The sequence below is a fragment of the Niveibacterium sp. 24ML genome (assembly GCF_026586805.1).
Taxonomy (GTDB): Bacteria; Pseudomonadota; Gammaproteobacteria; order Burkholderiales; family Rhodocyclaceae; genus Niveibacterium.
The window spans coordinates 1-57,074 of sequence record NZ_JAPFHA010000021.1 but is presented as its reverse complement, the minus strand read 5'-3'; the positions used below and the strand labels follow the sequence as shown (position 1 = coordinate 57,074).

General features: G+C 66.2%; 49 protein-coding genes and 2 tRNA genes. 16 read left to right on the top strand and 35 right to left on the bottom strand.

Features of this window, described 5'->3' with window-relative positions; genetic code table 11:
* Positions 1–131: 131 nt before the first annotated feature.
* Entirely contained in the window at positions 132–1,025 is an 894-nt protein-coding gene (locus tag OPU71_RS16540) for a hypothetical protein (protein ID WP_267729143.1), read from the top strand.
* On the opposite strand, the gene OPU71_RS16535 is transcribed toward OPU71_RS16540, so the two are convergent.
* From OPU71_RS16535 to OPU71_RS16520, 4 genes are all read right to left on the bottom strand, one after another.
* On the bottom strand, positions 1,022–1,810 hold the full coding sequence (locus tag OPU71_RS16535; RefSeq protein ID WP_267729142.1) for a substrate-binding periplasmic protein: 789 nt from the start codon (positions 1,808–1,810) through the stop codon (positions 1,022–1,024). The genes OPU71_RS16540 and OPU71_RS16535 overlap by 4 nt on opposite strands.
* A gap of 531 nt (positions 1,811–2,341) precedes the next feature.
* Positions 2,342–3,205, bottom strand: a complete 864-nt coding sequence (locus OPU71_RS16530; RefSeq protein ID WP_267729141.1) for a CPBP family intramembrane glutamic endopeptidase — start codon at positions 3,203–3,205, stop codon at positions 2,342–2,344.
* Between the two features lie 5 nt (positions 3,206–3,210).
* Positions 3,211–3,855, bottom strand: coding sequence for an HAD family hydrolase (locus tag OPU71_RS16525; protein ID WP_267729139.1), 645 nt, complete (start codon positions 3,853–3,855; stop codon positions 3,211–3,213).
* 2 nt (positions 3,856–3,857) lie between these two features.
* Positions 3,858–5,156 carry a tryptophan--tRNA ligase gene (locus tag OPU71_RS16520; protein ID WP_267729137.1) on the bottom strand — a complete coding sequence of 433 codons (1,299 nt, stop codon included), beginning with the start codon at positions 5,154–5,156 and terminating at the stop codon, positions 3,858–3,860.
* A gap of 259 nt (positions 5,157–5,415) precedes the next feature.
* On the opposite strand from OPU71_RS16520, the gene OPU71_RS16515 reads away from it, so the two are divergent.
* From OPU71_RS16515 to OPU71_RS16505, 3 genes are all read left to right on the top strand, one after another.
* Positions 5,416–5,853, top strand: a complete 438-nt coding sequence (locus tag OPU71_RS16515) for an FKBP-type peptidyl-prolyl cis-trans isomerase (protein WP_324256082.1) — start codon at positions 5,416–5,418, stop codon at positions 5,851–5,853.
* Between the two features lie 135 nt (positions 5,854–5,988).
* Complete coding sequence (locus tag OPU71_RS16510; RefSeq protein ID WP_267729136.1) at positions 5,989–8,358, top strand: ATP-binding protein; 2,370 nt, start codon at positions 5,989–5,991, stop codon at positions 8,356–8,358.
* Positions 8,359–8,395: 37 nt separating this feature from the next.
* A complete protein-coding gene (locus tag OPU71_RS16505; protein WP_267729135.1) occupies positions 8,396–9,427 on the top strand; it encodes an HD domain-containing phosphohydrolase in 1,032 nt (343 codons plus the stop codon).
* A gap of 9 nt (positions 9,428–9,436) precedes the next feature.
* Here the strand turns inward: OPU71_RS16505 and gloA are convergent, their stop codons facing one another.
* From gloA to OPU71_RS16470, 7 genes are all read right to left on the bottom strand, one after another.
* The gene (gene gloA, locus OPU71_RS16500) at positions 9,437–9,823 is read right to left on the bottom strand and encodes a lactoylglutathione lyase (protein WP_267729133.1); all 387 of its coding nucleotides are present in this window, start codon (positions 9,821–9,823) and stop codon (positions 9,437–9,439) included.
* A gap of 104 nt (positions 9,824–9,927) precedes the next feature.
* Positions 9,928–10,698 (bottom strand): M48 family metallopeptidase, encoded by a 771-nt coding sequence (locus tag OPU71_RS16495; protein ID WP_267729132.1) that lies wholly within the window; start codon positions 10,696–10,698, stop codon positions 9,928–9,930.
* 25 nt (positions 10,699–10,723) lie between these two features.
* Entirely contained in the window at positions 10,724–11,506 is a 783-nt protein-coding gene (locus tag OPU71_RS16490) for a lysophospholipid acyltransferase family protein (protein ID WP_267729131.1), read from the bottom strand.
* On the bottom strand, positions 11,503–12,036 hold the full coding sequence (gmhB, locus tag OPU71_RS16485) for a D-glycero-beta-D-manno-heptose 1,7-bisphosphate 7-phosphatase (protein ID WP_267729129.1): 534 nt from the start codon (positions 12,034–12,036) through the stop codon (positions 11,503–11,505). The genes OPU71_RS16490 and gmhB overlap by 4 nt, the downstream gene beginning before the upstream one ends.
* A gap of 195 nt (positions 12,037–12,231) precedes the next feature.
* Positions 12,232–14,313 (bottom strand): glycine--tRNA ligase subunit beta, encoded by a 2,082-nt coding sequence (gene glyS / locus OPU71_RS16480; protein ID WP_267729127.1) that lies wholly within the window; start codon positions 14,311–14,313, stop codon positions 12,232–12,234.
* Positions 14,314–14,490: 177 nt separating this feature from the next.
* On the bottom strand, positions 14,491–15,456 hold the full coding sequence (gene glyQ, locus OPU71_RS16475; RefSeq protein WP_267729126.1) for a glycine--tRNA ligase subunit alpha: 966 nt from the start codon (positions 15,454–15,456) through the stop codon (positions 14,491–14,493).
* 98 nt (positions 15,457–15,554) lie between these two features.
* Positions 15,555–15,953, bottom strand: coding sequence for a hypothetical protein (locus OPU71_RS16470; RefSeq protein WP_267729125.1), 399 nt, complete (start codon positions 15,951–15,953; stop codon positions 15,555–15,557).
* Between the two features lie 132 nt (positions 15,954–16,085).
* Here OPU71_RS16470 and OPU71_RS16465 point away from each other — a divergent pair, with 132 nt between their 5' ends.
* The 3 genes from OPU71_RS16465 to OPU71_RS16455 all read left to right on the top strand — a co-directional run bounded on the left by OPU71_RS16465 (position 16,086) and on the right by OPU71_RS16455 (position 19,206).
* Positions 16,086–17,468, top strand: a complete 1,383-nt coding sequence (locus tag OPU71_RS16465) for an MATE family efflux transporter (protein ID WP_267729124.1) — start codon at positions 16,086–16,088, stop codon at positions 17,466–17,468.
* A 93-nt stretch (positions 17,469–17,561) separates the two neighbouring features.
* Positions 17,562–18,536, top strand: coding sequence for a sulfite exporter TauE/SafE family protein (locus tag OPU71_RS16460; RefSeq protein ID WP_267729123.1), 975 nt, complete (start codon positions 17,562–17,564; stop codon positions 18,534–18,536).
* A 127-nt stretch (positions 18,537–18,663) separates the two neighbouring features.
* A complete protein-coding gene (locus tag OPU71_RS16455) occupies positions 18,664–19,206 on the top strand; it encodes an NADPH-dependent FMN reductase (RefSeq protein WP_267729121.1) in 543 nt (180 codons plus the stop codon).
* 54 nt (positions 19,207–19,260) lie between these two features.
* On the opposite strand, the gene pap is transcribed toward OPU71_RS16455, so the two are convergent.
* The 8 genes from pap to OPU71_RS16415 all read right to left on the bottom strand — a co-directional run bounded on the left by pap (position 19,261) and on the right by OPU71_RS16415 (position 27,852).
* On the bottom strand, positions 19,261–20,742 hold the full coding sequence (pap, locus tag OPU71_RS16450; protein ID WP_267729119.1) for a polyphosphate:AMP phosphotransferase: 1,482 nt from the start codon (positions 20,740–20,742) through the stop codon (positions 19,261–19,263).
* A gap of 179 nt (positions 20,743–20,921) precedes the next feature.
* Complete coding sequence (lnt, locus tag OPU71_RS16445) at positions 20,922–22,397, bottom strand: apolipoprotein N-acyltransferase (protein WP_267729118.1); 1,476 nt, start codon at positions 22,395–22,397, stop codon at positions 20,922–20,924.
* 46 nt (positions 22,398–22,443) lie between these two features.
* Positions 22,444–23,535 (bottom strand): DUF2891 domain-containing protein, encoded by a 1,092-nt coding sequence (locus tag OPU71_RS16440; RefSeq protein ID WP_267729117.1) that lies wholly within the window; start codon positions 23,533–23,535, stop codon positions 22,444–22,446.
* A 29-nt stretch (positions 23,536–23,564) separates the two neighbouring features.
* Positions 23,565–24,407, bottom strand: coding sequence for an HlyC/CorC family transporter (locus tag OPU71_RS16435; RefSeq protein ID WP_420712394.1), 843 nt, complete (start codon positions 24,405–24,407; stop codon positions 23,565–23,567).
* A 117-nt stretch (positions 24,408–24,524) separates the two neighbouring features.
* Positions 24,525–25,205, bottom strand: coding sequence for an rRNA maturation RNase YbeY (gene ybeY, locus OPU71_RS16430; protein ID WP_267729114.1), 681 nt, complete (start codon positions 25,203–25,205; stop codon positions 24,525–24,527).
* Positions 25,183–26,151, bottom strand: a complete 969-nt coding sequence (locus OPU71_RS16425; RefSeq protein WP_267729179.1) for a PhoH family protein — start codon at positions 26,149–26,151, stop codon at positions 25,183–25,185. The genes ybeY and OPU71_RS16425 overlap by 23 nt, the downstream gene beginning before the upstream one ends.
* Positions 26,148–27,485: a tRNA (N6-isopentenyl adenosine(37)-C2)-methylthiotransferase MiaB gene (miaB, locus tag OPU71_RS16420; protein ID WP_267729112.1), complete on the bottom strand. Its 1,338-nt coding sequence runs from the start codon at positions 27,483–27,485 to the stop codon at positions 26,148–26,150. Before miaB ends, OPU71_RS16425 begins: the two co-directional genes overlap by 4 nt.
* Positions 27,486–27,540: 55 nt before the next feature.
* Positions 27,541–27,852 carry a hypothetical protein gene (locus OPU71_RS16415; RefSeq protein ID WP_267729111.1) on the bottom strand — a complete coding sequence of 104 codons (312 nt, stop codon included), beginning with the start codon at positions 27,850–27,852 and terminating at the stop codon, positions 27,541–27,543.
* 114 nt (positions 27,853–27,966) lie between these two features.
* Here OPU71_RS16415 and OPU71_RS16410 point away from each other — a divergent pair.
* The 3 genes from OPU71_RS16410 (at position 27,967) to OPU71_RS16400 (ending at position 29,800) form a co-directional block, all read left to right on the top strand.
* Positions 27,967–28,043: transfer RNA gene (locus tag OPU71_RS16410), tRNA-Met, on the top strand.
* A 127-nt stretch (positions 28,044–28,170) separates the two neighbouring features.
* Positions 28,171–29,322 (top strand): tetratricopeptide repeat protein, encoded by a 1,152-nt coding sequence (locus tag OPU71_RS16405; RefSeq protein ID WP_267729110.1) that lies wholly within the window; start codon positions 28,171–28,173, stop codon positions 29,320–29,322.
* 16 nt (positions 29,323–29,338) lie between these two features.
* Positions 29,339–29,800, top strand: a complete 462-nt coding sequence (locus OPU71_RS16400; RefSeq protein WP_267729109.1) for an NUDIX hydrolase — start codon at positions 29,339–29,341, stop codon at positions 29,798–29,800.
* A gap of 25 nt (positions 29,801–29,825) precedes the next feature.
* Here OPU71_RS16400 and OPU71_RS16395 read toward each other — a convergent pair whose 3' ends face one another.
* Both OPU71_RS16395 and OPU71_RS16390 read right to left on the bottom strand, forming a co-directional pair.
* Positions 29,826–31,448: an alpha-amylase family glycosyl hydrolase gene (locus OPU71_RS16395; RefSeq protein ID WP_267729108.1), complete on the bottom strand. Its 1,623-nt coding sequence runs from the start codon at positions 31,446–31,448 to the stop codon at positions 29,826–29,828.
* 116 nt (positions 31,449–31,564) lie between these two features.
* A complete protein-coding gene (locus OPU71_RS16390) occupies positions 31,565–33,865 on the bottom strand; it encodes a LuxR C-terminal-related transcriptional regulator (protein WP_267729106.1) in 2,301 nt (766 codons plus the stop codon).
* Between the two features lie 243 nt (positions 33,866–34,108).
* On the opposite strand from OPU71_RS16390, the gene OPU71_RS16385 reads away from it, so the two are divergent.
* Positions 34,109–35,743, top strand: coding sequence for an alpha-amylase family glycosyl hydrolase (locus tag OPU71_RS16385; RefSeq protein ID WP_267729104.1), 1,635 nt, complete (start codon positions 34,109–34,111; stop codon positions 35,741–35,743).
* Positions 35,744–35,751: 8 nt separating this feature from the next.
* The gene (locus OPU71_RS16380) at positions 35,752–35,997 is read left to right on the top strand and encodes a hypothetical protein (protein WP_267729103.1); all 246 of its coding nucleotides are present in this window, start codon (positions 35,752–35,754) and stop codon (positions 35,995–35,997) included.
* A gap of 41 nt (positions 35,998–36,038) precedes the next feature.
* Here the strand turns inward: OPU71_RS16380 and OPU71_RS16375 are convergent, their stop codons facing one another.
* From OPU71_RS16375 to OPU71_RS16350, 6 genes are all read right to left on the bottom strand, one after another.
* Positions 36,039–37,427: a YfcC family protein gene (locus tag OPU71_RS16375; RefSeq protein WP_267729102.1), complete on the bottom strand. Its 1,389-nt coding sequence runs from the start codon at positions 37,425–37,427 to the stop codon at positions 36,039–36,041.
* 146 nt (positions 37,428–37,573) lie between these two features.
* The gene (locus tag OPU71_RS16370; protein ID WP_267729101.1) at positions 37,574–38,587 is read right to left on the bottom strand and encodes an arginine N-succinyltransferase; all 1,014 of its coding nucleotides are present in this window, start codon (positions 38,585–38,587) and stop codon (positions 37,574–37,576) included.
* Positions 38,584–39,651: an arginine N-succinyltransferase gene (locus OPU71_RS16365; RefSeq protein ID WP_267729099.1), complete on the bottom strand. Its 1,068-nt coding sequence runs from the start codon at positions 39,649–39,651 to the stop codon at positions 38,584–38,586. The genes OPU71_RS16370 and OPU71_RS16365 overlap by 4 nt, the downstream gene beginning before the upstream one ends.
* Complete coding sequence (locus OPU71_RS16360) at positions 39,648–40,643, bottom strand: GlxA family transcriptional regulator (RefSeq protein WP_267729098.1); 996 nt, start codon at positions 40,641–40,643, stop codon at positions 39,648–39,650. Before OPU71_RS16360 ends, OPU71_RS16365 begins: the two co-directional genes overlap by 4 nt.
* A gap of 22 nt (positions 40,644–40,665) precedes the next feature.
* The gene (locus tag OPU71_RS16355) at positions 40,666–41,784 is read right to left on the bottom strand and encodes a succinylglutamate desuccinylase/aspartoacylase family protein (RefSeq protein WP_267729096.1); all 1,119 of its coding nucleotides are present in this window, start codon (positions 41,782–41,784) and stop codon (positions 40,666–40,668) included.
* Between the two features lie 41 nt (positions 41,785–41,825).
* Complete coding sequence (locus OPU71_RS16350; protein ID WP_267729095.1) at positions 41,826–43,028, bottom strand: cyanophycinase; 1,203 nt, start codon at positions 43,026–43,028, stop codon at positions 41,826–41,828.
* A 374-nt stretch (positions 43,029–43,402) separates the two neighbouring features.
* Between OPU71_RS16350 and OPU71_RS16345 the strand changes: the two genes are divergently transcribed.
* Positions 43,403–46,147 carry a TonB-dependent receptor gene (locus tag OPU71_RS16345; RefSeq protein ID WP_267729094.1) on the top strand — a complete coding sequence of 915 codons (2,745 nt, stop codon included), beginning with the start codon at positions 43,403–43,405 and terminating at the stop codon, positions 46,145–46,147.
* 107 nt (positions 46,148–46,254) lie between these two features.
* On the opposite strand, the gene OPU71_RS16340 is transcribed toward OPU71_RS16345, so the two are convergent.
* The 5 genes from OPU71_RS16340 to OPU71_RS16320 form a co-directional block, all read right to left on the bottom strand.
* On the bottom strand, positions 46,255–47,496 hold the full coding sequence (locus OPU71_RS16340; protein ID WP_267729093.1) for a GGDEF domain-containing protein: 1,242 nt from the start codon (positions 47,494–47,496) through the stop codon (positions 46,255–46,257).
* 81 nt (positions 47,497–47,577) lie between these two features.
* Positions 47,578–48,615: a S66 family peptidase gene (locus tag OPU71_RS16335; protein WP_267729091.1), complete on the bottom strand. Its 1,038-nt coding sequence runs from the start codon at positions 48,613–48,615 to the stop codon at positions 47,578–47,580.
* Complete coding sequence (locus OPU71_RS16330; protein WP_267729090.1) at positions 48,615–48,953, bottom strand: AzlD domain-containing protein; 339 nt, start codon at positions 48,951–48,953, stop codon at positions 48,615–48,617. Before OPU71_RS16330 ends, OPU71_RS16335 begins: the two co-directional genes overlap by 1 nt.
* On the bottom strand, positions 48,943–49,677 hold the full coding sequence (locus tag OPU71_RS16325; protein WP_267729088.1) for an AzlC family ABC transporter permease: 735 nt from the start codon (positions 49,675–49,677) through the stop codon (positions 48,943–48,945). The genes OPU71_RS16330 and OPU71_RS16325 overlap by 11 nt, the downstream gene beginning before the upstream one ends.
* Positions 49,674–50,138 carry an HIT family protein gene (locus OPU71_RS16320; RefSeq protein WP_267729086.1) on the bottom strand — a complete coding sequence of 155 codons (465 nt, stop codon included), beginning with the start codon at positions 50,136–50,138 and terminating at the stop codon, positions 49,674–49,676. Before OPU71_RS16320 ends, OPU71_RS16325 begins: the two co-directional genes overlap by 4 nt.
* A gap of 154 nt (positions 50,139–50,292) precedes the next feature.
* On the opposite strand from OPU71_RS16320, the gene OPU71_RS16315 reads away from it, so the two are divergent.
* The gene (locus OPU71_RS16315) at positions 50,293–50,739 is read left to right on the top strand and encodes an MOSC domain-containing protein (protein WP_267729084.1); all 447 of its coding nucleotides are present in this window, start codon (positions 50,293–50,295) and stop codon (positions 50,737–50,739) included.
* On the opposite strand, the gene OPU71_RS16310 is transcribed toward OPU71_RS16315, so the two are convergent.
* The 3 genes from OPU71_RS16310 to OPU71_RS16300 all read right to left on the bottom strand — a co-directional run bounded on the left by OPU71_RS16310 (position 50,740) and on the right by OPU71_RS16300 (position 56,455).
* Positions 50,740–51,576: a ferritin-like domain-containing protein gene (locus OPU71_RS16310; protein ID WP_267729083.1), complete on the bottom strand. Its 837-nt coding sequence runs from the start codon at positions 51,574–51,576 to the stop codon at positions 50,740–50,742.
* A 10-nt stretch (positions 51,577–51,586) separates the two neighbouring features.
* Complete coding sequence (locus OPU71_RS16305) at positions 51,587–53,080, bottom strand: carboxypeptidase M32 (RefSeq protein WP_267729082.1); 1,494 nt, start codon at positions 53,078–53,080, stop codon at positions 51,587–51,589.
* Positions 53,081–53,188: 108 nt separating this feature from the next.
* Entirely contained in the window at positions 53,189–56,455 is a 3,267-nt protein-coding gene (locus OPU71_RS16300; RefSeq protein WP_267729081.1) for a S41 family peptidase, read from the bottom strand.
* Between the two features lie 132 nt (positions 56,456–56,587).
* On the opposite strand from OPU71_RS16300, the gene OPU71_RS16295 reads away from it, so the two are divergent.
* Together OPU71_RS16295 and OPU71_RS16290 are read left to right on the top strand one after the other, a co-directional pair.
* Positions 56,588–56,663: transfer RNA gene (locus OPU71_RS16295), tRNA-Ala, on the top strand.
* Positions 56,636–57,013, top strand: coding sequence for a hypothetical protein (locus OPU71_RS16290; protein ID WP_267729080.1), 378 nt, complete (start codon positions 56,636–56,638; stop codon positions 57,011–57,013). Before OPU71_RS16295 ends, OPU71_RS16290 begins: the two co-directional genes overlap by 28 nt.
* Positions 57,014–57,074: the final 61 nt, after the last annotated feature.

Below are 57,074 nucleotides of genomic sequence, written 5' to 3'. Positions count from 1 at the left end.
TCCGACAGCCCTTTGCTTTTGCGCATGGCACAAACGCCCGGCACGGACTGCGCATTTCGTAAAACTAGGCGCACAATCCGGCGCAATCGCCACCGCTCGGTAGCTGCCCACTCGAAAACCACGCGATATTCATGGTCTCCCGGCTCATCCTGCTGCTTGCTGCCGCAATCGTCTGCGCGACTGCACAGGGCGGCGAAATCCGCTTTCCCGGTGGCGATACGCCGGAGGACAAGCGCTGGGACTTCGTGCTCGAAATCCTCGCGCTCGCCTTGCAGAAAGCGCCGGGCAAAGACAACGAGGCCGACCGGATCATCCGCCTCCCCGCTCAAATGCAGGCGCGGCGCATTGCCGAACTCAGTGCGGGCGAGCTGGATGTCGCCGTCGCGGTCGGCTCCAAGGAGCTGCAGGAGAAGCCGGTGCTCTTCATCCCGCTGCCTTTGCAGCGCGGCATGCTGGGCTGGCGTTTGCTGATGGCGAATGCTGCGGGCGCCGCGAAACTCGCCAAGGTCAACTCGATCGAGGAACTGCGCCCGCTGCGATTGGGGTTCGTGCGGACCTTCGCCGACTACCCCGCGATGCATATGAATCGCCTCACCGTGATCGACGGTGCTGACTACCAAGGCATGTTCAGGATGCTGTCGGCCGGCCGCATGGACTACCTGTCGCGTGGCGTCGGTGAAGTATTCGACGAGCACGCCACGCTACTCGCGCGGGGCGTCAGGGGGATTGAGATCGACCCGCACCTTGCGCTTCATTACCGCGCCGACTGGTTTTTCATCGTCAGCCCGCGGCGCCGCGATCTGGCCGATCGCATCACGCGCGGGCTTGAGTTGGCGCGTCTGGACGGCAGCTACGAGCGCGCCTTCCAGCGCCACTTCGGGCCGATCTTGGCACGGGCAAGACTCGACGAGCGTCTGGTGATCGAATTGATCAACCCCGACTTCCCCGATCTGGGGACCAAGCTGCCACCGGGGTGGTGGTGGCAGCCGGAAGTGCGCCGCCGCGCCGGCACAGCAAAGCCCTAGGGCTCGCGGCGCAGACTCTTCTCGGCCGCGCGGCGGCCCACATGACGCGCCAGCACTGTTTCAATCGTGCCGTCCTGGCGCATGCGCATCAGTGTCTTCGCAAGCAGGGCCCGATCGGCGGCGCTTACATTGGCGTGCAGCATCGACCAGCCGATCCGGTAGGGCGGGCTCGCCAGCGGCAGGCGGCGAACGCGCCCGTTGATACCAGCCGCCTCGATGCTTCCGGCAAGGAACAGGGGCGTCCCGAAGAAGGCCTGAATCCGGCCGGCGGCCAGCTTGCGTGCGAGCGTGTCCGAGTCGTCCGAGACATCGATCCGGGCCGGGTCCAACTGCGCAAAAAAGGCCTTCACCTCAGGCGGTTCAGCCGCACGCCGCAAGCGGCCAACCAAGGCGTCAGTGCGCGCGGCCAATTGCTCAAGCGCTTCGATCTTGCTGTCGGCAGGCAGCACAAGTTCAACGTCAAGCAAGGCAATCTCGATGAAGTCCCGGTCGCTCGGCCGGGTACCGCCGCGGCTGACATTGCCAAGAATATCCGCCATCTGCTTATCCCCCATGAGAATGAGGCGCTCATGCGGCAGGATCTGAACCGAGAGATGGCAACCGCTGCGTGCCGCCACCTCGGCGGCCAGATCGGGTAAGAAGCCGGCAGGCCTGTCCCCCTGCATGTAGAGGTTACGGCCGCCAGCCGAGCCGAGCACCACGTAAGCCCGCTCGCAGCCCGCGGCGGCCCCTTGCGAGGCCGCACAGCAAACCGCCAGGAAGCCCACCAGACACGCTCTGATCACGACCAGAATGCTCCACGCAGAAACCTCAGGGTAATCATGATCGCGCCTCGCAGCGGGCGGCGTCCAGAGCCGGCCACGCGGCGACACCGCTGACGCCCGCTCAGGGGATCGATCGAGACGGGTTTTCAAGTCGCTTTGCGCAAGTCCGTCAAAGCGGCCAGAGCCTGCAGCTTGGGAGGCGCCACTCCACGGGGCGGACGACTTCACCGCGCGGCAGGCACTCGCTCAAGCCGCCTCGCGGCACCCGCCTGAACATTGCCCTCGCCCCAAGCCTGGCGCGAGCGCCGTCCGAGGCACCTTGAACTTGCCCTCTTTCACCGACTCCTTGTCGGGTCGCGCCAGCGGCATCGAATCGCAGACGCTGCTACCGCGAACGCCAGGTCTGCAGCTGGTGCAGGCGTCATCAAGGTCGACGCCCGCAAGCTCCCGAAACCCGCTGCGCGGGCTCGATGCAAGCCCCCGACCGGTGATCCAGCCTCACGCAAGGGGTGAGCACGGCACCGCCGCCCTGGCTTGATTCGGCAAGACGCGCTAAGGCCCGCCCAGGCGCGGATAGGAGAAGAGGAGAAAGTGCAGCGCGTTCACCGCAAAGTGCACCAGCACCGCCGCCTCGATCCGCCGGGTCCGGGCGTAGGCAATGCCGTAACCGATGCCGGCCAGCGTTGCGATCAGTGCGTAGTGCAGGCCGCCGCCAGCATGGGCTGCGCCGAACAGCACACTGCTTGCCAACACCGGCAGGTACGCAGCGCCGGCGCGCCCGGCCAGCGCCACAGCAAGCCGGTGCTGAATCAGGCCGCGAAAGAAGGCTTCCTCGGCAACACAGGTGAACAGCAAATTCACCGCAAGGAACACCAAGGTAAAGGACGGCAGCTTCGGATCAAACCGAACATAGCCAGCCAGGACAGACCCGCCCGTCACCAGCAGCATCGTCGCCGCCGCAACCAGCATCGTGGGCGGCGCGAGGGCGCGCCAATCCGCCCGAGACTCGCAGCGGCGGCAGAAACTCGCCAGCAAGATCAGCCCCGCCGCGCCGGTATCAAACCGCGCATACAGCGTGAACGGTGTGGAATCGGCGCTCAGGCGCAGCGCGTCAAGCAACAGGGGCGGCGTGAAACCGGGTATCCGATGCAAGGCCAGCGCCAGCGCGAGCAGCGCCGCTGTCAGCATCGCTGCGCCACGCACGCCGGTGCGATCCGCTTGCCGCGCGGCATGCGCGAGTGCCGCGAGCACGCTCAACGCAAGCAGCGCGGCACTGGACAGGGCGCCCCCGGCGAAGCCGCAGGCACAGGCCAGCAGAAAGGGGAAAGGCCAGACCGGCCAGCGGCCGCGAAGCGGCGGCAGCCATACCGCGACAATCGCCAAGCCAAGCAGCAGGTAGGCCAACAGGGTCAGCACGGCATTCAGCCGATCAGCGCCGGCAGTTCCGCCATGCCGGCAAAGGGCGTCGCGCCCAGCGCGCGTATCCGCCCGGCAGGCGTGAAACGCGCAAAGCCGAGCACCCGCATGCCCGCGGCAATCGCGGCGCGGATACCGTTCTCGCTGTCTTCGATCACAACGCAATCGGCGGGCGCCACGCCCATCGTTTTCGCGGCATGCAGGTAGATGTCAGGCGCGGGCTTCGGGCGGGGTACGTCTTCGGCGCCGCTGAAGCAGCGCGCAAAACGCCCGACGAGGCCGGCGTGTTCAAGCCGCAACTGGATCTCGGCATGGCGGCTGTTCGAGGCCAGGCACACCGGAACGCTGCCGCGAACAAGCCCGTCAAGCACCGCCGCAACGCCGGGAATGACCGCTGCCTCGCCGACCGACGCGTCGATCGCCGCATCCACCTGCGCGACGAAATCGGGCGGTGGCGTCCAGCCGTGGCGTGCGGCAAGCGTGCTGACGCGATGGCGCAAGGCTGCGCCGTTGAACTCGCGCAGCGTCGCGTCCGGATCGAGCTGCAGCCCGAACGCCGCCGCATGCTCGATGAGCTTGCGGTTAGCCAGCGGCTCGCTATCGACCAGCACGCCGTCGCAATCGAAGATCACCAGCCGCGGGGCTGCCACGCTCAGTCTTCGGCGAAGCTCGCCAGCGCGGCCGCAATTTCGTCGGCGCTCACGCCTTCGGCGGCCGTCACCGGCGCGCCGGCGAGGGCGGCGGCGCCTTCCTTCTTCAGCTTCGCCACCCACTGGCCGGCATCGCGCCCGCCATCGAAACCTGCGCTCTGCAGTAGCAGGTGGCCCTGCGCAGCAGTGAGCTTGAAGTAGAAGCGGCCATCGGCCTCGCGGTACTGCTTGAACACCGGCTGCGACGCTGCCGCCTTCTCCACCTTGGCAGCCGCTTGTACGGGCGCCGCCATGGTGCGCAGGCCCACCGCCTCACGCAGCTGCGCCAGCAGGGGCGTGGCAATCGCGCGCGCCTTGCGGGCACCTTCCTGCAGCGCGGCTTCGATCTTGGCCGGGTCGGCAATCAACGCTTCGTAGCGCGCGCGCATCGGGCCGATCTCGCGCTCGAGCAGGGCCACCAGGCGCTGCTTGGCTTCACCCCAGGCAAGGCCGGCGCGCAACTCGGCACGGAAGCTCTCGCGCTCGGCCGGCGTGGCAAAGGCATCGTAGATCGCGACGAGGTTCGAGCCTTCCGGTTCCTTCGGCTCGCCGGGCAGGCGCGAATCCGTGACGATCCGTGCGATCGCGTCGCGCAGGCCCTTGGGGCCGCCCTCGAACAACGGAATGGTGTTGTCGTAACTCTTGGACATCTTGCGGCCATCAAGGCCGGGCAGCGTCGCCACCGCCTCGTCCACCACCGCCTCGGGCAGCACGAAGAATTGCTGCCCCTTGCCGAACAGGTGATTGAAGCGCTGCGCCACATCGCGCGCCATCTCGATGTGCTGCACCTGGTCACGCCCCACCGGCACCTTGTTGGCGTTGAACATCAGGATGTCCGCCGCCATCAGGATCGGGTAGCTGAAGAGGCCCATCGTCACGCCATCGTCCGGCTCGTTGCCGGCCAGCTCGTTCTGGTCCACCGAGGCCTTGTAGGCGTGCGCGCGGTTCATCAATCCCTTGGCGGTGACGCAGGTCAGCAGCCAGGTCAGCTCGGGGATCTCGGGGATGTCGCTCTGGCGGTAGAACACGACGCGCGAGGTATCGAGCCCGGCGGCGAGCCAGGTTGCGGCAATCGCCAGACGCGAACGCTCGATGCGGTCCGGGTCGTCGCACTTGATCAGCGCGTGGTAGTCGGCGAGGAAGAAGAAACTCTCGGTCGCCGGTTGCTGGCTGGCCAGGATCGCCGGGCGGATCGCGCCAACGTAATTGCCGAGGTGGGGGGTGCCGGTCGTGGTGATGCCGGTCAGGACTCGCAGACTCATCGATACCGCCTTGGGGAAAATTCGCACACAAAGGCGGCAGTCTACCGAAGCGCGGGCCTGAGTACGAATCACGCCCGCCAAGGTCCGGTCGCTCGGGCCTTTGCACCGGCCGCGCCGGGGCATGGCGCCCCCACGCTGGCGCAAGGTCCGCGCGATCATCGCCGCGCGGCGCCCTGCGAATCCTCTGCAATAACTGGTGAAACACGGCGTAAAGCGCGTCTGTCGTATGCTTCTGCGCTCAACCCCTCGGAGGATACCCGTGAAGTCGATCATCACCCTGCTGGCCGCATTGGCCATCACCCCCGCTTTTGCCGCTGCCGACGCCGGCGCCGAACTGGCTGCCCGCGTGGCGAAGGAGCCGGGCGCGGTCACCACCGCCTCGGGCCTGGTGTTTGTATCGCTGCAAGAGGGCAAAGGCGCCACGCCCAAAGTCACCGACACGGTCAAGGTGCACTACCGCGGCACCCTGCCCGACGGCAAAGAGTTCGACAGCTCTTACGCGCGCAACGAACCGGCGGAATTTCCGCTGACCCGAGTGATCTCGTGCTGGACCGAAGGCGTGCAGAAGATCAAGGTCGGCGGCAAAGCCAAGCTGATTTGCCCGCCGGCAATCGCATACGGGCAGCGCGGCGCGGGCGGCGTGATTCCGCCGAACGCGACGCTTCAGTTTGAAGTGGAGCTGCTCGGCATCAAGTAGCCGTGTCGGCGGGCGCGCCTCTCGCGCTGCGCCCGCCGCCAGTATCGGTTCTGAAGTTTTTTTCGAATCAGACTGAAGTTGGCGCGCCGCGAACCGTAATTACACTCTGGAAGACCTTCCGGCCCGCTGCCGCCCATGCCCAGAAGAAAACGATCGCTGCGCACGTCGATTCTGCTCTTCGTCGCCCTTGGCTTGGCGCTGCCTGCGGTTCTGGCGTGGCCCCTCCTGTATCAAAGCTATCAGGCAGAAGTTGAGCGCCGCATCGCCCTGCAGCTTGATCAGTACGCGAACATCCTCGCCTTCGGCGCGCGCGAACCCCTCTGGAACCTGAGCCCCGACGCGGTGCGTCCGCTGGTTGAAGCGGTTCTGAGTGATCCGGATGTCGTCACCCTCACCATCGTCGATCGCACTGCCGGCGCACTGCTTGAAATCAAGCGCGGGCAGCCCGGCGCCAATGTCAGGCTGACAGCGCGCAAAGTCATCTACAAGGATCGCGAACTGGGCACGGTGAACGTCGGCGTCACCGGCGACACCGTCCGTGCGCAACAGCTCAGGCAAATCAAGGCCTTTGTCGGCACCACGCTGATCCAGCTGGCGCTTGCCGCGGGCCTGATCTTCTGGCTCTTGCGGCGCCGCCTGGTGGCACCACTCGATTCACTGGGCGCTGCGGCCGATGCGCTGGCGCGCGGCCAGCTCGATCAGGAGATCCCGTCGCGCGGCGACGACGAGATCGGGCACCTCGCCAGTCGCCTGGAAGTCACCCGGAAAGAGCTGCTTGGGCTGTTTGCCGACCTTGGCACGCAGAACGACGCGCTCGCCCGCGAACTGGACGAGCGCCAACGCGCAGAAGCCGGGCGGCGCGAGTCGGAAGAGCGCCTTGCCACCGTGTTCGCACTCACGGCCGCCCCGATGTCGGTCACACGCAAGGATGACGGCCTGTTCCTGATGGTGAACCCGGCCTGGGAGCGCACCTTCGGCTACGACCAGGGGCAAGTGATCGGCAAGGTCGCGAGCGACATCAACCTGTGGGTCGATGACAACGACCGGCGCAGCTGCGTCGCCGAGATCAACCAGTACGGGCTGCTTGCCGGGCGCGAAGTGTGGATGCGCAACCGCGACGGCGTCGGCCTGCTGCTTGAAGCCTCGGCCCGCCTGTTCAATGCCGGCGGCGAAGAGCTGCTGGTATGGAATCTGCGCGACATCACGCAAGAGCGCGCCGCCGAAGAGGCCCTGCGCGAAAGCGAGCAGCGATTTGCCGCCCTCTTCCACCATGCCCCGGTGGCGCTGTGCATTGTCGACCTGGAGCATGGCGCCAAGGTGCTTGACCTGAACACCCAGTTCGAACACGAGTTCGGGCGCAGCCTCAGCGACTGCATCGGCACGCCGCTCGAACGCCTGGGCCTGTGGGCCGCACCGGAAGACGCCGAACGCTTCACCGCCATGCACACCGCGACCGACAACCAGGAAAAGGCGAGCGCCTGGTTGCTCGGCAGCGATGGCCGGCGCGGCTGCTACGACATTGCCGGCCGTCATCTCACCCTGCACGGCAGCGCCTGCTTCGTCTGGAGTGCGATCGACGTGACGCCGATCATCAACGCCAAGGCCGAAGTCGAAGACATCAACCGCACGCTCGAAGAGAAGGTCGCCCGCCGCACCCACGACCTTGAATCTGCCAACCGCGAACTGGAGCAATTGCTCAACCGGCTGCAATCAACCCAGAAAGAGCTGGTTCGCAGCGAAAAGCTCGCCAGCCTGGGCCGCCTGGTCGCCGGCATCGCCCACGAACTGAACACCCCGATCGGCAACTGCCTGATGGTGGCCAGCACGCTCGAAGACCAGCGGGTTGAAGTGAGCCGTGCGCTGGAAAGCGGACTGCGGCGCAGCACGCTGACCGATTTTCTCTCCGGGCTGGCCGACGGCAATGACACCTTGCTGCGCAACCTGCACCGGGCGGCCGACCTGGTCTCAAGCTTCAAGCAGGTCGCCGTGGATCAGACCGGCTCGCGCCGCCGCAGCTTCGATTTGCGTGAAATCGCGCGAGAGATCGAAGTCACCCTGGCTCCGACCTTCCGCAAATCCGGCTGCAGTTTCAGCAACGAGATCCCCGAAGGCCTTGAGTTCGACAGCTTCCCCGGCCCGCTCGGCCAAGTCATTACCAACCTGAGCACGAACGCCGTGGCGCATGCCTTCGACCCCGGTGCGGGCGGCCAGATCCGCATCAGCGCCGAGAAAGCGGGTGCCGATTACGTCAAGATCGAGTTCAGCGACAACGGACACGGCATCTCGGCAGAGAACCTGCCGCAGATTTTTGACCCCTTCTTCACCACCAAATTCGGTCAGGGCGGCTCTGGCCTGGGCCTGAACATCGTGTACAACATCGTCACCGGGATGCTGGGCGGCAATGTGCACGTGGAAAGCAGCCCCGGCGCCGGCACCCGCTTCGTGATCACGCTGCCGCGCAATGCCCCGCAGACGCCCGGCGAATCAGAGGCCGAACTCACATGAATGCCGCTGCACCTGCACAACGGAAGAGAGCGCCGCGATGAACGTGGTCATCATCGACGACACGCCGGTTAACCTCGCGCTGATGCAAGCGTTGGTCAGCAGGGTGGGATCGAACGAAACCCATTGCTTCAGTGATCCGGAAGAAGGCCTGGCGCACTGCCTTGCACATGAACCTGACTTGCTGATCGTCGACTACATGATGCCGACGCTCGACGGCCTGGAGCTGATCCGGCGCTTTCGCGGCAATCCGCATGTCGCGGAAGTGCCGATCCTGATGGTGACCGCCGCGCACGAACGAGAAGTGCGCTACATGGCGCTCGAGAGCGGCGCGACCGATTTCCTGTCGAAACCGATCGACAAGAACGAATTCATCCCGCGTGCCCGCAACATGCTGCACCTGCGTGAGCACTCGCTGCGGCTGGCCAACCGCGCCGAAGAGCTGGACAAAGCCGTCAAGCAGGCCACCGCCGACATCCATGCGCGCGAGCGGGAAACCGTCACCCGCCTGGCCAAGGCGGCCGAGTTTCGCGACCCGGAAACCGGCTCGCACATCCAGCGTATGGCGCTGTTCTCGGCGCTGATCGCGCGAGGGCTGGCGCTGGAAGCCAGCACTTGCGAGATGCTGCTCGACGCCGCGCAGATGCATGACGTGGGCAAGCTCGGGACGCCCGATGCGATCCTGCAAAAACCCGGGCGGCTCACGCCGGAAGAGTTCGAAGTGATGAAGCGGCACGCAACAATGGGCTACGACATTCTCAAGAACTCGGCCTCACCCGTGTTGCAGATGGGGGCCGAAATCGCACACACCCATCATGAGAAATTCGACGGCAGCGGCTATCCGCGTGGGCTCAAGGGCGAAGAGATCCCGCTGATCGGCCGCATCGTGGCCGTCGCCGATGTCTTCGATGCGCTTACGTCCTCCCGCCCCTACAAGAAGGCCTGGGAGTTGGAAGACGCCCGCGCCTTCCTTGTGCAAGGGCGCGGCACCCACTTCGACCCGACCTGCGTCGACATCTTTCTGGCGAACTGGCACGAAGTGCTGGAGATCCGCGCCCGCCACGCGGACTGAGCCCGCCGTTCAGGCCTTGCGCTGGATCAGCTCGACCTTGTAGCCATCGGGGTCTTGCACGAAAGCGATCACGGTGGTGCCGTGCTTCATCGGGCCCGCCTCGCGCGTCACGATACCGCCGCGCGCCTTGATCTCGGCACATGCCGCGTAGGCGTCTTCCACCTCAAGCGCAATGTGGCCATAGCCGGAGCCAAGCTCGTACGACTCGACGCCCCAGTTGTGCGTCAGCTCGATCACCGCGCCTTCGCTTTCTTCCTGATAGCCGATGAAGGCCAGCGTGAATTTGCCGTCGGGGTAATCGTTCCGACGCAGCAGGCGCATGCCCAGCACTTCGGTGTAGAACTTGATCGAACGGTCCAGATCGCCAACGCGCAACATGGTGTGGAGGATTCGCATGGGGCTTCCTTTCGGTGAAGTATTAAGAGAGTGGTGAGTCGGGAGTGGGGAGTTCGCGGAGCGGCAGGCCGGGGATCGGTAGCGTCGCGCGGACTCACAGGTGTTCAGATTTCCGGCAGCACATGGCCGCGGGCCTTGAGCTCGGCGCGCGCCTCACGCCACGCCGGGCAAAGCAATTCCACCACAGACCAGAAGCGTGGCGAGTGGTTCATCTCGATCAGGTGCGCGACCTCGTGCGCAACAACATAGTCGATCAACGCGTGCTCAAAGTGGATCAAACGCCAGTTCAGGCGGATGCCGCTGTGCCGGCTGCAACTGCCCCAACGCGTCTTCGCGCCGGTCAGTGAAAGCGCCGGGCGCGGAACATCCGGGTGCGTCATCGCGAGCCGGTGCAGGTATTCGTCCAGCCGACCGCCGAAGTAGTCCAAGGCATGGCGTTGCAGCACCCGCCGCAGCATCAGGCGCGGGTTCTGGCCCGGGCGCAGCGGCAGGTGGAGTTCGCGTTCGAAGTGGCCCTCGATCCAGCGTGCCCGCGCAACGCCGTGCTGCAGGCGAATCGTGCAGGGCAGCCCAAGCACCGGCAGGACCGCTCCATCGACCAGCTCGAAGGGCGCCGGCAGTACGCGCGCTGCGCGCGCATCGAGCTTTTCGATCAGCCAGGCCGCATTCTTGCGGATGAAGGCTTCGGCTTCGGCCAGGGTCGCACGCATCGGTATCGTCACCGTCACGCCGGCGGCGTCCACCTTCATCCCCAGCGTCTTGCGGGCGCTGCGCTTAAGGGTGTAGGCCACCGCACGCGCGCCGAACACGATCTCCCGCAGCTGCGGGGGCGGCGCTGCTGCACCGAGCATGCGCGTCACCGCCCGCGTCAGCATGAGTCAGAGCCCCGCATTGCGCCGCTCAAATACTCACCGTCTGCTGCTTGCGCATGTAGTGGTGCGGAAAGCGGGTGTGCATGGTGGTTTCGATCCAGGCTTCGACCTCGGCATTCACCACCTCAGGGCTTCGCCCTGCCGTTTCGATTGCCGGACCAACGATGATCAGGGCCTCGCCCGGGTACTTGATGAACGCCCTGCGCGGCCACAGCTCGCCGGTGTTAAGCGCCACCGGGACGATCGGCGCGCCCGCGTAGGCGGCCAGGGTCGCGCCCCCCAGTTTGTAGCGGCGGCGCCCACCCACCGGCATGCGCGTGCCCTCCGGGTACACCGACACCCACCAGCCTTCCGACAGACGCCGCGCGCCTTCGAGCTTCACCTGGGTCATCGCATCGGCGCCGCGCGAACGATCAATCGCAATCATCGGCAGCATCGCGAGCCCCCAGCCGAAGAAGGGCAGCCAGTAAAGCTCGCGCTTGAGCACGAAGCTCTGCGGCGGAAACAGCACCGGGAAAAGGATGGTTTCAAGCGCGGACTGATGCTTTGAGAGCACGACCGCGGGCCCTTGCGGCAGGTTCTCCCAGCCTTCGATCCGCCAGCGAATGCCCAGAATGCGCTGGATCATTCGCACATTCACCCGGCACCAGCCCATGATCAGGTGATAGCGACGCTGCGCCGGCAAGGGAAAGCTCAGCACCGCCAGCAGCGCGTAAGGCACGGTCACCAGCAACTGCAGCAACAGGAACAGCGCCGATCGCAGCAAGGGCCCGATCAGCGACAGTGCCGAGCCGTCTGCTGCCGACTTCATGCAATCAGTGCGTCAGTCACCGCGGCCAGATCCGCAAAGACACGGGTGCCCGCCGGCACCTTTGGATCGTTGACCGTGCGTTCACCCTTCCCTGTCAGAACGAGGAACAACTCGCAACCAACCTCTTCGCCCGCAAGCAAGTCACGCAGACTGTCGCCCACCGTCGGCACGCCCTTGAGGTCGACGTTGAAGCGCGCCGAGATCTCGCGCAGCATGCCGGCGCGAGGCTTGCGGCAGTCGCAGGTGGAATCGGCCGGGTGCGGGCAGAAGAAGATGGCATCAATGCGCCCGCCCGCCTGCGCCAGCAGCTTGGTCATCTTTTCGTGGATGGCGTTGAGCGTATCCATGTCGAAAAGACCACGCCCAACGCCGCTCTGGTTCGAGGCCACGACAACACGGTAGCCGGCCTCGTTCAAGCGCGCGATGGCTTCAAGGCTGCCGGGAATCGGCCGCCATTCGTCGGGCGACTTGATGAACTGCGCGGAGTCGATGTTGATGACACCGTCGCGGTCGAGAATGATGAGTTTCATGCGAATTCCAGACGACGTTTGCAGGGCGCCATCCTATCAGGGCCGCACGGTCCGGGGCATGGGCAGACTGTCTGGCAGACGCCGCTGCGGGCGGAACAGCGGGCCGGCCCACGCAAACCCACGCGAGGGCCGGGCGGGCGATTCGCCGAAAAAACAAAGGCGACCCGAAGGTCACCTTGTCCTGACGTGCCGGACTCAGACCGACAGCCGCGAGATGTCCGCCACCGCGTTCATCATGCCGGCCAGTTGCTTGAGCAAGGCCAGACGATTGGCGCGAATCAGCGGCTCGTCGTGGTTGACCATCACCTCCTCGAAGAAGGTATCCACCGCCCCACGCAATTCCGCCAGCGCCTTGAGCGAGCCAGTGTAGTCGGCGTTCTCGATCAGCGAGCGCTGCAGCGGCGCCGCCTCGATCACCGCATGCGCGAGCGCCTTCTCGGCCGGCTCGACCAACAATGCCACGTCAATCTCGCCGATCGCGCCCTCGGCCTTCTTGAGGATATTGACGATGCGCTTGTTGGCCGCGGCCAGCGCCGCCGCTTCCGGCAGCGCGACGAACTCGGCCACCGCGGCGAGCTTGGCCGGCACGTCGGAGACGCGCGCCGGCAGTGCGGCCAGCACCGCATCCACTTGTTCAACCGGCGTGCCCTGTTCGCGCAGCAGATTGCGCAGGCGATCCCCGATGAACTCGACCAGTGCCGGGATCGACTCGGCCGCCTTGTGCTCTGCGGCGAAGCCTACGGCCGCGTCGGCCAGCAAGGCATTGAGTTCAAGCGGCAACTGCGCTTCGATCAGGATGCGCAGCGCACCCAGCGCCGCCCGGCGCAGGCCGAAGGGGTCTTTGTCGCCGGTCGGCTTCTCGCCGATTGCGTAGAAGCCCACCAACGCATCGAGCTTGTCGGCCAGCGCCACCGCGCAGGCCACATTGCCCTGCGGCAGGCTGTCGCCCGCAAAGCGCGGGTGATAGTGCTGCTCGATTGCCTGGGCGACGACCTCGCCCTCGCCGTCGTGGCGGGCGTAGTACTCGCCCATGATGCCCTGCAGCTCGGGGAACTCCCCGACCATCTCGGTCACGAGGTCTGCCTTCGCGAGGCGCGCGGCGCGCTGTGCGGCGGCCACGTCGGCATGCAGGCGCGCGGCGATCTTGCCGGCCAGCGCCTCGATGCGGCCAATGCGGTCCAGCACCGAGCCGAGTTTGTTGTGATAGACCACGTTCGCCAGCCGCGGCAGGCGCGAATCGATCTTGGCCTTGCGGTCGGTGTCGAAGAAGAACTTCGCGTCAGACAGGCGCGCGCGCACCACGCGGGCGTTGCCGCCGGTGATGTTGTCGGCAATGTCGGCCTTGATGTTGGCGACGATGAGGAACTTGTTGATCAGCTTGCCAGCGGCATCCAGAAGCGGGAAGTACTTCTGGTTCTGCTTCATCGTCAGGATCAGGCATTCCTGCGGCACCGCGAGGAATTCCGCTTCGAACTCGCCGACATACACGGTCGGGTGTTCGACCAACGCGGTCACCTCGTCGAGCAGCGCGGCGTCTTCCACCGGGTGCGCGCCCACCTGTGCGGCGGCCTTGGCCAGCTCCTGCGCGATCAGGCTGCGGCGCGCTTCGAACGAGGCCACGACCGAGCCCTTTTCGAACAGCGTGCGGGCGTAAGCCTCGGCCGACTCCACCGTGACCGCACCCTCGCCGAGGAAGCGATGGCCGCGCGTGGTGTTCCCAGCAGCAAGGCCCAGCACTTCACCCGGCACCACACGGCTGCCATGCAGCTGGATCAGGCCATGCACCGGGCGCACGAACTGGTGCGTCGAATCGCCCCAGCGCATCACCTTCGGAATCGGCAGCTTCTTCACCGACTCGCCCACGATACCGGCCAGCACGCTATCGAGCGAAGCGCCCGGCACCGTCATGGTGTGGAAGAAGGTCTCGCTCTTGCCGTCCATCGCACGCTCGAAGCCCGCCACCGCGTCGGCAGAGATGCCCTTCGCTTCGAGCTTCTTCAGCAGCGCAGGCGACGGCGTGCCGTCGGCCGTCAGCGCAACGCTGACCGGCATGATCTTCTCGCGCACCTGCGCATCGGCAGCCTGTGCGGCCACGCCGCTCACGGTGACGGCCAGCCGGCGCGGCGACGCGAAAGCCTGGAACTCGGGGGCAGCGCCGACCAGCTTGTGCGCAACCAGACCCTTGACGATGCCGTCGGCGAAGGCCTCGCCCAATCGCGCAAGCGCCTTGGGGGGCAGTTCTTCAGTCAGCAGTTCTACGAGCAGAGTGTCTTGCATGTTGATCCGGGCACGGCGAGCGCGCCCCTCCAGAATTCGATGTTCGGTGTCGATCAGAGGTCGTGAAGGAATCGTCGCGAGCGGACCGAGGTCGACACGAGAAGCACAGCCGTACTGGAGTACAGCGAGCATCGCAGTGTCGAGATCGGTTCGCGCAGCAGATTCATTTACGGCTTCTTAAGCGCGGGTGGCGAGTTCGGCGCGTACGGCTTCGATGCGCTGGCACTCTTCTTCTCCCAGCAGCGCACGCAGCTTGGGGTCGTCGAGCTTGGCCATCGGGAAGCCGAGGCGATCGCGCGAGGCGAGGTAGGCCTGCGCCACCAGGCGCGAGTTGGCGCGGATGCGGCCGATGTAGGCAGCCCGCTCGGTCACCGAGATCGCGCCGCGTGCATCGAGCATGTTGAATGTATGCGCGCTCTTCAAGGCCATCTCGTAGCCCGGCAATGCGAGGCCGGCGTCGATCAGGCGCTTGGCTTCGGACTCGTAGTTCGCGAACTGGCTGAAGAGGAAGTCGACGTTCGAATGCTCGAAGTTGTAGGTCGACTGCTCGACTTCGTTCTGGTGATAGACGTCGCCGTAGGTCACACCCGGCGTCCAGATCAGGTCGTAGACGTTCTCGCAGTCTTGCAGGTACATCGTCAGGCGCTCGAGGCCGTAGGTGATCTCGCCGAGCACCGGCTTGCATTCGAGGCCACCAACCTGCTGGAAGTAGGTGAACTGCGTGACTTCCATGCCGTCGAGCCAGACTTCCCAACCCAGGCCCCAGGCGCCCAGCGTCGGGTTTTCCCAGTCGTCTTCGACGAAGCGGATGTCGTGCTCGTTGGTGTTGATGCCCAAGGCGCGCAGCGACTCGATGTAGAGCTCCTGGATCGCGAGCGGCGAGGGCTTGAGCACCACCTGGTACTGGTAGTAATGCTGCAGGCGGTTGGGGTTTTCGCCGTAGCGGCCGTCCTTGGGGCGGCGCGAAGGCTGCACGTAAGCGGCGTGCCACGGCTCGGGGCCGATCGCGCGCAGGAAGGTGGCGGTGTGGCTGGTGCCGGCGCCGACTTCCATATCGTAGGGTTGCAACAAGGCACAGCCGTGCTCGCTCCAGAACTTCTGGAGGCGCAGGATTACTTCCTGGAAGGTGGGTTTCACGCTCATGGGTCCTGGGCGGCCTGACCGCCGGATCGGGGCAAAAGCGCGATTTTACAGGGTTACGGCCCTCCGGCGCGCGATCGTTTGCGTCGCGCGCCCCCGACTTACTCGCCCAAGGCGTCGAGTGAAAGGCCCCAGCGCTCCATCAACTTGATCAAGAGGCGCTGCTCGCCTTCGGAAATGCGGCCGTCGACCTTGCTCATCACCAGGATGGAGGCCGCCACCGTGCGGCGCAGAGACGGCCGCGTGATGTCTGCCGCGAGGCGATCAATGCGCGCATCTTCGAGCAGATGCACCCGCGATTGCTCGGCCTCCTCGACCAGATCGCGGCAACAATCCAGCAATACCTGGACGAAGCCTTCACGGCTGAGGCCAACCGCTTCGTGGATCATGTGTTCGTCGATCAGCGCGATCTCGTTCTCGTGCAGGCGCCCATCGGCAAGAATCGCAAAACAGACCAGGCGTGCAGCGGCTTCGGGGCTGTTGGCGGGGTAACTGCGCATGCGTGGCGGGTCTCCAGATTGAGGCGGCGATTCGACTGCGCAAAAGCGGCATTCGTTCCCGCAGGGTTGTACAGGATACAAGCCGGATACGCTCGGCGGCTACACTGCCGCCTTTGCGCCCGCCCGTCTCCCATGCATCGCCTGCCCCGCTTCATTGCCGAATCCCGCAGCCTGTTCCGCCTCACCGGCCCGCTGGTGGCCTCGCAGGCGGTGTACATGCTGATGGGTCTGATGGACACCATCATGGCCGGCCATGCCGGCGCCGAAGAGCAGGCGGTGGTCGGCCTCGGCGTGGCGCTGTGGGTGCCGGTTTTTCTGGCCCTGCTGGGGATCGCGCAAGCAGTCAGTCCGGTGGTCGCACACCATCATGGCGCCGGTGACAACGCGGCGATCGTTGCCGATACCCGCGAAGGGCTCTGGCTGGCTGCCATCGCCGGCATCGTCCCTTTCCTGCTTGTACCCTGGGTGCCGGCGGCGCTGGCAGCCGCGCAGATCGAGGCCGGGCTTGCCGAAAAGGTAGTGCTGTTCCTCTGGGGCGTGGTGCTGGGCTTGCCGGCCGCCTTGCTCACCCGAACGCTGGGCTTCTATTCGGCGAGCATCAACCACACCCGCCCGCTGATGGTGTTCGGCGCGCTGGGCCTGCTGGTGAACTTCGTCTTGAACTGGGTACTGATCTACGGCCACTTCGGCCTGCCGGCCATGGGCGGCGCCGGGTGCGGCTGGGCCAGCGGCATCGGCATGTGGGCGGGCTTGATCATGATGTCGCTCTACACCGCCCGGGCGCGCATCTACCGCGATGTGTTCCTGTGGCACGGCTGGTGCTGGCCGCACTGGCCACGCCAGAAGAACCTGCTCAAGATCGGCCTGCCGATGGGCGCATCGATGCTGGCAGAGGTCTCGGCCTTCGCCGGCGTTGCGCTGCTGATCGGCCGCTTTGGCGCAGTGCAGATCGCCGCGCACCAGGTGGCGCTGAACTTTGCATCGCTGGTTTTCATGCTGCCCCTGGGGCTCTCAACCGCGATTTCGATTCGCGTCGGGCAGGCGCTTGGCGGTGGCGATCCGCGCGCGGCGCGCTTCATCGCGTGGTCGGGCGTGCTGATCGGCCTCGCGATTGCCGCCGCAATGGTGCCCCTGGTCCTGCTCGCTCGCGAAGGCATCGTCGCCCTCTACACCCCCGACGCTGCGGTGCAGGCCACCGCATCCACGCTGCTGATCTTTGCCGCCGTGTGGCAGCTTTCCGACGCCACCCAGGTTTGCGCAGTCGGCGCGCTGCGCGGTTACAAGGTGACGGTGATGCCGATGTGGCTGGCGATTGGCGCCTTCTGGGTGGTGGCGATTCCGCTCGGGGTATTGCTCGGCTATCAGGGCGCCGGCAGTCTGAACGCCCTGGGGGTATTCGGCTTCTGGATCGGGCTGGTGGTCGGGCTCACGCTGGTGGCCATCGGGCTCTCGCTCATTCTCCGGCGTGTGGCGCGCCAGCGGATCAGCGACGCGCTCGGCGGCGCCACACATTAATTGCAATTCAGAATATACATATCAGGCATGTGCATCAATTTGGAATAAGCGGGCTGCTAGGGTGCCGACCAAGCCAAAAACCCGCCGTCCAAAATGAAACTCCGCAACCCAGACCTGCAAGACCTGAGCATCAACCCCGAGCACGAAGCGCTCGGCATTCCCCCGGTGGAATACGCAGTAACCCACGCGAGCGACCACCCGGTACTGCGCCTTGCGAGCTATCTGGTCATGGCCGCGCTGTCTGCGCTGGTGATCTTTCTGATCTACCGGCTGTTCTGGGGCGCGCAGGCAGCTTCGGGCACCGAACTGATCGTCAGCGCCCTGCACAACCCGACCTTCTGGAGCGCACTCGGCGTCGGCCTGCTGGCGCAGGTGATCGACGGCGCGCTGGGCATGGCTTACGGAATCACCGCCACCAGCTTCCTCCTCGCCTCCGGCGCGTCGCCCGCGATGGCCAGCGGCGCTACCCACCTTGCAGAAGTGTTCACCACCGGCGTATCCGGCGTTTCTCATCTGAGGCTGGGCAACGTGAACAAGCGCCTGTTCCTTGCCCTGCTGCTGCCGGGCATTATCGGCGCACTGATCGGCACCTACATCCTCAGCAACGTCGACGGCAAGTTGCTCAAGCCCTTCATCAACGCCTACCTGCTGCTGATGGGGCTGTACGTGCTGAGCAAGGCCTTCCGCCACATCAAGGTCAAGCACGACATCAACCCCCGACGTGTCGCCCCGCTCGCACTGTTTGGCGGCTTCATGGACACCACCGGCGGCGGTGGCTGGGGCCCGATCGTCACCACCTCGCTGGTCGGATCGGGGCATGACCCGCGGACGACGATCGGCTCCGTCAATTTCGCCGAGTTCTTCCTGACGGTGACGGTGGCAACCGCCTTCTTCACCATCCTCGATAACTCGGTCTGGCGGATGGTGGCGGGCCTCGCCATTGGCGGGCTGTTCGCGGCGCCGCTCGCCGCCTACATCACCCGCCACTTCAAGACGAAAACCCTGCTGATCCTTGTCGGCGCACTGATCAGCCTGGTCAGCGCCATCAACATCGCGCGCCTTTTCTGACGCAGCCGCCCCCCCCGCCGAGTCGAGCGGGCGGCCTGACGAATCTGTACGATCGGGATCTTCCACCCGGCGCCTCGCGACCCGAGGCGCCAGTCACCCCACACGGATTCATGACTGGAGGCAAACCATGAAGGTACTCGGCATCTGCGGCAGCCTGCGCCAGCAATCAAGAAACAAGGGCCTGCTGCGCTACGCGGCCGCCAACCCGCCCGAGGGGATGACGATCGAGACGGCCGACCTCTCGGCCCTGCCCTTCTACAACGCCGACATCATCGAGCGCCCCGCATCCGTCACCACGCTCTTCGCGCAACTGGCCGTCGCCGATGCCGTGCTGCTGGTCTGCCCGGAGTACAACTACTCGATGGCGCCGGCGCTGAAGAACGCGCTGGACTGGGCCTCGCGCGAGACCGACAACCGCCTGCTGGCCGGCAAGGCCGCGGCGATCATGGGCGCAGGCGGGGGCATGGGCACCTCTCGCGCGCAGTACCACTTGCGGCAGACCTGTGTCTTCCTCGATCTGCACGTCGTGAACAAGCCCGAGGTATTCGCCAACGCATTCAGCAACAGCTTTGACGGCGACGGAAACCTGATCGATCAAAGGCTGCAGGAACTGGTGCAGGCCCAGTTGCGGGCGCTTCAGGATCTGGCAACAAAACTCAAACAGGGCTGAACAGAAGCAGCGCCCGCCGCAAGTGCGGGCGCCACCGGGCAAGGCTGCGGCGCGTCAGAGCCCCAGTTCGCGCTCGATGCGCTGGCAGACGGTCTTGAGGATCTTGATCCGCGCGTGCTTCTTGTCGTTGGCCTCAACCAGCGTCCACGGCGCCTGGCCGGTGCTGGTGCGATCGACCATGTCGCACACGGCTTCGCGATAGGCGTCCCACTTCTCGCGATTGCGCCAGTCCTCCTCGGTGATCTTGAAGCGCTTGAAGTCAATCGCTTCGCGCTCCTTGAAGCGGCGCAATTGTTCCTCGGCATCGATCTGCAGCCAGAACTTCACGACGATCACGCCCGCCACGTCCAGCGCGTGTTCGAAATCGTTGATCTCGGTGTAGGCGCGCAGCCAGTCGGGCTCGCTGCAGAACCCTTCAACCCGCTCCACCAGCACACGGCCGTACCAGGTGCGATCGAATATCGTCACCCGCCCCTTGCGCGGCACATGGCGCCAGAAGCGCCACAGATAGGGCTGGGCGCGCTCTTCATCGGTGGGCGCAGCGACCGGCACAATCTGGAACTGGCGCGCATCAATCGCCGCGGTAATGCGCCGGATCGCGCCGCCCTTGCCGGCCGCGTCCGAGCCCTCGAAGGCCAACACCAAGGCACGGTTACGGAACTTGGGATGGCGCACCAGTTCCGACAGACGCCCCTGCCACTTGGCGAGCTGGCGTTCGTAGGCCGCCTTCTCGACAGTCAGCGACAGGTCAAGCGCGGTAAGCACATCACGGCCGTCGATCCGCGGCGGCATCGGCGGCGCCACCGGAAAGTTCTGCGGCATCGCATTGGCCAGCCGGTACTTGAGCGCTTCGAGCAGCGCCTTGCCAACCCGCAGGTTGCGATAGTTGTCGTCCGAGCCATCCACCACGATCCACGGCGCCCAGGGCGTGTTGGTGATGCGCAGCACATGGCCGGCCACGTCGATCAATTCATCGTGGGTCTTCAGGCGCGACCAGCTTTCCTTGGTCACCCGCCACGCGGTGCGGGGGTCGGATTCGAGCTTCTCGAAGCGCGCACGCTGCGCCTTCTTCGAGAGGTGAAACCAGAACTTGAGCACCAGCGCGCCTTCGTTGGCCAGCATGCCCTCGAAACGGTTGATGCGCGCCATTTCGTGGTCCACCTCGTCTGGCGTGCGCTTGCCCTCGATCCGCTCGGCAATCGGGCTTGAGTACCACGAACCGGCAAAGATGCCGATGCGCCCCTTGGGCGGCAGCGAGCGCCAGTAGCGCCACATGTGCGGGCGATCGCGCTCTTCGTCGGTGAGGGTGGAGAACGCGAGGGTTGAAAGAAAGCGCGGATCAAGCCATTCGTAGAGCATGTTGATGGTCTCGCTCTTGCCGCCGCCATCAACGCCTGAAATCAGCAGCAAGACCGGAAATTTCGCCGCCTCACGCAGTTCGAACTGGATGTTGAGCAATTCCACGCGGAGCGACTCAACCTCTTTGCGGAAGGTCTTGTTGTCGATGCTGTGACCAAGTTCTGCCGATTCAAACATGGTGTAGCCCCCTCAAGCGCCATGCTGCATGGTGAATGGATCGGCGCAAGCTTACGCTCGCCGGCGCGAGCGCGGGGCTGATGTGCCTCAAGCGGCGCGGCGGCAGAAGCCCCCCGTGCCCGGGCGGACGGCCCCTCCCAGGGCGCCGTCCGCCCGCGCGCGCGGCGGAAGCGGGCGCGTCAGCGGCGCCGTGTGACGATCAGGGCCAGCAAGATCACCATCGAGAGCACCACCACCGGCGCATTGCCCAAGCGCGCGTAGGGCGTCATGCCGCGATAGCCGCGCACCTCGGCATTAAGCGCGCCGCGCGTGAAGGCGGGCAGCACGGCCTGGACGCTGCCGTCCGGGCGGATCACGGCGGTCATGCCGGTATTGGTGGCGCGCAGCATCGGGCGGCCGGCCTCGAGCGCGCGAATCCGCGCAATCTGCAGATGCTGCGGCTGCGCGTGCGAGTCGCCGTACCAGGCAAGATTGCTGATGTTGAGCATCAGCGTGGCCTCGGGCAGCGAGGCGATCAGCTCTTCACCGAACACATCCTCGTAACAGATGTTCATGGCGACCTTCTGGCCGGCCAGATCAAACGGCACGCCCGACTGCCCGCGGCTCTGGTCAGACATCGGGATCTTCGCGAGCTTGTAGAACCAGCCGAACAGCGGCGGCGAGTACTCGCCGAAGGGCACCAGGTGACGTTTGCTGTACACCTGCTGCGCGGTGCCGCCGATGGTGACGGCGCTGTTGAAGATGCGCCCCTCGGCATCGCGGGTGAATACGCCCATCACGCCCTCGCCGCCGCGCTCACGCATGGCTTGCGCAAGGGCCGCAAGATAGTCTTGCGGCACATGCTCCAGCAGCATCGGCAGGGTGGTTTCCGGCAGCACCATGATCTGGCCCTGTGCGCCCTGCAAGGCTTCGAGGTTGGCATCGAGCACGGTCTGCATCCGCTCGCGATCCCACTTCATGTCTTGCGGCACATTGGTCTGCACCAACGCCACCCGCACCGCTTGGCCGAAGGGCTCGGTCCACGCGATCTGGCCCAGCACGGCCCCCACCGCCAGCAGCCCGAGCGCGCCCCCCACCGCCGCCAAGCGCGTGCGCCGACCCGCCGGCCAGGCGAAGACCAGCGCCGCCGACAGGCCCGCGACGATGAAGCCCAGGCCATACACGCCGACCAGCGGGGCGTAGCCGGCCAGTGGGCTGGGTGGCGTCTGCGAATAGCCCACCGCGAGCCAGGGAAAGCCGGTGAAGATCCAACTGCGGGTCCACTCTGCCAGCGCCCATACGGCCGCCATCAGCACCGCATCGCCGGCCCAGTGCCCGCGCCGCAAGCGCGCGAACAGGTAACCCGCCAGGGCCGGGAGCAAGGCGAGGAAGGCGGACAGCAGGCCGATCGCCAGCGCTGCCAGCGCCACTGGCATGCCGCCAAAGCGATGCAGCGCCACCATCAGCCAGCCCATGCCAACGAAGAACGCGCCGGTGCCCCAGCACAATCCGTACAGCGCAGCGCGAGCAGGCGAGGCGTCGCGCCAGGCCCAGGCCAGCAGGCCGAGCGCCGGCACAATCAGCAAGGCCAGATCGAAGGGGGCATAGGCGAGCACCGAGAGCGCCCCGGCAAGGAACAGGATCAAGGGCAGCAGGTAGGGCCGTACAGGTTTCATGGTGGCGCTCTGCCTGCCGTGCGCGCGGCGCGCCCACGGCAGCGCGTCAGGGGGTTTCGGTCAGGAGGTAGGTGGCGAATTGCGGCAGCCAGTGCTCGCCGGCGTAGTGGCCGGACAGCACCGCGGCAAGCCCCGCTTCGGCGTGCAAGCGGGCCGCCCTGCTTGCCGGCGCACGGCGCGGGTCTTTCTGCGGCAGCGCGGCAGCGATGGCGCGCCAGCACCAGGCGCGCGAGAGGTTCAGGCCATCCAGGTGCACCAGGTGGCCGTCCGTGCGATCGAGCACCTTGCCCGGGGTGAACAGCGTCGCCGGCTTGCCCTGCTCAATGCCGCGCAGGAAGCGCCCCAGCCAGCGCGAGAACTCGTCCGCCGGCATCACCCGTCGCATCAGATCCGCCTCGATCAGCGCGGGCGAGAGGAAGTCGTAGCCGGAAGGCTCCAGATGCGCGGCAGCGTCGGTATCACCGGCGTACCAGTCTCGTGCGCGCTGCACGATCAAGGCTTCGAGCGGGCGGGCATTGGTAGCGCGCGCGAAGTCCAGCGCAAACCCCAGCGCCAAGGCGCTGTTGGTGTGAGTGCCAACCCGTATCGGATAGACCAGCTTCGGCAGAAAGGCGATGAAGCGCGCAACAAACGCGTCGGTCAATGGCTGCAATTGCTGCGACCAGCGGCGGCCCTGGGGGTCGTCCCACTGCGCGAGATCCTGCGCCAGCCGCAGGTACCAGCCCCAGCCATAGGGACGCTCGAATGCGCTGCTCTCGGGCCGCTGCAGGTAGGCCAGTTCGACCGCCACGTTCGCCGGCGCGAAATGCCCTTCAAGCACCGCGCGAATCGCGTCTGCCTGCGCCAGCGCGGGCTGCGTGCGCAACAGGCGGATCAGCATCCAGTGCCCATGCACCGAGGAATGCCAATCAAAACTGCCGTAGAAGATCGGGTGCTGCGCGCGCGGCGCCTGCACATCGGCCGGCCCGGCCATGACATGGTCGAGCTTGTTCGGGAACTCGGTCTGGATCGCGTTGAGCGCCACCGCCGAAAACCGATTGGCCATTTCAAGCGTGAGGCTGGCCTCTGCCGCAACGCCGGCCAGGCCCGCGCGCGGCAGCGCAAACGCACCGGCAGCGGCGGCCGTCAATCCCAGCACTTGCCGCCGTGTCCAGACAGGCCTGCGCATTACTCGCCCGCAGCGGGCGCAGCCGGGATGCGCTCGACCAGCAAAGTGTAGATCCTGCGGCTGTCGGCGCGCAGCACCTGGAAGCGGAAGCCGTCATGCTCGACCACTTCATTGCGCTTGGGCAGGCGCCCCAGTTCGTTGATCACCAGACCACCGATGGTCTTGTAGCTTTCATTCGACCAGGTCGTGGCGAAGGCTTCGTTGAAGGCGCCAAGGTCGGTGACCGCCTTGACCCGGTAACGGCCGGCCTGGTCGGCGATGATGTTTCCGTCGCCTTCGTCGAAGTCGTACTCGTCTTCGATGTCGCCGACGATCTGTTCCAGCACGTCTTCAATGGTGACCAGCCCGGCAATGCCGCCGTATTCGTCCACCACGATGGCCATGTGATTGCGGCTGACACGGAACTCGCGCAACAGCACATTGAGGCGCTTGGATTCCGGGATGAACACCGCCGGGCGCAGCATGTCGCGCAGATCGAAGCGCTGGCCGGCAAAGTAGCGCAGCAGATCCTTGGCCAGCATGACGCCCAGCACATCGTCCTTGCCATCACCGACCACCGGGAAGCGAGAGTGCGCCGCGTCGATCACGAAGGCCGCGATCTTCTCGATCGGGTCGTCGACGTGCACGACATCCATCTGCGCGCGCGGGATCATCACGTCGCGCACCTGGATGTCGGCAACACCCAGCGCGCCTTCGATGATCGCCATCGCGTCGGCGTCGAATACATTGCGTTCGTAGGCCGCGTGCAGCAAATCGAGCAAGGCGCCGCGGTCATCGGGTTCGCGCATGAGCAGCGCGGAGAGTCGTTCGAGCAGGGTCGGTCGACTACTGGAAGGTTCCATGAAGGAAGGGGTGAGTGGTTAGGGGCAAACTGCCGACACGCCAGTCAGTTTGCCGCTGACCACTCGGGTCAGCGATGCGCGCCAGCCAAGCGGCCGCCGCGCGAAAAACCAATAGCTTCAAGCCGCGTAAGGGTCAGGATAGCCCAGAGACGAGAGGATTTCCCGCTCCAGCGATTCCATCTCTTCCGCGTCCTCTTCGTTTTCGTGATCCCAGCCCTGCAGGTGCAGCGCACCATGCACAAGCATGTGCGCGGCATGCGCTTCGAGCGACTTGCCCTGCTCCTGCGCTTCGCGCACCACCACCGGCCAGCAGATCACCAGATCACCCACCACCAGCGGTTCTTCCGCGTAGGGGAATGAGAGCACGTTGGTGGCGTAGTCCTTTTGACGGAACTCCATGTTCAGCGCACGGCTCTCGACTTCACCGACAAACCGCACGGTGATCTCGGCATCGGCACCCAGCGCCGCCTCGATCCAGCGGCGAAGCTTGGCTTTTGAGGGCAGGCCGGCCTTTTCACCCTTGGCCAATTCTTTCTGAATGGTCAATTCGAGGTCGTGCACTTCAGCCGGGGTTTCCGCCACCGACAGCACGTGGATCGTCGCCAGATTAGCGGCGCCCGGTTGCATCAGCATGACGGGCAGGCCCTGGTCGGCATGCGCTTCGATCGCCAGATCGCCCATATCCCCCGGCGGGAAGGCGATGCGCAGGTAGCGGCCGCCGTCGAGCGGCACTTCGATCGAGGCCACTTCAAGCTTCTGGCGTTTGCCCTTGGTGTTAAGGACGGTGATGGTCTTCATGGCTGTTCTCCGCGGCGTCTTTTTCGTAGGCAGCAACAATGCGCGCCACCAGCGGGTGACGAACAACGTCTTCTTTCAGGAACCGGGTCGTGCCGATACCGCGCACGCCCGCAAGGATTCGCGTCGCCTCGGCCAGGCCGCATTTGTGGCCACGTGGCAGGTCGACCTGCGTCAGGTCGCCGGTGATCACCGCCTTGGAGCCGATACCCATGCGGGTGAGGAACATCTTGATTTGTTCCGGCGTGGTGTTCTGCGCTTCGTCGAGGATGATGAAACTGTGATTGAGCGTGCGGCCGCGCATGAAGGCGAGCGGCGCGATCTCGATGCACTGGCGCTCGAACAGCTTGGCAACACGGTCGAAACCCATCAGATCGTAAAGCGCGTCGTACAGCGGCCGCAGATACGGATCGACCTTCTGCGCCAGATCCCCCGGCAGGAAACCCAGGCGCTCACCGGCCTCAACCGCCGGCCGGGTCAGCACGATGCGCTCGACCAGCTGGCGCTCGAAGGCATCGGCCGCGCAGGCCACCGCCAGGTAGGTCTTGCCGGTGCCGGCCGGGCCGACGCCGAAGGTGATGTCGTGCTCCTGGATGTTGCGGATGTACTCGGTCTGGCGCGGCGTGCGGCCGTGCAGATCACCCTTGCGGGTCAGCAGGCCGGTGGCCGGCTGCGCAGCCTGCGAGGTGTTGTTCAGTTCCACCATGCCAAGCTGGATGTCGTCCACCGACAACTCTTCGTCCGCGCGCTCGTACAGGAAGCGGATCGCGCGGGCAGCAAGGCGCGCTTGCGCCAGATCGCCGCGCAGCGCGAAATGTTCGCTGCGGCGCGCGATCGCCACATCGTAGGCGGCCTCGATCTGGCGGATGTTCTCGTCGAGCGGCCCGCACAGCTTGGCGAGGCGGTCGTTGTCGAGCGGCGTGAGCGAAACTTCGATCGGCTTCATCAGTCGGCAATCACCACTTCACCGCGCAGCGAATGCGGCAGCGCGGAGACGATCTTCACATTGATGAAGTGCCCGATCTGGCGCGGGTTGCCGGGGAAGTTGACGATCCGGTTGTTGTCGGTGCGGCCGGCGAGTTCTTCCGCATTCTTGCGCGACGGCCCCTCAACGAGAATCCGCTGCACCGTTCCCACCATGCGCTGGCTATGCTCGGCGTACTGCTCGTCGATGCGCTTCTGCAGGCGCGAAAGCCGCGCAAGCTTGGTTTCCTGCGGCGTGTCATCGGCCATGTCGGCCGCCGGCGTACCGGGCCGCGCGCTGTACACAAAGCTGAAGCTGCCATCAAAGCCGATGTCGTCGATCAGCCTCATCGTCGCTTCGAAATCCGATTCGGTCTCGCCCGGGAAGCCGACGATGAAATCGGAGGTCAGCGACAGATCCGGCCGCGCCGCGCGCAGCTTGCGCACCACCGATTTGAATTCCAGCGTCGTGTAGCCACGCTTCATCGCCGCCAGCACACGGTCGGAACCGCTTTGCACCGGCAGGTGCAGTTGCGACACCAGCTTGGGCAGATTCGCGTAAGCCTCGAACACGCGCGGCGTCATCTCGCGCGGGTGCGATGTCGTGTAGCGGATGCGCTCGATGCCGGGCAGATCGTGCACGCATTCGAGCAGGAAGGCGAAATCGCCCATCTCCTCGCCGCCCTTCGCAAGCGGCGCACGCCACGCGTTCACGTTCTGACCCAGCAGCGTCACTTCCTTGACGCCCTGCGCGGTCAGGCCGGCGATCTCGGTCAGGATGTCGTCGAGCGGGCGCGACACTTCCTCACCGCGGGTGTAAGGCACCACGCAGAAGGTGCAGTACTTCGAGCAGCCTTCCATGATCGACACGAAGGCGCTTGCGCCCTCGACGCGTGCCGGCGGCATCGAATCAAACTTCTCGATCTCGGGGAAGCTGATGTCCACCTGCGCACTGCCGCTCGCCTTGCGCTGCGCAATCAGCTTGGGCAGGCGGTGCAAGGTCTGCGGGCCGAAGACCACATCGACGTAGGGAGCGCGCTCAACGATCGCCGCGCCCTCCTGGCTGGCCACGCAACCGCCCACACCGATGATCAGGTTCGGGTTGCGCTGCTTGAGGTGCTTGACCCGGCCCAGATCGTGGAACACCTTCTCCTGCGCCTTTTCGCGCACCGAGCAGGTATTGAAGAGGATCACGTCCGCCTCTTCCGGGTTATCGGTTTTTTCGAGCGCCTCATCGGCGCCCAGCACGTCGGCCATCTTGTCCGAGTCGTACTCGTTCATCTGGCAGCCGAAGGTGCGGATGTAAAGCTTCTTCGTCATGAAATCACCCGGCGCGGCCCGGATGCGGCCTTGCGGCAATCCGGCGCCTGCACGCTCAACGTTGCCGCCGCTCCTGCGGCGTGAGAATCCAGATCCGCCATACCGCGCCCAGGGTATCGAACTGAACCTGAACATCGCGCTTGCCCATGTCCTGCAGGACGCCATACACGACGATCATGTTCTGCTCATCGCGCACCTGCAAGGCCGGCGACACCGGGAAAGTCTTGGAGCCAAGCACCATGCGCGCGCCGTCAAACGACACAAAGGTGGCGCGCTGGCTGCCTTCCGGAAAACTGCGCACATCAAAGGCCCAGGCCTGAAAGGCAAAGGCCCAGGCGACGCAGCCCAGCAGAATCGTTCGCAACATTGGTTCCCCCTCACCCGTAGTGCGGGCAGCGAATCAAAACAAGGACTTGGCGAAATTATAGCCCAAGCACGGCTTGACCCACGCCGCCGACCGCGATATATTTGCCGGCTTCGTGGTGATGTAGCTCAGATGGTTAGAGCGATGGATTCATAACCCATAGGTCGGCGGTTCGACTCCGCCCATCACCACCAAAAGTACATGAAGCCGCTGATTCCGCAAGGGTCAGCGGCTTTTTCGCGTTCACCGGCCGCGCCGACGGGCGCAATGGCGACTACGATGAAGGGGTGGTTGCACGAATGCGGGCGTCGGAGGTGCGCGATGAGGCGCTGGGTTCTGGGCTTGAGCTTGCTGCTCCTGAGCGCCTGTGCGGGGACGCCGAAACAGGCCGAAGTGGCGCGCCTCTTTCACAACGAGCTGTTTCGCCCGGCGCGCGACGAGATCGACCCCGCCAAGGTCTTTGCCCTCAGCCCCGAGATGCGCCGCTATCTGGACGTGGAGGCCGCCGCGCGCTTTGCGGAACTGGGCAAACGCGCAGGTCTGGTCGATGCGCTCTACAGCCAGAGCAAGCTCAAGCTCGAATACGATTCCGAGATGACCCGCAACGCTGCCGAAGCGTTCGCCGCCCGCTCGGGCAACTGCCTTTCGCTGGTGATCATGACGGCGGCCTTCGCCAAGGCGATGGGACTGTCGGTGCGCTTCCAGCGCTACTCGGCCGACCCGATGCTCGGCCGCCAGGACGAGCTGCAGTTTTCGATTGACCATGTCAACCTGACGCTGGACACCCGCCAGCCCGATCCGTCCTGGAGCCACCTGCCGCTCGACCCGCTGACGATCGACTTTGCCCCACCCGAAGACCTGCGCGGCTTGCGCATGCGCGCGATCAGCGAACAGACGGTGGTGGCGATGTACCTCAACAACCGCGCCGCCGAATCGCTGGCGCAGGATCGCATCGATGAGGCCTACTGGTGGGCGCGCAGCGCCTTGCTGGCCGATCCGGGCTTCACCGCTGCCTACAACACGCTGGGCGTGATCTACCACCAGCATGGCCATCTGGCGCAGGCCGAAGCCGCACTGGCCGCCGCCCTTGAGCGCGAGCCGGGCAATACGCAGGTGATTCACAACCTTGCCGGCACCCTGAGCGCACTCGGGCGCGACAGCGAAGCAGCCGCCCTGCAGCAGCGCCTTGCGCAGCTCGATCCCGAGCCGGCCTTCAGCTTCTTCGACCGTGGCGTCGCCGCGATGAAGGCGGGCGACTTCAAACGCGCCCGCGAGCTGTTCGCGCGCGAAGTCGATCGCGCGCCCTACTACCACGAGTTCCATTTCTGGCTCGCCCTGGCGCACTATGAGCTCGGCGATCTGCCAACGGCAAAGGCACAGCTGACGCTGGCACGCGAACACAGCACCACCAGCCAGGATCGCCAGCGCTACAGCGCCAAGATCGAACATCTCAAACGCCTCAGCGCACCCTAGCGTCGCACCGAAAACAGTGAGACTCCGGCGGGCCGCACGCATCCTCCTGATCGACCAAACCGGCAGCGTGCTGCTGTTCCGCATCCGGCACCGTGCGGGGCCTCATGCGGGGCAGTATGGCTGGATGGCGCCGGGCGGCGCGCTGATGCCGGGCGAGGACTTCGAAGCCGCCGCACGGCGCGAACTACTGGAAGAAACCGGCGTGCGTGCGGGCTCGCTCGGCACGCATGTCGACGAACGCCGCTTTACGCTGACGCTGGAAAGCGGCGAGACGGTGCGCGCGCAGGAACGCTTCTTCGTGCTGCACACCGCGCGCCCGGCGATTTCGAATCTCGGCTGGAGCGAGCAGGAGCGCCAGGCCTTGCTGGAACAGCGCTGGTGGTCGGCCGCCGACATCGCCACCACCACCGGTGATCGCTTCCCGCCCAACCTGCTCACCCTGCTCACGCGCCTGACAAAAACAGATTCAGGCGCATGAGTTGCCCGCCTTGCGGGCCGGCCGTTCAGCGTGCCGCGCTGAACACCGCCACCGACATGGGCGCCAGCTTGACGTGCTTTGCCGCAGCCGTGGTGCCGCCAAACCGCTGCGTGCTGCCGGCGGGATAGATCGCCGACCACGCACTGGCCTGAACGCCTTCCGGCAACGCGACCTCGGCGTCGCGCGCTGCGTAGTTGATCAGCACCAGCAGGCGCTCACCGTCGGCCTCGCGCACAAAGGCGAACACCGGATCATCGTCGCGCGAGATCACTTCAAAACTGCCGGTTTGCAGCGCCGGGTGTGCATTCCGAAGCGCGATCAGCGCGCGATACGCGTTCAGCAGCGAATCGGGCCGGTCCTGCTGTGCCGCCACGTTGTGGCTGCGCCAGTTTTCAACCAGCGGGCGAAAGCTCGCTTGCGCCGTCGTGAAACCGGCGTTGGCCTCGCCCGACCAGCTCATGGGCCCGCGAATCGACTGATCCTGATAATCCACCGGCTGCGAGTGGACCAGCCCGATCTCTTCGCCGTAGTAGATGAAGGGCCTGCCCGGCAGCGTCAGCAATGTGGCCGCCGCGAGCTTGTAGCGTGCCTCGTCGCCGCCGAACTGCTTGAAGGGGCGCGAGCCGGCGTAGTAGTCATGGCTGCTCAGAATCGTCGCCATGCGCGCCACCGGCATGGTGCGCAGCAGGTACAGCAGATCGGACGTCACACGCCCCATCTGCACACTCTTGATGAGGTACTTCTGCAGGCCGAAGGCAAAGGCACTGCCGCAGGAATCGGCCGCGCTAAAGGCGGCCGGGTCGCTTGCCGCTTCGCATACCATGTAACGCTTGCCATAGGCGTCGAGCAGATCCTGCGCGCGCTTCATCAGCGCATGGTTTTCGGGCTGGTTATCCCATTCGAGCGGGCCGTTCTCGTACAACACGCCCACAGCATCAAAGCGGAAGCCATCGACACCACGGTTGAGCCAGAAGCACAGGTTGTCGAGGTGGAAGTCGACCACCGCCGGATTGCGCAGATTCCAGTCCGGCATGATCACGTCGAAGGCGCCGTAGTACCAGCTCGCGCCGTTCTGCCGCCACGGGTCGCCACCGTAGGTGGTCCAGCCCTTCTGCTCGGTATCGCTGAAAACGTACCAGTCGCGATACGGCGAGGCCGCATCGTCTGCCGCGTGCTGAAACAGCGGGTGCTCGGCCGCACTGTGGTTGATGACGTAGTCGAGGATCACGCCAATACCACGCTTGTGCGCTTCGGCGACGAGGCGGTCGAAATCAGCCAGCGTGCCGTACTCGGGCTCGATCGCGCGGTAGTTCAGCGGCGCGTAGCCGTGGTCGTGATCCTGGCTGGCGCTGATCGGCATCAGCCAGATGCCACTGACACCGAGCGACTTCAGATAGTCGAGTCGTTGCGTCACCCCGTTGAGGTCGCCGATGCCGTCGCCATCGCTGTCCTGGTAGGCCCGCACCAGGATCTCGATGAACACCCCCTTGCGATCCCAGTCTGCCGGCAGCCCGCTATCGCGCGGCGCAGCCAGCACCTTGCCGACGTCACTGGCCGCCGGCGCGGCCGCCATTGCGCCCGGCGCGGCCAAAGCAGCCCCCAAGCACAACGCGCCCAAGGCGCGATACCCGACCCTGCTCCACCACATCTCGCTCTCCTTCTTGATTGCCCGCCGCGTCGTGTCGCGCGGTCAGGGGGAGAGTCTGTCGAGGCTGGCGGCGGCGCGCATTCAACCCCCTGGTTGAATCGCCCCGGTTGAACGGACTACGCGGCGAGGGCCCGCGCGCGCTGCATCGCTTCCGCCCGTGATGCCACGCCCAGCTTGGCGTAAAGGCGATTGATGTGGGTCTTGATCGTGGGCAACGACACATGCAGCAGGGTTGCGATCTGCTCGTTGCTGTACTGCCCGCCGATCAGCTGAAGTACCTGCCATTCGCGCTCTGTCAGGTCTGCCGGACGCTTGCGCATGTCGACGGTTTCAGTCTGGGCAGCCGGTGGCTGCAAACGCGAGAACAGCGCCAGGCCCAGTTCGCGGGCCGCAGGGTCAGACACCGCGGCCGGGTGCCGCAACCAGCGCGCCAGTGGGTCCAGCAAACGCGGCGCCAGCCAGCATGCATCCATGGTCCGCTGGCTTTGCGCGGCAGTGTGCAGGTACTCGCCAAGCCGCGCCACGCAATCCTCGCGATCACTCAGCGCCGCCACCAGCGCAGCCGTGGCCCCCAGGCGATGGAGGCCGCGCGATGCCAGTGCCGCACGCAGATCCGCAAGCAGTGGGGTCGGCCAGGCTGCATTGGCCAGCAAGGCGGCCGCGGCGCATTGCACCGCATGCGTCCATTCGTGCAGCGCCGCGTCAGGCGCCGGCAGCTTTGCCGCGCCGGCCATCGCCAGCAGGGCCTTGGTATCGCCGCACAGGCCGGCCAGCCAGATGCGGATGTAGCGCGCCTCGAGCCGCCACTTCTCGCTCACGTAGGTGCCGTGCAGGCGCTCGGTGAGGGTGTGGCCAAGCGCCTGGGCGTGGCCGACATCGCCGTCGAGCAAGGCGCGCCGCGCACGCGCCACCAGCCACGGCAAAGCGTAAAGATCAGGATCGGACGGAGGTGCAACCATGGGCGCAGCCGGCTGCAGACGCTCATGGCTATCGAACAGCGCCACGCGCGCGAGGGACTGCGCGGCCGTGCTGCCTTGCAGCGCCGGATCGGCCAGCCGTTCGCGCGCTTGCTGCAGCGTTACCGCCAAGCCCCGCCAATCGGCCGCTTCCTGATTCGCTCGCGCCAGCACATGCAGGGCGTCGAGCTCAAGCTGGATCAGGCCATCGCGGCGCGCAGCGCGCACCACTTCCAGCAGCGCCTCGCTTGCCCGCTGCGGCCAACCCAAGTCGAACCACGCACATGCTGCGGCAAACGCCGCCAGTATGGCCGGCGCCCCGGCCTGCGCCGGCATCGCGGCCAGCGCCGCCTCTGCGAACCGGGCCGCGCCCGCCGGGTCTTCGTACATCTGTTTGCAGCGCGCGGTGATGGTGTCGGCATACGGGCCGCTGAGGCCGGCTTCGCACAGCAAACGCTCAGCTTCAACCGGCGCACGCCTGAGCTCAACCCACCATGCCGCACGCAGCAAGCGCATGGCCGGCGAAGCCGCTTCATCGGCACTCAGGCTCGCCAGCATGTCGCCCAGTTGGCCGCGCGCCGGCCCCAGCAGCATCGCCCAGCCCAGCGCTTCGAGCACGCGGGCGTTCGCGCCGGGGGCCGCACTGGCGCGGGCAAGGCGGGCGGCGCCCACGGCATCGCGCAAGTCCAGCGCATGGTTCAGCGCTGCGGCAATGCAGCGCGCGGCGCATTCGGGCTGATGCAGCTGCCAAGCCGCCGCGATGTCGGCGGCAAATGCCGCGGGCACCTGCCCAGCCCGCAGCGGTGCGCCATCCCGGGTGAGCGCGTGCAGCGCCTTGCCCCAGGGCGCGAGGCCGATGCCAAGCCAGCTCGCTAGCGTTTCGTGCGGGATCGCAGCGCACAGGGCGAGCCCCCCGAGCACGCTTGCCTCCACAGGATCGAGGCTGGCCAGATACGTGCGCCGCAACCAATCAACGCTAGCCGCGTTGCTTGCGCCCGGTTCGGCCAAAGCCACCCGCCGCAGCGCCCACCAGCCGATCCAATCGGCCGCCGAGCCACCGTCCGCGCCGAAAACGCGGCGCCATTCCGCCTGACTGGGCGCCATGGCATCGCGATCAAAAAGACTCAAGACGCCGCGCGCATGCCAGGCATCAAGCGGCAAGGCGCGAGCGCTGCGTGCGGTGAGCAGCAGATGGCCGCGCCGCGGCGCGCCCGGCAACAGCGGTTGCCCAGCGCGTGCGGGGGCTTCCGGCAGGCTGTCGATGGCATCGATCACCAGCAGTTGATCGTCCGCCAGGTTCGCAAGAGCGGTGCCGAGCACCGCCAGGCGTTGCTCCGGCGGCAGATGTTCAAGCGCGAGCCAGTCGCGCGGCCCTTGCCAGGCATGCAGCAACGATGCGGCGAGGGTCGTTTTGCCAAATCCGGGCGGCGCCAGCATCACGACGACCGGGCAGGCCGCCACGCGCGCTTGCAGTCTGGCAAGGCGAGCAGGCCGAATGCCCACTGGCCGGGCAGGAAAGTGAGGCGCAATGATCTGGGGGCCAATCATGCACGCCATGGTAGCGCGGGCCCACGCTGATCGATTGTGCGCGAGCAATGCCTCGCAATCCCGAAACAGTGCCGGCACGCGAGTTCGCGGTATTCTCGCCCCTTAACCCTGAACGTCGAAGGCCGGGCGGTTGCGCCGGTCACACGGAGTGTCTCCATGCCTTGCTGCTCGCCACGCATCACCGCCCTGATCCGCGCCACGCTGGCCGTCCTCCTGCTGGGCGGCGCCGCTACAGCGCGCAGCGCGGATCCCCTGCCCGCGGTGGACGTGAGCCCGGTCAAGAAACTCGAAGCGCCCTCAGCGCTGCCGGCGAACTGGAAGCACGGCGCTTTCGTCGAGATCTTCGTGCGCAGCTATCAGGACAGTGACGGCGACGGCAAGGGCGATCTCCGGGGCCTGATCAGCCGGCTCGACTACCTGCGCGATCTGGGCATCACCGGCATCTGGCTGATGCCGATCACCGAAAGCCAGGACAAGGATCACGGCTACGCGGTGGCCAATTACCGCTCAGTCGACCGCGACTACGGCACCCTGGCCGATTTCGACGAGTTGCTGCGCCAGGCCCATGCGCGCGGCATCGGCGTGATCATCGACTACGTCATCAACCACAGCGGCGGCATGAACCCGCTGTTTGTGAACTCGAACGATTCACCGAAGAACCCCTACCGCGACTGGTACATCTGGCGCAACAAGGCGCCGGACGGCTGGAACATCTACGGGCAGGACCCCTGGTACGACGGCTCGCACGGTGTGTATTTCGCCGGCTTCTGGAGCCAGATGCCCGACTTCAACCTGAACAATCCGAAGGTCGTCGCCTACCACCTGGACAACCTTCGCTTCTGGCTCAACCGCGGCGTGGACGGCTTTCGCTTCGACGCCGTGGGGCACTTGATCGAGAACGGCCCTGCCGCCTGGGAGAACCAGAAAGAAAACCACGCACTGATGGGCAAGGTGCGCGAGGTGGTGATGGGCTATCCGAATCGCTACATGGTGTGCGAATCGCCCGCCGCATCACGCGCGTTTGCAATGCCGCAGTCCTGCGACAGCGCCTTCGGCTTTCCGCTGCAGACCAGCCTGGTCACGGCCGCCACCGGCGACAGTGTCGCCATCGAAGAAGTCGCGGCGTTCTGGCAAACCTCACCGCTGACGATGGCGAGCTTTCTTTCCAACCACGACGCCTTCGCCGGCGACCGGGTGTGGGACCAGCTTGCCGGCGACCGCGCGCAGTACCGCCTTGCCGCGGCGAGCAACCTGCTGCTCGCCGGCACGCCCTTCATCTACTACGGCGAAGAGATCGGCATTTCGGGCGCCACAAAACTGCAAGGCGACCCGCGCCTGCGCACGCCGATGAGCTGGACCGGCGACAAGGCCACCGGCGGCTTTACCAGCGGCAAGCCCTATCGGCCCCTGTCCAGCAATGTTGCGAAGAACAACGTCGCTGCCGCCCAGGCGGCAGAGGATTCGCTGCTGGCCTTCTACAAGTCGGTGATCGCGCTGCGCAAGTCGCGCGAATCGCTCATGCGCGGCAAGCACGAGCGGGTGGTGGCCGCAGGGCGCATCCTCAGCACCCAACGCGTGCTGCCCAACGAGCGCTCGGTGGTGATCTTCAACTATGGCAGCAAGGATGCCACCGCGAATCTGCAGCACCTGCCCGCCGGCGCAACGCTGCGCGCGCTATGGCCGCGGGGCGGCGCCAAGTTCTCGGCCAGCAGCAAGGGCGGCGCGAGCGTGCCGATGCCCAAGCAATCCTTTGCCGTTTTCGCCGTTGAAAGCCCAGCCGCTGCGCACTGAGCGTGCGCATGGCAAGAACCGCTGAGGCCGCAGAGCTGGGCTTCAGCTACCGCGCACGCAAGGACGGCAGCGTCGAGATCCTCCACCATGGCCGCTCCGCAGCCACGCTGCGCAAGGCAGACGCCCGCGCATTCCTCGCGAAGGCCGCTGCGGGCGATGCCGCCAAGATGCAGCAACTGATGGCCCGCATCACCGGCAACTACCGGCGCGGCAACGAAGGCTGCGCCGCGCAGCACCCCCGCAACCTCGCCTGAAGACGCGGGCGCCGCCAGGGCGGCGTGCGCACGCGCGGCGATCAGCGATAGCCGGTCAGTACCGCCACCGCCAGCATGAGCAGCGCCATCAGCAGGTACAAGCCCTGCAGCGGCAGCATCCAGCGCACCCAGGTGGTGTAGGGCACGCCTGCCAGCGCCAGCACACCGACGGTGATGCCTGACGTCGGGATGATCGGCGTTGTCAGCTCACCGAACTGGAAGGCGAGGATCGCGGTCTGCCGCGTCACGCCCACCAGATCCGCCAGCGGCGCCATGATCGGCATGGTCAGCGCAGCCTGGCCGGTGCCCGAGTGGATGAAGAAGTTGATCACCGACTGGATCACGAACATCTTCTGCGCGGCAAACACCGCACTGCCCGACTCGACATACGGCGCCAGCGCATGCAAGGTGGTGTCGATGATGTGCCCGTCGCGCATGATGACCACCGTTGCCTTGGCCAGCGCGATCACCAGCGCAGTGCCCACCAGATCGCGCGCGCCCTGCAGGAAGGCGTTCACCCAGTCGTCGGACTTGAGGCGCGCCACGACGCCCACGCTGATCCCCATCACCAGAAACAGCGCGGCAATTTCGTGGATGTACCACTCGTACTTCACGACGCCGACAATCATCGCGATCAGCGAACCGACAAACAGCGCCAGCACCATCCGGTGCTTGCCGGTCATGCCGGCGAAGTTCTCGAACTCCGCGAGGTTCAGGTGCTTGCGCTTTTCCTCGTCCATCTCGAAGGTGGGGCTCAGGCGCGGATTGGCCTTGATGCGCGCGGCATACCACATCAGGAAGGCGATCGTGACCAGAGTGAAGAAGGCCCAGCAGATCGCGCGAAATCCGATGCCGGAAAACAGCGGCACGCCCGCAATCCCCTGCGCAACGCCGACGTTGAACGGGTTCAGAAAGGCCGTGGCAAAGCCGATCTGCGAACCGACGAAGGGAATCGAGACGCCGATCGTGGTGTCGTACTTCAGCGCGAGCGCGAGCGGAATGAAGATCAGCACGAAGGGAATCGCCTCCTCGGCCATGCCGAAGGTGGCGCCGCCAATCGAAAAGAGGGTCACAAACAGCGGAATCACCATTGCCCGCACCAGCGGCGAACGCGTGTGCGCCTTGGCCACCGACTTGATCATCGCGTCGATCGCCTCGGTCTTGTGCAGCACGTTGAAGACGCCGCCGACGATCAGCACGAAGCCGATGATCAGCGCCGCCTCCACAAAACCCTTGATCGGCGCGGTGAACAGGGCGACCAAGCCCTGCGGGTTGCTCGCCACATAACGGAAGGAATCGGGGTCGATCACCTTCTTGCCGTTGACCATCTGCGTGTCGTACTGCCCGCCTGGCACGAACCAGGTCGACAAGGCAATCAGCGCCAGCAAGGCGGCCAGCAGCACGAAGGTATTGGGCAGGCGCAGCTTCATCGCGAATTCCTCACAGCAGGTGCAGCCCAAGGCTGCAGAAGGGGGGCGTGGCGGCGATCCCGGCGCGGGCCGCGGTGCGACGCGTGCGCCCCCGATTGATGTCGATCCAGATTGGGTGTCTCAGGCCCCGCGGTGCATGCACGGGCCTAAGCCCTGGCTGCGACGCAGCCGCTCAGCGGGCCAAACTCGCTACGCAGCGGGGCCGCCCAGACCTGCGCGCCCTCACCCGCGCCAAGCCGGGCCATGTCTTCTTGTGCGAGCGCGAGCTTGCCGTTTGCCACGGCGGCCTGCACCAGCACGGCGCGCCAGTTGCCCGCATCGCCCTGCGCCACCAGCATCGGCACACTGGCCGTGGCGGCGTCGCGCAAGCTGATTGACCACACGCGGCTCGCCATCACCGCGCCAAGCGTGTCGACATCCGCTTCGAGCACCGGCCCGCCATCGTCAATGCTGATGTGGTGGCTGTAGCGCAGCCCCGCCGCCTCCAGCACCTCTTGCAGCACGCGTGCCGCCGGCGATGCCTGGGCAATGGCTTCCTGCGCGGCAGCCGGCAGGAAGGATGCGTAGACCGTCTGGCGTGGCAACAGCGCCGCGGCATGGGCGCGCCAGTCGTCGCCGAACTGCTCGCGCGCCAGCAGCGGGTCGCGCCGGCAGAACTGGCGCCCGAGCCCTTGCCAGAATGGCGCCTGCCCGGCCACATCGCGCAAGCCGGGCAGTTCCACCACCAGATGGCTCGCAAATGCTTCGCGGCGGCGCGCCATCAGCAGCATGGCCGTCTGCACCAGCAGGTTGAGCACCAGCGCCTGTTCCGCCAGCGGCACACCGCTGCGCGCCCAGGCAATATCGGCCAGTTCGCTCGCGCCCGTGTGGTTGTTGCCGAGCAACAAGGTACGCTGGCGCTGGAACAGATCCAGCTCACGCGCGGCGTGGACCACGCAGCCCACGTGGTACCAGTAGCGCGGCTGGCGCAAGCCGATCGCCGCGCTCAGGCGCAAGCAGCCCAGCACCGCGCCCCCTTCGCCGGTGTCGGCCACCAGCAGGTGTTCGCCCGCCGCTGGCGGCCACTGCACGCCGGCCTGCTGGCGGCCGCAATCGGCCATCAGGGCTGCGATTGCCGGCAGATCTTCCGCCACGGCACTGCGGATTCGCAGTTGCGTCATGCCGATGCCTCCTCGCTGGCGACTTCATCCAGCACCAGCGGCGCAATCCGCACGGCCTCGCCCACCGCAACGCCCAGACGTTCGCGCGCGGCCGCGTCCAGCGCCGCCAGCGGACCGCCGGGGGCGATCTGCGCCAGCGTGGCGCGAAAGCCTTCGCGCACGGTTCGCGCCACCAGGTGCCAGGGGCCGCTCGCAAGCGGCGCTTCGCCCACCACCGCCCGGCGTGCGTGGCGAATCGTGCGAAGCAGCGCCACCCGTGCTTCCACCGTGGGGCCGCCGTCGAACACATCGATGTAGGTGTCGGCTTCGAAGCCCTCGTCGAGCAGGATCGAAAAGGGCAATTCGCCATCGGGATGCAGTTGGCCGATCGCCCACTGCGCGGTTTCGGGCAGCAGCGGCACATAGATGGGCGAGTGCGGCATCAGCTCGGCGATGAAACTCTTGCTGCGCCCCCCCGCCAGTCGCTCGGCCTGCGGATAGTCCATGTTGAAGAAGCGCCGCCCCACTTCGTCCCAGAAAGGCGAGTTGCCGTTCGCATCGCACAGGCCCGGCGTCTCGGCCGCCACGCGGTCGGCAAAGCGCGCACCGAATTCCGCGATGAACAAGAGGCGCGCGCGCGAAAGCAACTGCGGCGCCACCGTGTCGGCGTAGTCCGGCTCGATGTAGAAGGAGGTCAGCAGCGTGTAACCGGTGAGGTCGTGGCACAGGTGCAGGGTGTGGATGCGGTTGCTCTCCCCCAGCGCCTCGCTGGCGTGCACCGCGAACTCATTGCGGTAGCTGTAGAAGCGGTCGTGAAAGCCGGCGCTGGCGGCGATGCCGCTGGTGCCGATGACGCGGCCGGCAGCGGTGTCCTCCAGCACGAAGAGGTAGGACTCTTCGCCGCTGGCGTCGTCTTGCGTCTGGAACGCGTGCTGCGAGCGCTCGATGCGCGCGAGCAGGAAGTCGCGATCGGGCGGCAGCGAGTTGATGCCGAAGGTGCTCGCCGCAGCAATCCGTTCGATCGCCGGCAGGTCTTCCGGCGTCGACGGGCGCAGCACGAACTGGCCGGGGGATACATCCATCATGCGGGGGACTCCTCTCGTACCGGGGGGGCATCACGCCATGCGGCGGCGCGCTGGCTGCGCTCTTCGCGCGGCGTGCGTCCGAAGTGGCTGCGGTACGCGTTGGAAAAATGGGGGCCCGAGGCAAAGCCGCAGGCAAGCCCGATCTGCAGGATCGACTGGCTGCTTTGCTGCAGCAGGCGGCGCGCGCGCGTGAGGCGCAAATCGAGGTAGTAGCGCGAGGGCAGCGCGTCGAGGTGTTGCTTGAACAGGCGTTCGAGCTGGCGGCGCGACACCCCCACCAGCCGTGCAATGTCTTCGGTCGGGAGCGGCTCGCTCAGGTTGGCTTCCATCAGCGCCAGCGCCTCGGCGAGCTTGGCCGAACTGCCGCCGATGCGCGCCGCGCTGGGCACCAGCTGACGCTCGTCGCGCGCGCGGATGCGCTCAAGCCCAAGTTGCGCCGCGATTTCCTGCGCAACCCGCTCGCCATGCCGGATACCCATCCAGGCAAGCAGCATGTCGATGCTGGCGGCGCCGCCGGCGCAGGTGAGGCGGCCGCGGTCGATCTCGTAGAGGTTTGACGACACCACGGTTTCGGCGTGCCGCTCCGCCACTTCGGCCACATGCGGCCAGTGAATCGTGGCGCGATGGCCACGCAGCAAGCCGGCATCGGCCATCACGGCGGCGCCGGTGCCAATGCCGCCAAGCAGGCAGCCCGCCTCGCCCAGCGCGGCGAGCCACTGCTGGCAGGCCACCAGATCGAGCGCGCCGAGGCTGTGGTCCGACACGACAAAGACCGCATGCAGTTCGACATCGCTTGCGAAGCGCCCCTGCACCTCGACCCCGGCGCCGCTGGCCGCACGGACCGATTCGCCGTCGAGCGACATCAGATGCGGTGCGTAGCTCTGCTCGCCCAGCAAGGCGTTGGCAGCGCCCAGCACCTCAAGCGCGCCGGCGAGGGCGAGCATGGGGAAGCCGGGCAGCAGCAGGAAGCCGTAGCGCTGGGGCGTGCTCAAGTTGGTCTCTTCGTGCGCGGGCTCAGGCGCTCAGCAATTTGCCGCTGCGCAGGGCCTCGCGGCCCGCCACCTTCGCCACCCGCATGCCGGCGGTCGCAAAGCGGCGATTGTCCCGCGCGTAGAGCAGGCCATCAACCGGCGCCTCGAGCGCCGTCACCTGGCCCGAAAACGGGTCGATGATCTCGGCGATCACCTCGCCCCGCATCAGTTCGGCACCACACTCGCGCAGGAACACCAGCACACCGCCGTGGGTGGCATGAACCGGCATCGATCCGGCCAGCGGCATCGGTTCGCGCAGCAGCGGCGGCAGTTCGGCCGGCGCCTGCTCGATCACGCCGCGCGAGGCCAGATAGCGGACGATCGCGTCGGCATCGCGCGCGGCGTCGCCGTGGCCCACGTCGGAGAAACCGCGCAACTCGATGGTTGCCGACATGCAGGCCAGTGGCAGCGGGTAGCGCCCGGCAAAGCGTTCGGCCAGCAGCCACCACACCTGCGAGCAGGCTTCGTCGAAGGGGGCATCGCCGGACTCGGTGGCCAGCAAGCTGAGCGCTGCGCCAAGGTGCCGCGCAAGTGCTTCGGCCTGTGGCCACAGGGGCGTGCCGGTGTACAGGTGCAGAACCGCTTCGGTGTCGCAGTGCAGATCAAGCACCACGTCGGCATCGCAGGCCATGCCGTAGAGGGTACGGCGCAGACTGGCCAGATCGGTATCGACCGGCATCGCACTCACGGCGGCGCGCAGCGCGGCACGCACCAGCGCCACGTTGCGCACCGGGTCGGCACCGAGCGCAGCTTCCACCGCATCACCCACCTGGCGGGCGAAATTCGGGTAGTAGCGGTTGTAGTTCTCGCCGGTGTAGAAATCGAAGCGGCCCTGCGGCACATGCAACAGGGTCTGCGCGAGCCCGAGCGGATTGGCAACCGGCACCAGCACGATCTCGCCACGCAGCTTGCCTGCGCCTTCGAGCGCCTCGAAGCGTTGCCGCAAATGGTGCGCCACCAGCATGCCGGGGATTTCATCGGCGTGCAGCGAGGCCTGGATGTACACCTTCTCGCCGCTGCCAGGGGTGCCAAAGTGCAGGCTCACCAGTTCACTTGAAACGCCGGGGGTTGCGGCAGTCAGGGCGTGCTTTTGTATTTGCATGAATCAATCGGTTCCGGGCGGGTTCTGCGGGATTGCTGGGCTCATTGCTTCCACGGGGTGTACAGCGGTTGCCTGACGCGAACCGGGCGCACATCAAGGTACAGGTTGGCTACCGTGTAGTCTTCGCCGCCGAAGGCGCCGGTGAACCAGCCCACGCTATCGGCCTTCTTGTAGAGGCGGAACTCGAAGCCCAGGCTCGGCTGCTTGTCGTCTTGCGGCGGCCGCATGGTGTAGGCCAGGCCCATGACTTCGCGGCGTGGGTTGTCGATCAGATTGCCCATGGCATTGACGATGGTGGTGTCACCCAGCATGTCGAGGTAGTACGGGTCGTTGGCGAAGAAGGGCTTGAAGTCGGCCGCGTTCGGGTCGACCTTGTGATCGGCGAGCTTGGCCGCAGACGGCAACACGGTGCGGGTGGCCATGTCGTAGCGGTCGCCGCGGTCCAGATAACTGACCCGGGCGCCGAGCAGGTTGAATGCCCCCACCGCGGGATCGTGCGTGGCATCGTGCAAGTCCACCAGCAGCGCGCCCTTGCCGCCAATCACTTCGATCTGATCGCCATGAATGATGGCGGCCGAGTTCTCCTCGACGCCGATCCCAAGCTTGTAACCCTTGGCCAGCATCAGCGGCAGCATGCGCCCGACGCGGCCACGCTTGAGAAAGTGCTGGTCCACAAAGAGCGCCGGGCCGGCAAAACCCAGCCCGCGATCGACTTCCTTACCCTCGCGCAGTTGCCCCTTGAGGATCGCCATCACATCCTGCGCATCGCGGAACATCACGGTGCTCATGATCGCCGCGCCGGCACTGGTGCCTGCCACCACGCCGCCGCGCTGCTGCAGCTGGCGAATCTCGCTGAGCAAGGGCGACTCGACGCCACCCGGCGCAAGCGCATCGACAATGCGCTCCTGCGCGCCACCAGAGAAAAACACACCGTTCGCTGCACGCACCTTGGCGATGAGCGCCGGGTCCTGCACCGCCCGCGACACATCCACCCCCACGAGGCGGGCCGACACCGGCAAGGCCTCGGCCACCGCGCCACGCCGCGTCAGCGCATCAACGATCTGCCTGGCGGACCGCTCCGGATTGCCGGCTGCGGTGGCCAAGACCACAAAGCGCGCGCCGGGGCCGCCGGCGAGTTCAACCAGGCGCCCCCACACCGCGTCGTTGTCGTACTTGAGCGCGCCGCCAATCGGCACGGCATAGCCGGCGGCGGGCGTGGCCGCATGCACGGGGGCTGCGGGCATCAGCCAGATGCAGGCACAGAGAAGGAGTGTCTTGAGTCGGGTCTGCATGGTCAGTGGGTATCAGCGGAGGCCGCCGGGGCAGTCGCAACGGGGACCGATGTTGGCACCGAAGTGGCGCAGATTGCACGCCGCCGTGGCGCAATGCGCCATGCGTGCAAGTGCACGTCGCTTTGATGCAAGGCGTGTTTTTGGTGTTTTCTCGATTGCGACCCTAACTTGCCCGGTTGCGACGGTGGGGCGGAAACCCCATTCGCAAAGTGCAAGTCGCTCCCTAGACTGCCCCTCCATGCCAGCCCAGCAGGCGGGCAGCGAGTCACGGACAAACGAAGCCGCGCTCGCCACGTCACAGCATCTCCATGGAGAGGATTACCTGCATGACCCTTGCAAAAGCGACCCGCCACTCACGCCCGCCGGCCTTCCGCGTCAAGCCCTGCGCCATTGCGATTGCCTCTGCAATCATTGCGCAGAGCGCCCTCGCCCAGGAAGCCCCGCCCGCCAAGGTGCAGAAGATTTCGGTGACCGGTTCGAGCATCAAGCGGATCGAAGGCGAAAAGGCCCTGCCGGTTCAGACGATCAAGAAAGAGGACATCATCAAGAGCGGCGCCACCACGGCAGCCGAACTGATGAAGACCATCAGCGCGAACAACGCACCGCTGGGCGACGGCGCCAGCATCACCGACAACACCGGCGGCCAGCGCGGCTTCAACGGCGCCAACCTGCGCGGTATCGGCGTATCGAGCACGCTGGTGCTGCTCAACGGGCGCCGCATGGCGAACTTTGCGTCGCCGGGCGATAGCGCGGGGGTGGACCTGAACAACATTCCGGCCGGCGCGATCGAGCGGGTTGAAGTGCTCAAGGACGGCGCCTCGGCGATCTACGGCACCGATGCAATCGGCGGCGTGATCAACTTCATCACCCGCTCCGACTACGTCGGCGCCGATGTGAACGTGTATGGATCGACCACGCAGGAAGGCGGCGGCGGCAAGATGGCCGCTTCGATCGGCGGCGGTTTCGGCAATCTCGACGAAGACCGCTTCAACCTCTTCGGCGTGTTCGATGTGCAGAAGCTCGACAGCCTGCGTTCAACCCAGCGCGAATTCCTGCAGGAACGCCCGCTCGCGACCAACCTGCCCTTCTACATGTCCAGCCGCACGGACCCGGCCAACATCCGCCTGAGCAGCGCCCAGCGGACCCAGCTGGCCAACGCGGGCTATACGATCGGCGGCGTGGTGGTCAATCAGCGCACCATCAACCCCTTTGCGCCCAACTGCAACCCGCCCGCCACCGTGTTCGCGGCGAACCAGCAGCCGCAGGCCTGCAGCTACGACTACATGCAAGACACCGAGATCTACCCGGAAGCGCAGAAGCTCGGCTTCCTCGGCCGCGGCGTGTATCGCATCAACGAGAAGACCGACATCTCGCTTGAGTACATGCAGAGCCAGGCCAAGACGACCTACGTTTCCAGCCCGAACCCGCTGCAGATTACCGGCGTGCCGGTTTCGGTGGTCAACGGCTGGCTCGGCCCGCTCGCGCTGCCGGCCACCGGCAATGTGGAACTGCGCCAGCGTGTCACCGAAGCCGGCAACCGCACCAACGAGGTCACCAGCGACGCGCAGCGCGTTGTGCTGGCGCTCAAGGGCGTGGCCGGCGAGTGGGACTACGAGACCGGCCTGAACTTCGCCAGCAACGAAACCGCTGACCGCATGACTGACGGTTACTTCCTCTTCGACGAATACGTCGCCGGTGTGCGGGGCGGCGCAATCAACCCCTTCGGCGCCTCGCCGGCGGCCGGCAAGGATGTGATCAACTCGCTCAAGGTGGACGAAGTGGGCCGCCGCTCCAAGGGCGTCACGCAAGGCATCGACTTCAAGCTGAGCGGCTCGCTGATGGAACTGGCCGGCGGTGACCTCGGGCTGGCAACCGGCCTCGAATACCGCCGCGAGTCGGCCGAGTTCGAGCCCTCGGCCCTGCTCAACGCGAACAACATCGCCGGCGATCGCAGCTCGTCGGGCGCCACGCTGGAAGCCACCTCGAACAGCCGCAACATCACCAGCTGGTTCGCCGAATTCAACGCGCCCTTCACCAAGCAGATCGAAGTGCAGGCGGCCTTGCGCTACGACTACTACACCCAGGTGGGTGACACCTGGAACCCGAAGCTGGGCGTGCGCTGGCAACCGATGCAGAACCTGATGGTGCGCGGCTCGGCCGGCACCGGCTTCCGCGCCCCGACCTTCAGCGAACTCTACCGCCCCACTTCCTTCGGCAGCAGCTCGGCGATCCTGCCTGATCCGGGCTGCGTCGCCGCTGGAAACGTGCTGGTGGACTGTACCGACCAGGTGCCGGTGGAGCGCCGCGCCAACGAGGAACTGAAACCGGAAACCTCGCAGCAGTTCTCGCTCGGCTTCGTCTTCGAGCCCTTCCGCAACAGCAGCTTCAGCATCGATTACTGGTCGATCAAGAAGAAGGACATCATCAGCGGCCTCGCCGAAGAGATCATCCTCGAGAACCTCGACAAGTACGAAGCGCAGTACGTCACCCGCGATGCCGACGGTTTCATCACCAACATGGTCCTGCAGAAGCAGAACCAGGGCGAACTGAAGACCTCCGGCTTCGACTTCGAAGGTTCGTGGCGCAGCGATCGCACCGCCTACGGCCGCTTCGGGGTGAATTTCAGCGGCACCTGGGTGCTTGAATACAAGCGCCAGTTCGGCAGCGAAGAATTCGTCGAGAACAAGGGCCGCTTCCTGGTTGACCAGGTTGTGCAGGAATGGCGTCACCGCCTGGGCTTTGACTGGGACATGGGCGCCTTTGGCCTGACCCTGGCGAACAGCTACTCAAGCGGCTACGAAGACCACAACAAGGCGGTAGACCCGAACGCCGCCGGCGGCGACGGCGCCCTGCTGCCGCCGCGCGACGTGGAGTCCTACTCGCAGTGGGATCTGATCGGCACCTGGACGGCGAGCAAGGCGTTCAAGGTACGCGCCGGCATCCTGAACCTGGGCGACACGCCGCCGCCGTTCTCGAACCAGTCGTACTACTTCCTCTCGACCTACGACCCCACCTACACCGACCCGCGTGGTCGCACCTACTACATGTCGGCGAGTTACTCGTTCCGATAGATCGGGCATTTGCCGTGCAGCCGCTGAACCCCCGCGAAGTTTGCGGGGGTCTTTTTTGCACTTGAAACGGCGGGGCATCGTCTGCCGCACCGGGGTACCGCAGCGGGTCAGGCGCGGGCCGCGCGGATCACTTGGGGCTCGGGGAGCGGGCTGATCGTCGTATGCCCGTGATGCACTTCGCCGGCGGTAATGACCTGGCCACGCCCGCCGTGCTTGGCCGCATACAAGGCCTGGTCGGCCAGCTCAAGCAGGGCCGAGCCACTGGCCGCATCATCCGGGAACAACGCCAGACCGGCGCTTGCGCCGACGCGCAAGACCTTGTCTTCGTGGCGAATCGGCCGCGACATCCGCAGCACCAGATCACGCGCACGCCGCACGGCATAGACCGGGTCGTCCACTTCACCGATGATCACGACGAACTCGTCGCCACCCAGCCGGCAGACCGTATCCTCACTGCGAATCGCGGCGCGCATCCGCTTGGCCACGCGCCGCAAGACCACATCGCCAATCGCGTGGCCATAGGTATCGTTAACCGGCTTGAAACCGTCCAGATCAAGCACGATCACCGCCGTATGGCAGCCCCGCCGCTCCGCGCGCTGCACCGCCTGCTCGAGGCGGTCCTGTAACAGGCGGCGGTTGGGCAAGCCGGTGAGCGGATCGCGATTGGCGCGCGCCTCAAGCCTCGAAAGTCGCGCCAGGCCCTGGCGGCTCAGATGACGCATCACCCGGATCAGCACCAGCCCGAAGAGCAAGGCGCTGATCAAGGTAGCGGCCACCGCCCACTGCAGCCAGCGAAAGGTTTGCGCTTGCCGCGCCTTGCTGACGGCATGGCGTGATTCAACGTCAAGCTGAATCGCATCAATCCAGGCGTGCGCGGCCAGCACGACATACGCGTTGCCCCGCTCCGCATCCTGCATCAGGGTCACACCATCATCAGCTGCGGGCGCAGCCGGCCCATACACACGCTGCCGATCGAGCAAGGCGCCGAGCTTGGTGAGGCGCCGCTGTTGGCCGGCATCGCTGGCCGACAGTTGCAGGCAGTCCGCCAGAATACGGGCGAGCGACTCATCCCCGCGGCTTGGCGGCGCCGAAGATGCGTACTCGCTGAGGATGGCCGAGCGCAGCGACTCGACCCGGTGCAAGAACCGGGCGTCGGCTTCGCCCTCGTCCTGGGCCTCGATCAAGAGCATGCCCACCCACAGCGCAACCGCGCAGCTGGCGATGGTCGCCACCGCGAGCGCGGACAAGCGAAGACGCGAAGAAGGGTCGAGAAAGCGTCGCAAGCTGGGGCCGGAATAAGTGACTTGAGCGACGCCGGATGGCAGCACTCGCAAGGCAAGCCAAGACATTTTAGCAGCGCCCCAGCGCGCCCGCCGGCAGCTGCCGCCGGTCCGCGACGGGCGTGACGCCGGCCCGGGCCGGGCGCCGCCTCAGACCAGGCGCTGCTCGATGGTGGCCGCCCCGGTGCGGTATCGAACACGCGCCAATGCGCCGTTGATCATCAGCCAATGGGGTGGCCTGTGGCCGATGTCGGCCTCAAGCAGCACCGGGCAGCCCAGACTTCCCAGCGCCGCCGCCACCACCGCGCGCTGGCTCAGGGCACCCGCCTCGGTCGCCTCGGGCGCGGTGCTGCGGCCCAGGATGAGGCCGGAAACGCCCTCGAACCAGCCTGCCAGGCGCAAGCCTTCAAGCGTGCGGGCGTAGTCGCAAGGGCGCATCTCGGCATTCTCGAAGTAGAGAATCGTGCCTTCGGCACGGTGCGCAGCAATGAAGCGGGGCACATCGCCGTAACGCGAGCCGGCCAGATGCCGGATCGTATCGAGGCAGCCGCCGATCAGGCGCCCGGAGAACTCGGCCTCGTCGTGGCCTGCGGGGTTCAGGCATTCAAGCCGCGTCGGTTCGGTCAGATCAAAGCCGGCGGCCGGGTCCTCCGCGAAGTCCCGCCAACGAGCCTGCCAATGCGTCGAACTGGCCTGAATGAACGCGCCGCCGGCAGCGGTGGCGAGGTGCTGGAACACACTGGCGCTAAGGGGGTCGGATTGCGCCGGCGCCAGATCCATCAGATTCGGGCCGTGCGCCGTGGCCCACGCCGCAAGCAGGGTGAGCGGCAGCATCAAGGTGCTGAGGTCTGAAAACCCCATCAGCCATTTCGGCTTTGCAGCGGCAATGGCCGCAAAGTCCAGCCGCGCGAGCAGCTCGATCGCCAACTCTCCGCCCCATGGCGGAAGCACTGCAGCAATTGAATCATCCAGCAGGTAGCGCATCAGTTCAGCGGCACGGGCCTCCGCGTTCGCGCTCACATGCCCGAGGTTCTGGCGCAAGCACTGGCCCTGCTCCACCGCGAAGCCACGCCGGGCAAGGTGGCCGATCACCAGATCAAGGCGCGGGTGCAGCGCGGCCGGCACGCCGGACGAAGGCGCCGTCACCGCAATTCGCGCAGGCGCGCGCAAAGGCAAGGGATAGCGCATCACAGCGCACCGCCAAGCAGGCCCTGCGCCACCCACAGCGTCACCAGCCCGACACCGATCGTCAGCGTAACGCTACGCGTGCGCAGCGCCACCACGGCAGCCACCGCCGCAGCGATCAGGCGCGGGTTTCCCGGCGAAAGGTCGAGAGCGGCATCGCGCATGAAGACTTCCGGCGCAATCAGCGCGGCCAGCACCGCGGGCGGCACATAGCGCAGCAGAGCCTGCAGGCGCGGCCCCAGGGCCAGGCGGCGGCCACCGGCGATGAATGAAAAGCGCGTCAGGAAGGTCAGCAGCCCGCACGCCAGCAAAGTCAGGTTGAGCCCAAGCTCACTGTTCATGGTGCACCGCCTTGTCGAGTCGCCGCGAAGCGGCACCGGCGGCGATACCGGCCACCGCGGCCGCAATGATCCAGAGTTTGTGTGGCAAGCCTTGTGCTGCAAGCGCAACCGCGCCCGCCACCAGCGCCGCCACCAGTTCGCTGCGCCGGCGAATCCCCGGTAGCAAGAGTGCGATGAAGGTCAGCGCAATCGAAAAGTCGAGCGACCATGCGGCTGGAATCGCGGCCCCCATCAAGACGCCCACCACCGTAGACACCTGCCACGACGCCCACAACGTGAAGCCGGTACCAAACAGGAACCAGTGCCGCGCAGGCGTCGCAGGGCCCTGGGCGAAGCGCGGAATGGCCGCGGCGTAGGCCTCATCGGTGAGCAAGTACGCGAGCAGCACCCGCCAGCGCAGCGGCAGATCCCGCAGGTACTGCGCCACGCTCGCGCTGTAGAGCGCATGGCGCAGGTTCACCACGCCCACCGTCGCGGTAATCACCGCCGGCGGCACCTGCGCACCCCACAACTGCGCAAACACCACCTGCGACGAACCGCCGAACACCACCGAGGACATCGCGATCACCGCCCACGCCGGCAAACCCGCCGCCAAGCCCAGCACGCCGAAGATCAAACCGAACGGAACCACCCCCAGCAGCAGCGGCAGTTCGGCTTTCACCCCGGCGACGAACTCGGCGCGGGCGCTGGCCTCGTGGGCTCCAAACTCCGCTGGCGCGGTCATGAAGCGCCCCCGACGCGATCGGGTTCCGCCGCGTCCATGGCGGCACGAATGCGCGCCGCAAGCGCCGCGCGTTCAGCCAACGGCATCATGCGCATAGGCGTCTGGAAGTACTGATCTCCCGCGTAACGCGGTATCACATGCATATGCCAGTGCCACACATCTTGCCCGCCGGCGGGCTCATTGTTCTGCCTCAAGGTGACGCCCTCGCAGCCCAGTGCGACCTTCAGCGCACGCGCGATTCGCGCTGACGCCACCATCAGTCTGCCCGCCAGTTCATCCGGCAATTCGTAGGTGTTCTCAAAGTGCTGTGCCGGCAAAACCAGCACCGTTCCCGCATGGTTTGCCGGTTGATGCAGGCCCATGACGCCGATCACCACACCATCGTTGAACACCTCAGCCTGCGATTCGCCCCCGGCGGCGACACGGCAGAATGGGCAAGCGTAGTCAGCAGGTGCGTGCACGGCGAAATCCTGAGCGATGAACCGACGAAGGCGCAATTATCACGCGTGGCAGCCACACGCTGAGCACTTTTGGCGGCCAAGGCACTCATTCGACCTGCGCTTGCCGTCCTTGCTAAGCTGCGGCCCAACAAGCGCTGCCAGAGAGAGGTTTCCGATGTCGCGTGTCATCAAGATCCTGATCGCAGCACAAGACGCGCCGATGAACAGCGTGCAGCAAGTCGATGCCGTAGCCGGCTGTGGTTTGCGCGGCGATCGCTATTTCAAGCCCGATGGCAATGCCGACCCGGCCTCCCAGATCACCTTGATCGAGCGCGAGTGCATCGACGCATTCGTTGCCGAAACCGGCCTCGCGCTGAGCCACGATCAGCCGCGCCGCAATCTTGTGACCGAGGGCGTGCGCTTGAACGACCTGTGCGGCAAGCGCTTCCGGGTCGGCGACGTGGAGCTTGAAGGCATTGAGCTGTGCGAGCCCTGCAGCACTTTTGCGCAACGCACCTACCGGCAGGTAGTGAAAACCTTTGTCGGCAAGGGCGGCCTGCGCGCACGAATCGTCACCAGCGGCACCATCAATGTGGGCGACGCGATCACGCCGCTGGATTAATCAACCGGACTTGCGCGGCGTGCGATACGGCGGCGGCCGCTGGTTGGCCAGCTGATCAAGCTCTGCCTGGGTGAAGCCTGCCTCAAGGCGCGCGGCCGTATTGAAGGGCGGTTTGGGCCAGGGCGCATCGAAGCGCACGATCTGCTCGCGGTAGGCCGCCTCGGCTTCGAGCCCGCGTTCAGCGCACGCAAGGCGGAACCAGCGATCGCCGATCGCGACATGGCCAATCTCGTCACGCAGGATGATGTGCAGCACCGCCACGGTGTCGGCGTCGCCGCTCTTGAGCAGCTTTTCGATCATCGGCGGCGTGGCATCCAGCCCGCGCGCTTCGAGCAGGCGCGGCACCAGCGCCATGCGCGCGAGGAAATCCTGCGCGGTGTCGCAGCACATGTCCCACAGACCGTTGTGGGCGGGGAAGTCACCGTAGGCGTGGCCCACCGCAGCAAGGCGCTCGCACACCAGGCCAAAGTGGTAGGCCTCTTCCTCGGCCACGCGCAGCCAATCGTCGATGAAGGCGTCGGGCCGATCCCAGAAGCGCGCGGCACAATCGAGCGCGAGGTTGATTGCGTTGAACTCGATGTGCGCCACCGCGTGCAGCAGGGCAGCATAGCCTTCACGGCTGCCGGGCGAGCGGCGCGGCACCGCGTCTGGCGACACCATTTGCGGCCGCGCCGGGCGGCCGGGCACGAGTACCGGATCGGTCACGATCGCCTTGCCGGCACGCGGCAGTTCACCAGCGATCCACGCCGCACGCAGCGCACGCACCGCCACCGACTTCTGCGCCGGGTCGGCGATCATCAAGGCGGCGAGCGCTTCGGATTGGACGCTGCGGCGCATACGCAATGCCTCAGGCGAGGTAGCGCGCTTCGAGGTGGCGCTTGAAGTGCGCCGGATTGAGCGCCTCGCCACTCGCGCGCTGCACCAGCTCGGGCGTTGTCCAGCGACTGCCTTGCGACCAGATCTTGGCATCCAGCCACCCGAACACCGGCGCGTAGTCGCCGGCGGCGATGCGCGCATCCAGATCCGGCGTGTCGCGCCGCATCGTCGCAAACCACTGCGCGGCGTATAACGCGCCGAGCGTGTAGCAGGGGAAGTAGCCGAACAGGCCCTCGGCCCAGTGCACGTCCTGCATGCAGCCATCGCGGTAGTCGCCACGGGTGTCGAGCCCGAGCAGATCGCGCATGCCTTCGTCCCACGCCGCGGGCAGGTCTTCCACCGCAAGCTCGCCGCCGATCAGCGCACGCTCCAGATCAAAACGCAGCAGCACATGGCAGGGGTAGGTGGCTTCATCGGCGTCGACGCGGATCTTGCCGGGCGCCACCTGTGTCGCCCAGCGCGTCAGCGCTTGAGGCTCGAAGGCCGCCTGCGCGCCGAAGTGGCGCACCAGGCGCGGCGCGAGCTGCGCGAGGAAGCCCGGCGAGCGCGCGAGTTGCATTTCGAACGCGAGGCTCTGGCTTTCGTGGATGCCCATCGAGCGGGCCACGCCGATGCCCTGCCCCAGCCACTCGCGCGGCAGGTTCTGCTCGTAACGGGCATGGCCGGTTTCGTGAATGGTGCCGAACAAACTGACCGAGAAATCGTCTTCGCGGTAGCGGGTGGTCATGCGCACGTCTTCCGGCACCCCGCCGCAGAACGGGTGGGTGCTTTCGTCCATGCGGCCGCGATCAAAATCGAAGCCGAGCAGTTCGATCATCTCGCGCACCAGCCGGTGCTGCGCCTCAACCGGGAAGGGGCCTGCCGGCGCAATCACTGGTGTCTGCGCCTGGCGTTCGCGAATCTGCGCGATCAGGCCGGGCAGCCACGCACGCATCGGATCGAATACCCGCGCGATCTCGGCGCTGCGCATGCCGGGCTCGAAGCGTTCGATCAGCGCGTCGTAGGGTGAGAGCCCCAGGGCATCGGAGAGTCGCGCCGCCTCTTCACGCGCGATCCGCAAGACCTCGCGCAGGTTCGGCAGGAAGCCGGCCCAATCATTGGCCGGCCGCTGGCTGCGCCAGGCATGTTCGCAACGCGCGGTGGCGAGCGTCTTCGCTTGCACCAGTTCCGCCGGCAAGGCAGTTGCCATGCGATAGGCCTGCGCCATCTCGCGCAGATCGGCACGTGCCACATCGCTGAGCGGCTCCTGCTCCGCCGCTTGCAGCAGGCCCGCGATTGCCGGGTCGGTGCTGCGCGCATGCATGATCTGATCGAGCTCGGCCGCCGCGGCGGCGCGTGCTTCGTTGCCGCCGGGCGGCATCAGGGTTGCACGGTCGACGTAAGCAATCGCGCCAAGGTGCGCGAGCCGGTGCATCGAGCGCGAGCGCGCAAGCAGTTCGTTGTAGGCGGGGCTATTCGGCTGCATGGTGTTTGCCTTTTCGTGCGGCCGGCTGCGCGTCGTACGCGTTGCCGGCCAGATTGTTCAAGGCAGGCGCAGCGGCTTGTGGCCGGCCGCGCCCGCCTGGTGTGTGCGTTAAGCCTTTGGCGGCCAGCTCGGCAAATCGAGCCGCGGCCGTTGCGAGAAGTCCGGCACCCGCGGCGGTTGCTTGCTGAGTGCGGCAAGCGCCACTTCAACCGACTTGTCGAGTTGCGGATCGCGGCCGTTGGCGTAGTCCTGCGGCGCGATGTCGATGTGCACATCGGGCTCGGTGCCCCAGTTCTCGACGCCCCAGCCCACATCCTTGAACCAGAAACTGAACTCCGGCTGCGTGGTGATGGTGCCATCGACCAGGCGGTGCCGTGGCCACACTCCGATGACCCCGCCCCAGGTGCGGGTGCCAACCAGCGGGCCAAGGCCCATCAGCTTGAAGCAGTGCGAAAAGATGTCGCCATCCGAACCGGCGTGCTGGTTGGTCACGCACACCAGCGGGCCCGCCACCGCGTGCGCGGGGTAAGGCTCGGGTGCGCCCCAGCGCGATACGTCGTAGCCGAGCACGCGGCGCGCGAGCTTTTCGAGCAGCAGTTGCGAGACATGGCCGCCGCGGTTGAAACGCGCGTCAACGATCAGCCCGTCGCGCAGGCTTTCGGTACGCAGGTAGCGGTGAAATTCCGAGAAGCCCCAGGTCACCATGTCGGGGATGTGCAGGTAGCCGAGCCGCCCGCCCGAGGCTTCGCGCACCCGCGCACGGTTCGCTTCGACCCACTCGCGGTAGCGTGCGGCGTCTTCGCTCGGCAGGGTACGAACCACCGCGCGGCGGCGGTTGCTGCCGTCGGCATCCGCCAGCAGCAGCTCGACCTTGCGCCCGGCGCGCGCCACCAGCCGGGCCTGCGGCGGGTGTTCGCGATCGCAGGCGAGGCCGTCGATCGCGAGCAGGCGTTCGCCCGGTTTGGCGCGCACGCCAACGCCGGCGAGCGGCGAATCGTGCCCCTCGCGCCAGGCATCGCCGCGCACCAGGCGGCCGATGCGGTAGCAGCCGGCTTCCTCGTCCCAATGGAATTCGGCGCCAAGGTGGCCCAAGGGCAGCGCGGCCACGCGCTTGCGATCGCCGCCCGATTCGTAGCAATGCGAGGTCGCCAGTTCGCCCTGCATCTCCCAGATCAGATCCGAGAGTTCTTCGCGGGTTGAGATACGTTCCACCAGCGGCGCATAGCGCGCCCAGATGCGGTCCCAGTCGACGCCGCTCATGTCGGCCGTCCAGAACTGGTCGCGCTGCAGGCGCCACACTTCGCGCAGCATCTGGCGCCACTCGGAACGCGGGTCAACTTCCACCTGCACGCGGTCCAGATCAACCCAACCCGATTCGCGCGAGAAGTCGCCCAACTCGGTTTCTTCCTTGGGCTTCTCGCCGATCTTGAAGGCGCGCACGCCTTCGTTGGTATCGACAACCACCGCCTTGCCCGGCAGCGCGAGTACGAATCCGCCCACGTCTTCGAGTACGGTTTCCACCTTCTGGGCGCGCATGTCCCAGCATTGCAGCAAGGCGTCGGCGACTTCCTGATCTTCGTCGCTCTCGGTGGTGACCGGATGCAGCGTCCAGTAGACGATGCCCTTCGCAGCATCAATGCGGCCGTACCGGCCAGCCCCAACCGGGAACGCCCGCACCCGGCCCGCAAGGCCGTCGAGTTCCACGATCACCGGCTTGGGCGGGCGGCGCTCCTCGCCCTTTTCGTCCTGCTTCTTGTCACCGGACTCGTCGTCGTCCTCCTCGTCGTCCTCGTCTTCATCCTCGTCATCCTCTTCCGCGAAGCCACGCGGCAGGGGTTCGAAGGGGTCGATGCCGTCAGCCTGCAGGGCAACCAGGTAGGGGCGCGTCGCGCGCGGGAAAGAGAGGTCGAACACGACCTCGTCGTACACCGGCTCGAAGGCGCGGGTCGAGAGGAAGTAGAGATACTTGCCGGCGGGGTCCCACACCGGCGAGAAGTCGTCGAAATCTTCACCACTCGCAAGACCACTGCGCCCGGTGGCGATTTCGAGCAGCTTGATCGCGCGCGTTGCGCGGCTCACGCCAAAATCGTAGGCGAGCCACGCACCGTCGGGCGAGAACGCAGGCTCATCGATCCGGCGATAGTCGCAACGATCGAGCAGGCGGGTTTCGCGCGATACGAAATCGGCCAGCCACAACTCATTGCGGTGGTTCGTGACCACGACGCGCAAGCCTTGAGGTGCAGCGACGATACCGGTGATGCGGCCCAGATCGGCATCGAGCACGCTGACACCCTCTTCGGCATGCAGCTCCAGCCGCTCTTCGCCGCTGGCGTCCGACACCAGGACCACGCCCACGCCTTCGGCGAGCCACACCGGCATGCGATAGCGCGCACCCTGCTCCGCGCCCAACTGGCGCATCGCGCCTTCCCACAGCGGCAGGCTCACCGCCTTGCCGCGCACGGCGAGCGCGAGCGAGTGGCCATCAGGGTGCACGCTGAAGGCTTCGAGTTCGGCGTCGCCGCTGACGAACTTGCGCGCCAATTGCGGCCGCGCCGCCGGCACCTCAATCTCGATACGCAGCGCCACACCGCTCACCGGATCGAGTCGGTAGATGTCGCCGCCGCATTGATAGACGATCGTCGCGCCATCGGTGGACGCGTGCCGCACGTACTGTTCGCCATGCTCGGTGTGGCGGTGCAGGCCAGCACCGGCGGGCTCGCAGGAATACAGATTCCCGATCCCTTCGTGGTCAGAGATAAACCAGATCCGGTCGCCGATCCACATCGGGCAAGCCAGGTTGCCGGCGCGCTGCGGATCGCCAAACGGATCGAGCGGCGCGAACTCGCCGCTGCCGCTTGCATCCACCCACAGGTGGCCGATCGTGCCACCGCGATAGCGCTTCCACAGCGCCGGGTCGCTGGTGTTGCGGCCCAGCACACAGCCGCCCTGCGCCGACCACGCCACATTGCTCGCCATGCCCCAGGGCAACTGCACCGGCAAGGGGGCGTCGAGCGCAACCGTGAACAGATGGCGCATGTGGAAGAACGGCTGGTCGGCATTGCTCGCGATGACGACACGGCCGTCGGGCGTCCAACCCGCCACCGCCGTATGCGCGCCAAGCCAGGTCAGCCGCCGCGCCGCGCCGCCTGCGGCCGGCATCACATACAACTCGGAATGGCTCTCGTCGGTCGCAATGAACGCCAGCCAGTTACCGCAGGGCGAAAAGCGCGGGAAGCCCACCAGCCCGCGCCCGCCGGAAATCCGCCGCGCCACCCCCCCTGCCAACGGAACCGACCACAAATCGTCGTCGGTCACGAAGACCAGGGTATCGCCCGACACGGTCGGGAAGCGAAGGTACGCGGGGACTTGGGACATGCAGCGAGCTCCAGCCGGCACACCGCAAGCGCGACACGCCGTGAAATCAGGGAAACCGCGAATTATGCCACCGCCCCCGCCCCTACCCTTGGCAGAACCAAAACCCGGCGGCTATACTTCATCCCCATTCGTGGGGGGGTAGCTCAGCTGGGAGAGCGCCGCGTTCGCAATGCGGAGGTCGTGAGTTCGATCCTCATCCTCTCCACCACAGAATTGAAAGCCGCTGATTCCGAAAGGGTCAGCGGCTTTTTCGTTCTTGCGCAAGATACTCGCGACGAAAAGCGCTTCGCAATCAACCGCGCGCGAACGAGACCGAGCATAGTCAGCAGTGCGCTCAGAAGAAGCCACGCCACTCATGCAGGCAAGACCAAACGTATCGGAATAGAGTGGCGCTTCAACGGCAGCCCTTACGGCACTGCGTTCCCCGGCCCGGCTCAGAGCTTAAGCAAATGCGCCCAATTCAATCTTTTTGGTCTTCTGCAATCATGTGCGCTGTGTTTTGCGCTAACGCTGCAAGTGAAGAAGCCCCCAGTGACAACCTGTGCCCGCAGCCGCTGAGCATTGCCGGGGCCAGTTGCCCGGATGCAACCCTGCATACCGTCAAACCTCCGGCCATACC

Bases quoted from the DNA above. Each gene is read 5' to 3' on its own strand.
- glyS (WP_267729127.1), bottom strand. From the start codon at position 14,313: ATGCAAGACACTCTGCTCGTAGAACTGCTGACTGAAGAACTGCCCCCC.
- ybeY (WP_267729114.1), bottom strand. From the start codon at position 25,205: ATGAAGACCATCACCGTCCTTAACACCAAGGGCAAACGCCAGAAGCTT.
- OPU71_RS16315 (WP_267729084.1), top strand. From the start codon at position 50,293: ATGTCGCGTGTCATCAAGATCCTGATCGCAGCACAAGACGCGCCGATG.
- OPU71_RS16375 (WP_267729102.1), bottom strand. From the start codon at position 37,427: ATGAAGCTGCGCCTGCCCAATACCTTCGTGCTGCTGGCCGCCTTGCTG.
- gmhB (WP_267729129.1), bottom strand. From the start codon at position 12,036: ATGAAACTCATCATTCTCGACCGCGACGGTGTCATCAACATCGACTCC.
- OPU71_RS16330 (WP_267729090.1), bottom strand. From the start codon at position 48,953: ATGAACAGTGAGCTTGGGCTCAACCTGACTTTGCTGGCGTGCGGGCTG.
- OPU71_RS16350 (WP_267729095.1), bottom strand. From the start codon at position 43,028: ATGCCCGCAGCCCCCGTGCATGCGGCCACGCCCGCCGCCGGCTATGCC.
- OPU71_RS16325 (WP_267729088.1), bottom strand. From the start codon at position 49,677: ATGACCGCGCCAGCGGAGTTTGGAGCCCACGAGGCCAGCGCCCGCGCC.
- OPU71_RS16340 (WP_267729093.1), bottom strand. From the start codon at position 47,496: ATGTCTTGGCTTGCCTTGCGAGTGCTGCCATCCGGCGTCGCTCAAGTC.
- OPU71_RS16380 (WP_267729103.1), top strand. From the start codon at position 35,752: ATGGCAAGAACCGCTGAGGCCGCAGAGCTGGGCTTCAGCTACCGCGCA.
- OPU71_RS16465 (WP_267729124.1), top strand. From the start codon at position 16,086: ATGCATCGCCTGCCCCGCTTCATTGCCGAATCCCGCAGCCTGTTCCGC.
- OPU71_RS16505 (WP_267729135.1), top strand. From the start codon at position 8,396: ATGAACGTGGTCATCATCGACGACACGCCGGTTAACCTCGCGCTGATG.
- OPU71_RS16305 (WP_267729082.1), bottom strand. From the start codon at position 53,080: ATGCAGCCGAATAGCCCCGCCTACAACGAACTGCTTGCGCGCTCGCGC.
- OPU71_RS16335 (WP_267729091.1), bottom strand. From the start codon at position 48,615: ATGCGCTATCCCTTGCCTTTGCGCGCGCCTGCGCGAATTGCGGTGACG.
- OPU71_RS16415 (WP_267729111.1), bottom strand. From the start codon at position 27,852: ATGTTGCGAACGATTCTGCTGGGCTGCGTCGCCTGGGCCTTTGCCTTT.
- lnt (WP_267729118.1), bottom strand. From the start codon at position 22,397: ATGAAACCTGTACGGCCCTACCTGCTGCCCTTGATCCTGTTCCTTGCC.
- OPU71_RS16395 (WP_267729108.1), bottom strand. From the start codon at position 31,448: ATGTGGTGGAGCAGGGTCGGGTATCGCGCCTTGGGCGCGTTGTGCTTG.
- OPU71_RS16355 (WP_267729096.1), bottom strand. From the start codon at position 41,784: ATGCAAATACAAAAGCACGCCCTGACTGCCGCAACCCCCGGCGTTTCA.
- OPU71_RS16435 (WP_420712394.1), bottom strand. From the start codon at position 24,407: ATGGAACCTTCCAGTAGTCGACCGACCCTGCTCGAACGACTCTCCGCG.
- OPU71_RS16310 (WP_267729083.1), bottom strand. From the start codon at position 51,576: ATGCGCCGCAGCGTCCAATCCGAAGCGCTCGCCGCCTTGATGATCGCC.
- OPU71_RS16460 (WP_267729123.1), top strand. From the start codon at position 17,562: ATGAAACTCCGCAACCCAGACCTGCAAGACCTGAGCATCAACCCCGAG.
- OPU71_RS16510 (WP_267729136.1), top strand. From the start codon at position 5,989: ATGCCCAGAAGAAAACGATCGCTGCGCACGTCGATTCTGCTCTTCGTC.
- OPU71_RS16365 (WP_267729099.1), bottom strand. From the start codon at position 39,651: ATGATGGATGTATCCCCCGGCCAGTTCGTGCTGCGCCCGTCGACGCCG.
- OPU71_RS16300 (WP_267729081.1), bottom strand. From the start codon at position 56,455: ATGTCCCAAGTCCCCGCGTACCTTCGCTTCCCGACCGTGTCGGGCGAT.
- OPU71_RS16405 (WP_267729110.1), top strand. From the start codon at position 28,171: ATGAGGCGCTGGGTTCTGGGCTTGAGCTTGCTGCTCCTGAGCGCCTGT.
- OPU71_RS16455 (WP_267729121.1), top strand. From the start codon at position 18,664: ATGAAGGTACTCGGCATCTGCGGCAGCCTGCGCCAGCAATCAAGAAAC.
- glyQ (WP_267729126.1), bottom strand. From the start codon at position 15,456: ATGAGCGTGAAACCCACCTTCCAGGAAGTAATCCTGCGCCTCCAGAAG.
- OPU71_RS16370 (WP_267729101.1), bottom strand. From the start codon at position 38,587: ATGACGCAACTGCGAATCCGCAGTGCCGTGGCGGAAGATCTGCCGGCA.
- OPU71_RS16495 (WP_267729132.1), bottom strand. From the start codon at position 10,698: ATGCTGACGCGGGCGGTGACGCGCATGCTCGGTGCAGCAGCGCCGCCC.
- gloA (WP_267729133.1), bottom strand. From the start codon at position 9,823: ATGCGAATCCTCCACACCATGTTGCGCGTTGGCGATCTGGACCGTTCG.
- miaB (WP_267729112.1), bottom strand. From the start codon at position 27,485: ATGACGAAGAAGCTTTACATCCGCACCTTCGGCTGCCAGATGAACGAG.
- OPU71_RS16520 (WP_267729137.1), bottom strand. From the start codon at position 5,156: ATGAGTCTGCGAGTCCTGACCGGCATCACCACGACCGGCACCCCCCAC.
- OPU71_RS16470 (WP_267729125.1), bottom strand. From the start codon at position 15,953: ATGCGCAGTTACCCCGCCAACAGCCCCGAAGCCGCTGCACGCCTGGTC.
- OPU71_RS16385 (WP_267729104.1), top strand. From the start codon at position 34,109: ATGCCTTGCTGCTCGCCACGCATCACCGCCCTGATCCGCGCCACGCTG.
- OPU71_RS16490 (WP_267729131.1), bottom strand. From the start codon at position 11,506: ATGAAGTCGGCAGCAGACGGCTCGGCACTGTCGCTGATCGGGCCCTTG.
- pap (WP_267729119.1), bottom strand. From the start codon at position 20,742: ATGTTTGAATCGGCAGAACTTGGTCACAGCATCGACAACAAGACCTTC.
- OPU71_RS16540 (WP_267729143.1), top strand. From the start codon at position 132: ATGGTCTCCCGGCTCATCCTGCTGCTTGCTGCCGCAATCGTCTGCGCG.
- OPU71_RS16345 (WP_267729094.1), top strand. From the start codon at position 43,403: ATGACCCTTGCAAAAGCGACCCGCCACTCACGCCCGCCGGCCTTCCGC.